Annotated in this window: 60 protein-coding genes and 2 pseudogenes (1 of these 62 only partly in view); 33 read left to right on the top strand and 29 right to left on the bottom strand. The window is 73.1% G+C overall.

The genetic code is table 11. From position 1 onward, the window contains the following. The first annotated feature begins 86 nt into the window (after positions 1-86). Positions 87-578 (top strand): DUF2243 domain-containing protein, encoded by a 492-nt coding sequence (locus MTR79_RS15500; protein WP_244790698.1) that lies wholly within the window; start codon positions 87-89, stop codon positions 576-578. After that, positions 575-1363, top strand: a complete 789-nt coding sequence (locus MTR79_RS15495) for a cytochrome c oxidase assembly protein (protein ID WP_244790696.1) — start codon at positions 575-577, stop codon at positions 1361-1363. Before MTR79_RS15500 ends, MTR79_RS15495 begins: the two co-directional genes overlap by 4 nt. A 9-nt stretch (positions 1364-1372) precedes the next feature. Here MTR79_RS15495 and MTR79_RS15490 read toward each other — a convergent pair whose 3' ends face one another. Further along, complete coding sequence (locus MTR79_RS15490; RefSeq protein WP_086700577.1) at positions 1373-2614, bottom strand: SpoIIE family protein phosphatase; 1242 nt, start codon at positions 2612-2614, stop codon at positions 1373-1375. 173 nt (positions 2615-2787) lie between these two features. On the opposite strand from MTR79_RS15490, the gene MTR79_RS15485 reads away from it, so the two are divergent. Beyond that, positions 2788-3414 (top strand): dihydrofolate reductase family protein, encoded by a 627-nt coding sequence (locus tag MTR79_RS15485; protein ID WP_244790694.1) that lies wholly within the window; start codon positions 2788-2790, stop codon positions 3412-3414. A gap of 19 nt (positions 3415-3433) precedes the next feature. Here MTR79_RS15485 and MTR79_RS15480 read toward each other — a convergent pair whose 3' ends face one another. Next, positions 3434-3676, bottom strand: coding sequence for a DUF6411 family protein (locus MTR79_RS15480; RefSeq protein ID WP_048459926.1), 243 nt, complete (start codon positions 3674-3676; stop codon positions 3434-3436). A 233-nt stretch (positions 3677-3909) separates the two neighbouring features. On the opposite strand from MTR79_RS15480, the gene MTR79_RS15475 reads away from it, so the two are divergent. Together MTR79_RS15475 and MTR79_RS15470 are read left to right on the top strand one after the other, a co-directional pair. Then, positions 3910-5043, top strand: a complete 1134-nt coding sequence (locus tag MTR79_RS15475) for a hypothetical protein (RefSeq protein ID WP_244790692.1) — start codon at positions 3910-3912, stop codon at positions 5041-5043. 41 nt (positions 5044-5084) lie between these two features. After that, positions 5085-5600 (top strand): molybdenum cofactor biosysynthesis protein, encoded by a 516-nt coding sequence (locus tag MTR79_RS15470; protein ID WP_244790690.1) that lies wholly within the window; start codon positions 5085-5087, stop codon positions 5598-5600. Between the two features lie 12 nt (positions 5601-5612). On the opposite strand, the gene MTR79_RS15465 is transcribed toward MTR79_RS15470, so the two are convergent. Together MTR79_RS15465 and MTR79_RS15460 are read right to left on the bottom strand one after the other, a co-directional pair. Beyond that, positions 5613-6143: a hypothetical protein gene (locus MTR79_RS15465; RefSeq protein ID WP_189364397.1), complete on the bottom strand. Its 531-nt coding sequence runs from the start codon at positions 6141-6143 to the stop codon at positions 5613-5615. 193 nt (positions 6144-6336) lie between these two features. Continuing rightward, complete coding sequence (locus MTR79_RS15460; RefSeq protein ID WP_244790688.1) at positions 6337-7740, bottom strand: amino acid permease; 1404 nt, start codon at positions 7738-7740, stop codon at positions 6337-6339. A 257-nt stretch (positions 7741-7997) separates the two neighbouring features. Between MTR79_RS15460 and MTR79_RS15455 the strand changes: the two genes are divergently transcribed. From MTR79_RS15455 to MTR79_RS15445, 3 genes are all read left to right on the top strand, one after another. Further along, on the top strand, positions 7998-9323 hold the full coding sequence (locus tag MTR79_RS15455; protein WP_244790686.1) for a DUF2254 domain-containing protein: 1326 nt from the start codon (positions 7998-8000) through the stop codon (positions 9321-9323). Between the two features lie 85 nt (positions 9324-9408). Continuing rightward, positions 9409-10326, top strand: a complete 918-nt coding sequence (locus MTR79_RS15450) for an NADP-dependent oxidoreductase (protein ID WP_189364400.1) — start codon at positions 9409-9411, stop codon at positions 10324-10326. A gap of 57 nt (positions 10327-10383) precedes the next feature. After that, the gene (locus MTR79_RS15445; protein WP_086704898.1) at positions 10384-10860 is read left to right on the top strand and encodes a VOC family protein; all 477 of its coding nucleotides are present in this window, start codon (positions 10384-10386) and stop codon (positions 10858-10860) included. 85 nt (positions 10861-10945) lie between these two features. Here MTR79_RS15445 and MTR79_RS15440 read toward each other — a convergent pair whose 3' ends face one another. The 4 genes and pseudogenes from MTR79_RS15440 to MTR79_RS15425 form a co-directional block, all read right to left on the bottom strand. Continuing rightward, a complete protein-coding gene (locus MTR79_RS15440) occupies positions 10946-11221 on the bottom strand; it encodes a DUF6510 family protein (RefSeq protein ID WP_244790685.1) in 276 nt (91 codons plus the stop codon). Between the two features lie 17 nt (positions 11222-11238). Then, on the bottom strand, positions 11239-11994 hold the full coding sequence (locus MTR79_RS15435; protein WP_048459935.1) for a ferredoxin reductase: 756 nt from the start codon (positions 11992-11994) through the stop codon (positions 11239-11241). Then, entirely contained in the window at positions 11964-12563 is a 600-nt protein-coding gene (locus MTR79_RS15430; protein WP_048459936.1) for a sulfite oxidase-like oxidoreductase, read from the bottom strand. Before MTR79_RS15430 ends, MTR79_RS15435 begins: the two co-directional genes overlap by 31 nt. 39 nt (positions 12564-12602) lie before the next feature. Further along, positions 12603-13080 (bottom strand): annotated as a pseudogene (locus tag MTR79_RS15425) (TetR/AcrR family transcriptional regulator C-terminal domain-containing protein); the annotation flags it as partial. A gap of 61 nt (positions 13081-13141) precedes the next feature. On the opposite strand from MTR79_RS15425, the pseudogene MTR79_RS15420 reads away from it, so the two are divergent. From MTR79_RS15420 to MTR79_RS15410, 3 genes and pseudogenes are all read left to right on the top strand, one after another. Next, a pseudogene (locus MTR79_RS15420) lies at positions 13142-13768 on the top strand (serine hydrolase domain-containing protein); the annotation flags it as partial. Between the two features lie 142 nt (positions 13769-13910). Then, positions 13911-14747 (top strand): endonuclease/exonuclease/phosphatase family protein, encoded by an 837-nt coding sequence (locus MTR79_RS15415; RefSeq protein WP_244790683.1) that lies wholly within the window; start codon positions 13911-13913, stop codon positions 14745-14747. A gap of 74 nt (positions 14748-14821) precedes the next feature. Then, entirely contained in the window at positions 14822-15106 is a 285-nt protein-coding gene (locus tag MTR79_RS15410) for a GlsB/YeaQ/YmgE family stress response membrane protein (protein ID WP_048459940.1), read from the top strand. A 99-nt stretch (positions 15107-15205) separates the two neighbouring features. On the opposite strand, the gene MTR79_RS15405 is transcribed toward MTR79_RS15410, so the two are convergent. Continuing rightward, a complete protein-coding gene (locus tag MTR79_RS15405; RefSeq protein ID WP_048459941.1) occupies positions 15206-15805 on the bottom strand; it encodes an XRE family transcriptional regulator in 600 nt (199 codons plus the stop codon). A 93-nt stretch (positions 15806-15898) separates the two neighbouring features. Here MTR79_RS15405 and MTR79_RS15400 point away from each other — a divergent pair, with 93 nt between their 5' ends. Further along, complete coding sequence (locus tag MTR79_RS15400; protein WP_244790681.1) at positions 15899-16525, top strand: class I SAM-dependent methyltransferase; 627 nt, start codon at positions 15899-15901, stop codon at positions 16523-16525. Positions 16526-16528: 3 nt separating this feature from the next. Here MTR79_RS15400 and MTR79_RS15395 read toward each other — a convergent pair whose 3' ends face one another. Then, positions 16529-17371 carry an alpha/beta hydrolase gene (locus tag MTR79_RS15395; RefSeq protein ID WP_189364403.1) on the bottom strand — a complete coding sequence of 281 codons (843 nt, stop codon included), beginning with the start codon at positions 17369-17371 and terminating at the stop codon, positions 16529-16531. Between the two features lie 96 nt (positions 17372-17467). Here MTR79_RS15395 and MTR79_RS15390 point away from each other — a divergent pair, with 96 nt between their 5' ends. Both MTR79_RS15390 and MTR79_RS15385 read left to right on the top strand, forming a co-directional pair. Further along, positions 17468-18079 (top strand): TetR/AcrR family transcriptional regulator, encoded by a 612-nt coding sequence (locus MTR79_RS15390; protein ID WP_244790679.1) that lies wholly within the window; start codon positions 17468-17470, stop codon positions 18077-18079. Between the two features lie 111 nt (positions 18080-18190). After that, entirely contained in the window at positions 18191-19090 is a 900-nt protein-coding gene (locus tag MTR79_RS15385; RefSeq protein ID WP_244790677.1) for an NAD-dependent protein deacetylase, read from the top strand. A 21-nt stretch (positions 19091-19111) separates the two neighbouring features. On the opposite strand, the gene MTR79_RS15380 is transcribed toward MTR79_RS15385, so the two are convergent. The 3 genes from MTR79_RS15380 to MTR79_RS15370 form a co-directional block, all read right to left on the bottom strand. Beyond that, positions 19112-19600, bottom strand: coding sequence for a VOC family protein (locus MTR79_RS15380; protein ID WP_244790675.1), 489 nt, complete (start codon positions 19598-19600; stop codon positions 19112-19114). 101 nt (positions 19601-19701) lie between these two features. Continuing rightward, on the bottom strand, positions 19702-20142 hold the full coding sequence (locus MTR79_RS15375) for a VOC family protein (RefSeq protein WP_086700382.1): 441 nt from the start codon (positions 20140-20142) through the stop codon (positions 19702-19704). A gap of 99 nt (positions 20143-20241) precedes the next feature. Next, on the bottom strand, positions 20242-20622 hold the full coding sequence (locus tag MTR79_RS15370; protein ID WP_086700380.1) for a helix-turn-helix domain-containing protein: 381 nt from the start codon (positions 20620-20622) through the stop codon (positions 20242-20244). 79 nt (positions 20623-20701) lie between these two features. On the opposite strand from MTR79_RS15370, the gene MTR79_RS15365 reads away from it, so the two are divergent. The 4 genes from MTR79_RS15365 (at position 20702) to MTR79_RS15350 (ending at position 22841) form a co-directional block, all read left to right on the top strand. Then, on the top strand, positions 20702-21112 hold the full coding sequence (locus MTR79_RS15365) for a Rid family hydrolase (RefSeq protein ID WP_086700379.1): 411 nt from the start codon (positions 20702-20704) through the stop codon (positions 21110-21112). A 133-nt stretch (positions 21113-21245) separates the two neighbouring features. Next, positions 21246-21620, top strand: coding sequence for a hypothetical protein (locus tag MTR79_RS15360; RefSeq protein ID WP_048459948.1), 375 nt, complete (start codon positions 21246-21248; stop codon positions 21618-21620). Next, positions 21617-22237 carry a class F sortase gene (locus MTR79_RS15355; protein WP_086700377.1) on the top strand — a complete coding sequence of 207 codons (621 nt, stop codon included), beginning with the start codon at positions 21617-21619 and terminating at the stop codon, positions 22235-22237. Before MTR79_RS15360 ends, MTR79_RS15355 begins: the two co-directional genes overlap by 4 nt. 112 nt (positions 22238-22349) lie before the next feature. Continuing rightward, positions 22350-22841: an RNA polymerase sigma factor gene (locus MTR79_RS15350; RefSeq protein WP_086700375.1), complete on the top strand. Its 492-nt coding sequence runs from the start codon at positions 22350-22352 to the stop codon at positions 22839-22841. 149 nt (positions 22842-22990) lie between these two features. Here MTR79_RS15350 and MTR79_RS33605 read toward each other — a convergent pair whose 3' ends face one another. Together MTR79_RS33605 and MTR79_RS33600 are read right to left on the bottom strand one after the other, a co-directional pair. Then, on the bottom strand, positions 22991-23419 hold the full coding sequence (locus tag MTR79_RS33605; protein ID WP_279953881.1) for a hypothetical protein: 429 nt from the start codon (positions 23417-23419) through the stop codon (positions 22991-22993). Beyond that, positions 23311-23571, bottom strand: a complete 261-nt coding sequence (locus MTR79_RS33600; protein WP_279953815.1) for an Atu4866 domain-containing protein — start codon at positions 23569-23571, stop codon at positions 23311-23313. The genes MTR79_RS33605 and MTR79_RS33600 overlap by 109 nt, the downstream gene beginning before the upstream one ends. On the opposite strand from MTR79_RS33600, the gene MTR79_RS15330 reads away from it, so the two are divergent. Continuing rightward, on the top strand, positions 23570-24103 hold the full coding sequence (locus MTR79_RS15330) for a GNAT family N-acetyltransferase (protein WP_244790671.1): 534 nt from the start codon (positions 23570-23572) through the stop codon (positions 24101-24103). The genes MTR79_RS33600 and MTR79_RS15330 overlap by 2 nt on opposite strands. An 18-nt stretch (positions 24104-24121) precedes the next feature. Here MTR79_RS15330 and MTR79_RS15325 read toward each other — a convergent pair whose 3' ends face one another. Beyond that, positions 24122-24403: a hypothetical protein gene (locus MTR79_RS15325; protein WP_244790669.1), complete on the bottom strand. Its 282-nt coding sequence runs from the start codon at positions 24401-24403 to the stop codon at positions 24122-24124. A gap of 474 nt (positions 24404-24877) precedes the next feature. Here MTR79_RS15325 and MTR79_RS15320 point away from each other — a divergent pair, with 474 nt between their 5' ends. Beyond that, positions 24878-25618: a class I SAM-dependent methyltransferase gene (locus tag MTR79_RS15320; protein ID WP_244790667.1), complete on the top strand. Its 741-nt coding sequence runs from the start codon at positions 24878-24880 to the stop codon at positions 25616-25618. Between the two features lie 847 nt (positions 25619-26465). Next, entirely contained in the window at positions 26466-27413 is a 948-nt protein-coding gene (locus MTR79_RS15315; protein WP_244790665.1) for an asparaginase, read from the top strand. Positions 27414-27434: 21 nt separating this feature from the next. Here the strand turns inward: MTR79_RS15315 and MTR79_RS15310 are convergent, their stop codons facing one another. Further along, positions 27435-28013, bottom strand: coding sequence for a hypothetical protein (locus MTR79_RS15310; RefSeq protein ID WP_244790663.1), 579 nt, complete (start codon positions 28011-28013; stop codon positions 27435-27437). Between the two features lie 106 nt (positions 28014-28119). Here MTR79_RS15310 and MTR79_RS15305 point away from each other — a divergent pair, with 106 nt between their 5' ends. Next, complete coding sequence (locus MTR79_RS15305; RefSeq protein WP_244790661.1) at positions 28120-28764, top strand: maleylpyruvate isomerase family mycothiol-dependent enzyme; 645 nt, start codon at positions 28120-28122, stop codon at positions 28762-28764. A gap of 61 nt (positions 28765-28825) precedes the next feature. Here MTR79_RS15305 and MTR79_RS15300 read toward each other — a convergent pair whose 3' ends face one another. From MTR79_RS15300 to MTR79_RS15285, 4 genes are all read right to left on the bottom strand, one after another. After that, positions 28826-30265 carry a GH1 family beta-glucosidase gene (locus MTR79_RS15300; RefSeq protein WP_122216536.1) on the bottom strand — a complete coding sequence of 480 codons (1440 nt, stop codon included), beginning with the start codon at positions 30263-30265 and terminating at the stop codon, positions 28826-28828. 85 nt (positions 30266-30350) lie between these two features. Continuing rightward, on the bottom strand, positions 30351-31271 hold the full coding sequence (locus MTR79_RS15295; protein ID WP_048459957.1) for a carbohydrate ABC transporter permease: 921 nt from the start codon (positions 31269-31271) through the stop codon (positions 30351-30353). Between the two features lie 12 nt (positions 31272-31283). Further along, positions 31284-32279, bottom strand: a complete 996-nt coding sequence (locus MTR79_RS15290; protein WP_048459958.1) for a sugar ABC transporter permease — start codon at positions 32277-32279, stop codon at positions 31284-31286. 91 nt (positions 32280-32370) lie between these two features. After that, positions 32371-33678, bottom strand: a complete 1308-nt coding sequence (locus MTR79_RS15285; RefSeq protein WP_114875727.1) for an extracellular solute-binding protein — start codon at positions 33676-33678, stop codon at positions 32371-32373. Positions 33679-33979: 301 nt separating this feature from the next. Between MTR79_RS15285 and MTR79_RS15280 the strand changes: the two genes are divergently transcribed. Continuing rightward, positions 33980-34993: a LacI family DNA-binding transcriptional regulator gene (locus MTR79_RS15280; protein ID WP_086704961.1), complete on the top strand. Its 1014-nt coding sequence runs from the start codon at positions 33980-33982 to the stop codon at positions 34991-34993. A 10-nt stretch (positions 34994-35003) separates the two neighbouring features. Further along, complete coding sequence (locus tag MTR79_RS15275) at positions 35004-35432, top strand: glutaredoxin domain-containing protein (protein ID WP_244793178.1); 429 nt, start codon at positions 35004-35006, stop codon at positions 35430-35432. 12 nt (positions 35433-35444) lie between these two features. On the opposite strand, the gene MTR79_RS15270 is transcribed toward MTR79_RS15275, so the two are convergent. The 4 genes from MTR79_RS15270 to MTR79_RS15255 all read right to left on the bottom strand — a co-directional run bounded on the left by MTR79_RS15270 (position 35445) and on the right by MTR79_RS15255 (position 38046). Beyond that, positions 35445-35900 carry a cytidine deaminase gene (locus MTR79_RS15270; RefSeq protein WP_244790659.1) on the bottom strand — a complete coding sequence of 152 codons (456 nt, stop codon included), beginning with the start codon at positions 35898-35900 and terminating at the stop codon, positions 35445-35447. A gap of 90 nt (positions 35901-35990) precedes the next feature. Beyond that, a complete protein-coding gene (locus tag MTR79_RS15265) occupies positions 35991-36827 on the bottom strand; it encodes a MerR family transcriptional regulator (protein WP_086704958.1) in 837 nt (278 codons plus the stop codon). Positions 36828-36886: 59 nt separating this feature from the next. Further along, a complete protein-coding gene (locus MTR79_RS15260; protein ID WP_244790657.1) occupies positions 36887-37243 on the bottom strand; it encodes a nuclear transport factor 2 family protein in 357 nt (118 codons plus the stop codon). 29 nt (positions 37244-37272) lie between these two features. Then, positions 37273-38046, bottom strand: coding sequence for an SDR family oxidoreductase (locus MTR79_RS15255; protein ID WP_244790655.1), 774 nt, complete (start codon positions 38044-38046; stop codon positions 37273-37275). 200 nt (positions 38047-38246) lie between these two features. On the opposite strand from MTR79_RS15255, the gene MTR79_RS15250 reads away from it, so the two are divergent. Further along, positions 38247-39020, top strand: coding sequence for a DUF4328 domain-containing protein (locus tag MTR79_RS15250; RefSeq protein ID WP_244790653.1), 774 nt, complete (start codon positions 38247-38249; stop codon positions 39018-39020). Between the two features lie 60 nt (positions 39021-39080). On the opposite strand, the gene MTR79_RS15245 is transcribed toward MTR79_RS15250, so the two are convergent. From MTR79_RS15245 to MTR79_RS15235, 3 genes are all read right to left on the bottom strand, one after another. Further along, positions 39081-39461: a transglycosylase family protein gene (locus MTR79_RS15245; protein ID WP_244790651.1), complete on the bottom strand. Its 381-nt coding sequence runs from the start codon at positions 39459-39461 to the stop codon at positions 39081-39083. Between the two features lie 421 nt (positions 39462-39882). Then, complete coding sequence (locus tag MTR79_RS15240) at positions 39883-40332, bottom strand: SRPBCC family protein (protein WP_199208523.1); 450 nt, start codon at positions 40330-40332, stop codon at positions 39883-39885. Positions 40333-40418: 86 nt separating this feature from the next. Continuing rightward, a complete protein-coding gene (locus MTR79_RS15235) occupies positions 40419-40772 on the bottom strand; it encodes a DUF1330 domain-containing protein (RefSeq protein ID WP_086704962.1) in 354 nt (117 codons plus the stop codon). A gap of 1170 nt (positions 40773-41942) precedes the next feature. Here MTR79_RS15235 and MTR79_RS33595 point away from each other — a divergent pair. From MTR79_RS33595 to MTR79_RS15210, 6 genes are all read left to right on the top strand, one after another. Then, positions 41943-42077, top strand: coding sequence for a hypothetical protein (locus tag MTR79_RS33595; protein WP_269847713.1), 135 nt, complete (start codon positions 41943-41945; stop codon positions 42075-42077). Between the two features lie 63 nt (positions 42078-42140). Next, complete coding sequence (locus MTR79_RS15230; protein ID WP_244790649.1) at positions 42141-44258, top strand: DUF4139 domain-containing protein; 2118 nt, start codon at positions 42141-42143, stop codon at positions 44256-44258. A gap of 7 nt (positions 44259-44265) precedes the next feature. After that, a complete protein-coding gene (locus MTR79_RS15225) occupies positions 44266-45840 on the top strand; it encodes a mucoidy inhibitor MuiA family protein (RefSeq protein WP_244790647.1) in 1575 nt (524 codons plus the stop codon). Positions 45841-46016: 176 nt separating this feature from the next. After that, the gene (locus MTR79_RS15220) at positions 46017-46937 is read left to right on the top strand and encodes a diiron oxygenase (RefSeq protein ID WP_048454755.1); all 921 of its coding nucleotides are present in this window, start codon (positions 46017-46019) and stop codon (positions 46935-46937) included. 47 nt (positions 46938-46984) lie between these two features. Then, complete coding sequence (locus MTR79_RS15215; RefSeq protein WP_189364421.1) at positions 46985-48505, top strand: FAD-dependent oxidoreductase; 1521 nt, start codon at positions 46985-46987, stop codon at positions 48503-48505. 145 nt (positions 48506-48650) lie between these two features. After that, a complete protein-coding gene (locus tag MTR79_RS15210; protein ID WP_244790645.1) occupies positions 48651-49730 on the top strand; it encodes a DUF475 domain-containing protein in 1080 nt (359 codons plus the stop codon). A 24-nt stretch (positions 49731-49754) separates the two neighbouring features. Here MTR79_RS15210 and MTR79_RS15205 read toward each other — a convergent pair whose 3' ends face one another. Beyond that, positions 49755-50684, bottom strand: a complete 930-nt coding sequence (locus MTR79_RS15205) for a 2-dehydropantoate 2-reductase (RefSeq protein ID WP_189364423.1) — start codon at positions 50682-50684, stop codon at positions 49755-49757. 47 nt (positions 50685-50731) lie between these two features. On the opposite strand from MTR79_RS15205, the gene MTR79_RS15200 reads away from it, so the two are divergent. Both MTR79_RS15200 and MTR79_RS15195 read left to right on the top strand, forming a co-directional pair. Further along, complete coding sequence (locus MTR79_RS15200) at positions 50732-51352, top strand: CGNR zinc finger domain-containing protein (protein WP_086705403.1); 621 nt, start codon at positions 50732-50734, stop codon at positions 51350-51352. Positions 51353-51497: 145 nt separating this feature from the next. Next, positions 51498-53052, top strand: the 5' portion of a protein-coding gene (locus MTR79_RS15195; protein WP_244790643.1) for an ABC-F family ATP-binding cassette domain-containing protein. Its footprint extends 107 nt past the window's final position; only the first 1555 of its 1662 coding nucleotides appear in the window; the start codon lies at positions 51498-51500; the stop codon falls past the right edge of the window.

Genomic DNA, 53052 nt, shown 5'->3' with positions numbered 1-53052 from the left:
CCCGTACACGCGCTGACCGGGCTGACCGGCGCCGCGCCGGGTAGACGGCGAGCGGCAGCCGATCGTTCGGAAGGACGGACCGCACCGTGAGCACCTCTGACCCGTTGGCCGGCACGCCCGCCGCACGACGGCCCGAGCCCCGACGATCGCTGCTGGTGTGCGCGGTCATCGGGGCCGCCGTCATGGCGGCCGTGGACGAGATCGTCTTCCATCAGCTCCTGCACTGGCACCACTTCTACGACCGCTCCACGTCGGGCGTGGCCCTGGTGTCGGACGGGCTGCTGCACACGGCCGAACTGCTGGCGCTCGTCGCCGGGTTCTTCCTGTACGCGGATCTGCGGCGGCGCCGGGCGCTGGCGCCGGGGCACGCGTGGAGCGGGGCCTTCCTGGGCGCGGGCGCCTTCCAGGTGTTCGACGGGATCGTCGACCACAAGGTGCTGCGCGTGCACCAGGTGCGGTACGGCGTCGACGTCACGCCGTACGACTGGGCCTGGAATCTGGCGGGGCTCGCGCTGCTGGTGATCGGGGGCGTGCTGCTGTCGCGCGCCCGGCGGGCCGGGGGGCGGCGGCCTTCGTGACCGCCGGTCCGGCGGCTGCTCCCCTCACGCTCGCGTGTGTGCTCGCCGCCGTGGTGTACGCCGCGGGCGCCGCCCGGCTGCGGAGACGGGGGGACGCCTGGCCGTGGCGGCGGGACTGCGTGTTCGCCGCGGGGTGCGCGGCCGTGGTGTGGGGGCTGACCGGTCCGGTGCCGGGCGGGCCGTTCACCGCGCACGCCGGCCGTCATCTGCTGACGGCGATGGCGGGACCCGCGCTGCTCGCGGTGGCCCGGCCGCTCACGCTCGTCCTGCGGCTGCTGCCGCCGGGCCGGCCGCGCCGGGGGCTGCTCCGGGTGGCCCACTCCCCCGTCGCCGGGTGGCTGTTGTTCCCGCCGGTCGCCGCGGCCGTCGATCTCGGCGGTCTGTGGCTGCTGTACCGCACCGAGCTGTGGGCCGCCGCCCATCGGCATCCGCTCCTGGGCGGTCTGCTGGAGCTGCACATGCTGCTGGCCGGACTGCTGTTCGCGATGGCCGTCTGCCGGCTCGACCCGGTGCGCGGCCGGTGCGGTCTGCCGCTGCGGGCGGTGACACTGCTGGCGGCGGGTGCGGCCCATGCCGTCCTGGCCAAGAGTCTGTACGTGGCGGGGCCGCCGGGGACCGCGTTCGCGGCTGCCGATCTGCGGGCCGGGGCGCAGCTCATGTACTACGGCGGGGACGCCGTGGAGGTGTTCCTCGCCCTGGTCCTCGCCGTGCAGTGGTACGCGGCGACCGGGCGGCGCCGGGCACGGCAGGCGGCCCGGGACGCCGTTCCCGCGGGTGCGCACTGACCCCGCGGTCTACAGACGGACGACGATCAGCGCGATGTCGTCGCGGCCTCCGTCGGCCACGCCCAGGCGGGTGAGCAGGGTGTCGGCGAGGGGCTCCGGGTCGAGTCCGGCGTGATGGGCCACCGCGTCGGTGAGGCGGAGCAGGCCCGCGTCGATGTCCTCGCCCCGGCGTTCGACCAGGCCGTCGGTGTAGAGCACCAGGGTGTCACCCGGGGCGTAGGAGACGGTGGCCTGCGGGCGCGGGGTCCGTTCGACGAGGACGCCCAGCGGCGGGTCGGTGGCCTGGTCGAGCAGCTCCGCCGGGCCGTCACGCCGGCCCAGCACCGGCGGGGGGTGGCCGGCGCAGGTGTAGGTGATGCGGCGGGCCCTGGTGTCCACGACGGCCTTGGCGGCGGTGGTCGCCAGCGCGCCCTCGAAGGTCTGGGCGTACCGGCTGAGGAGGTCCATCGCCGCGCCCGGTTCGTGCATGGCGCGTACGGCGGCGGACAGGGCGCTGCGCAGCATGCCCATGACGGCGGCGGCCTCCAGGCCGTGGCCGACGACGTCGCCGACCGCGACCGTGAAACTGTCGTCGCTCAGGTCGACCACGTCGTACCAGTCGCCGCACACGTTGAGGGAGCGGGTCGCCGGCATGTAGCGCACGGCGATGCCTCGGTGCGCGGCCAGGTCCGGGGCGTGCAGCATGACGTCCTGGAGGGCGAGCGCGGTGCGGCGTTCCCAGTCGTGGGCGGCGCGGAGCTTGTCGTTGGTCTCCTGGAGCTCCCGCGCCTTCGCGTACAGCTCGGCCTCCGTGACGGCCCTGGTGCGCACCCGGCCGGTCGGTGTGTCGTGGACGGGCCGGGACAGCAGGAACTCGGTCATGTCCTCGACGCGGTGCACGATCCACTCGATCTCACCGTCGGGGCCGAGGACGGGCGTGTTCACCGGCGACCACCAGCGTTCCTGGAAGGCGCCGGGGCGTCCGGGCACCGGGAGGTCGTACCGCTGCACGGCGAGCGTGTCCGGTTCCTTGGTCCGCAGGACGCGCTGGAGGGAGGCGAACAGGGTGCGGATGCCGTCGGCCGCCGGGTCCTCGGGGTTGTCCGGGTAGACGTCGAAGAGGTAGTGGCCGATCAGCTCCTCACGGGTGCGGCCGGTCACTCTGAGGTACATCTCGTTGACGTCGACGACGGTGAGGTCGGCGTCCAGCACCAGGTACGGGCTGGGCAGGACCGAGAAAAGGGCCTGGTGGTCGACCCGCGATGGGCTCATGTGCGGTCTCCCGTCCGGCGCCGGCACATCACCGTCAGTATGCGCCGCGAAGCCCGGATCCGTCGGGTCGCCCGACTCCGGAGGGACGCGCCGATGAGTTCGGCGGACCGGCGGAGTCCCACCCGGAGGAGGCGGCGCACCGGGCGCCGTTCCGGCCGACGGGAGCGGGCACCATGAAGCTGACCACCATCACCAACGTCTCCGTCGACGGCGTCATGCAGGGCCTCGGCCTGGCGGACGAGGACCGCCGGGGCGGTTTCGAGCGCGGCGGCTGGGCCCTGCCGCTGGTCGACGAGGAGACCATGACCCGTCTCGGCGAGGTGTACGGGCGGGCCGACGCGTTCCTGTTCGGGCGCAGGACCTACGAGATCTTCGCCGCCTCGTGGGGCGCGATGGCCGACCCGGAGGACAATCCGGTCGCCGCGCCGCTGCACGCGCGGCCCAAGTACGTCGTGTCGAAGACGCTCACCGACCCGGGCTGGGCGCACACCACCGTGCTGGCCGGCGACCCCGCCGCCGCCGTGCGGGAACTCAAGGAGCGTATGCCCGGTGAGCTCCAGGTGCACGGCAGCGGGCAGCTGGTGCGGCGGCTGGCCGCCGAGGGCCTGATCGACGAGATGCTGCTGCTGACCTATCCGGTGATCGTGGGTCAGGGCACGCGGCTGTTCCCGGCGGACGGCCCGGACGGCGCGCTCGAGCTGGTGGACTCACGGGCCACGCCGGGCGGGGTGACGTGGCAGGTCTACCGGCCCGCGGGCCGGCCGCGGTACGCCACGGAGGTGCCGCCCCGGACGTCGTGACCCCCTCCGGCGCGCGGGGTCAGAACGGCATCTTGCCGCGCGCGCGGCGGCCGGCGGAGCCGCTGCGGCCGACGGCGCGCGAGCTGGAGTGGAAAGGCTTGCTGAGGAGCCGGCCGAGCGGCCCCGGAGCCTTGGAACCGGCGCGCGAGCCGAGACCCAGGGTGCGTTGCGTCCCGTTCTGCGGGTGCCGCGACAGGCGTGGCACGAAGAAGGCGAGCAGCGCGATGACGATGCAGACGGCGATGATGCCGACGGCCATCATGAGGTCCTCCAGAGTGTCGCGATGGGGCGGTGAGCCGCGGACCGGCGGTCCGTGCGACCTCTCGTTCCCGCTCCCGACGCGAACACGCTTCCGCATCCGTACCTGCTGCCGGGTCTTCGTCTCAGGCTTCACAGCGGCACCGTGACCCCCATGTGATCAACGACGCGTAAGGTCCCTCCCCGCCACGGTCGGTCGTGGCGCGGGGAACGAGGACGGGGCACGGGGGGCGGGACATGGAGTACCGGCATGCGGCGATACCGGCCGTGGCGGGCGGGCTGATGCTGACGCTGCTGCTGTGGTGGGCGGGGGCGAGCGCCGACGCGCTGGACCTGGACGGCGCCACCGGCGCGCTGGGCATCGAGACGGTGAACGCGCTGCGGTCCTGGCTGAACCCGTGGGCGTACGATCCGCGGCCCGGCGCGTCCGTGGCGGCGACGGCCGACGGCGCCAGTTACCTCGCCCTGCGCGACACGGCGATGCAGATCCGCTTCGTCGCCGTGTTCCTGTTCTACGCGGCCGGGGCCCTGCTGCTGGTCCGGCGGCTGCCCGCGGAGCGCGGCCGGGTGTGGCAGGCGCTCCTCGCCCTCTGGGCGTGGGGCGTGGTCGCGGGGACCCTCGCGGTGACCGTGTCGGCCCCGTGGATGATCGCGTCCGGCGGGCGCGGGAGTTACCGGTTCCTGCCGCAGCTCGCCGCGCTCGCCTCGGCCGGGCGGACGGTGCTGGTGCCGTTGGCGCTCGCCGCGGCGGCGTGGACGGTGTTCGTGACCCGGGTGGCGTTGCGGAACACCGAGCCGCAGCCGCGCGAGGACGTGCCGGCGCGGACCGCCGTCGTCGCCGCGACCGTGGGGACCGCGGTGGTCGCGGTGTCCGTGGTGCTGCTGTCGTACCAGGCGAACGCGGCGCGGATCCAGACGATGTTCACGGGTGGCGGTCTTCTCGGCGAGCCGGGTGATCTGCTGCGGCAGTGGCTGCTGCTGAGCGCCTGGTCCGGTCCCTCGGGGGTCGGGCTGTGGGACTGGCTGCTGGTGCTGTTCGGTGACGTGCTGCTGCTCGCGGTGGTGTGGTGCGCGCTGCGGTGGCTGCCGGGGATGCTCACCCAGGTCTCGGTCCCGGCGATGGCCGTGTGCACGGTGTGCGCCGTCGTCCTGGGGCTGCTGGTGCGGCACCTGTGGCGTGTGGTGGCCGTCGACGGCGGGACCACGTCCTGGCATCTGCTCCGAGCCGCGTCCGGACTCGGTGAGGGGACGAGCGCGGCGGTGCTGTGGGGCACGCTGGCGGGCGTCACCGCCACGGTGGTGCTGCGGGTCACGGGGCGGGGAGCGGAGGCGCCCGTGCGGGCGGCGGCCGGGGACCGTTCCGGCGAGTAGGGTCGGTGCGGCCGTGTCCGCCGGAGCCGACGAGGAAGCGCATGATCGACGTCGAGTTGGTGCAGCTTCTGGTGTCGCCCGCGCACCGGCTGGCCGGGCGGCCCTCGGAGGGGCCCGCGCCCGGTCCGGACGACGAACGCGTCACGCGCGCCGAGGTGCGGGCGGGTCTGGGGCTGGTGGGCGACCGCTACTTCGCTCAGGCCGCGCACCGGGACGCCTCCGTGACGATGATGTCCGTGGAGAACCTCCCCACGGACATCGCTCCCGCCGTCGGTCTGCGGGAGACCCGGCGCAACGTGCTCCTGCGGGGCGTCGACGTCGACGCGCTGGTGGGGGCGACGGTGAGTCTGGACTGCGGGGAGGGCCCGGTGCGGTTCTCGCTGAACCGTCCGGCGCGGCCCTGCGCGTGGATGAACGTGACCGTCGGCCCGGGCGCCCAGAAGGCGCTCAGGGACAAGGGCGGGGTGCGGTGCACTCCGCTCGACGACGGCGTCCTCCTCGTCGGGCCGGCCCGGTTCGAGGTGCTGTCCGAGCCGGCCCCGCGTCGGAGGGCGTAGGACGCGGGGGCGCTACTTGATCACGGCGTTGGCGCCAATGATCACGAAGCCGATCAGCATGTCCCCCGCCCCGGCCCGCAGCGAGGCCGGCCAGGTCCGGCCGGCGCGGCGCGCGGTCCACATGCCCCATGCGGCGAGGATCAGGGTGTTGACCACGAGCGCCACCTCGACGGCGGCGGCCTCCGTCCACCAGTCGGGGACGGCGAAGAGCAGAAGGACGATCGTGGGGGCCGCCGCGGCGACGACCGGCCACTCCGCGAGCATGGCGCGCAGGCCGGCCGTCAGGCCGCCGGGTTCGGCGGACATGCGGTGGGAGAGCACGTGGGCGTAGCCGTGTGCGGCCGCGGCGGCGACGGCGGTGAGCAGCACCCAGAGGGCGTCGGAGCCGGGGCTGGTCTGCTCGTCCGGTGAGTCGAGGGCGGCCGCCAGGGCGCTGGCCAGGACCAGTCCGTAGACGCCGCTGAGCAGGCGGGGTTCCGGGAGGAGCCGCTCGGCGGCGCGTGGGGCGTCCGGCTGGGGCGACGGGTGGGCGGGTTCATGCATCGCGGGCGGCCTCCGGCGGGAGGGGCGGGACAGGGCGGCGCGACAGCATGTGAGGCGACCGGAAGGTCCGGCCGCCGCACATGCGCCGTGTTCTGGATCAACTTCCGGGCCACCCGGAGGCAACGCCCTGTGCCGCAAGCTGCCCCATTTGCCCGAGCCCGCTACGGGGACCCGCGGCGCCCGTCGGCCGCGGTCACCGGCCGGCGGTGCCGGTCGCCGTCCGCTGCCTGCGGGCCGCCATGACGGCGTGGACCAGCACGCCGGCGAAGAGGAACAGCACACCCTGGTGGACGGCCTGGTATCCGGCGCCGGCGACCAGCCACAGCGAGAACGCGGCGGCGACCGAGGCGACGACCAGGTCGCGGACCAGGCGGGCGCGGTCGACGCGGTCCCGCCGGCCGGAGACGAGGTGGTAGAGCTGCGCGGCCGTCGCGAGCAGGTACGGGACGGTCGCGGTGAAGGTGGTGACCAGGACCAGCGTCTCGAACACCCGGGCCGTGCCGGAGGCGTAGTTGTACACGGTGAGCAGGGAGGCGAGGAGGACGGTGACGCCGACGCCCACCGTCGGCACGCCCCGCCGCTTGCGGGCCAAGGGGGCGGGGAACAGTCCGTCCTTGGCGGCGGCGTAGGAGGTCTGGGCGCTGAGGAGGGTCCAGCCGTTGAGGCAGCCGGTCATGGAGACGAGCGCTGCGAGCGCCACGGCCCAGCCGCCCCACGCGCCGCCGAACATGCCGTTGACGGCGTCCGAGAAGGGTGCGCCGGACTCGACGAGCCGGTCGTGGGCGACCGTGCCGAAGACGGCGAGGGTGCCCAGCAGGTAGACGACCGCGGCCCCGGCGGTGCCGATGACGGTGGCGCGTCCGACGGTACGCCGGGGGTCGCGCACCTCGCCGGCGCTGACGGCGGCGGACTCCACGCCGAGGTAGGAGAAGAGCAGGATGGCGGCCGCTGCGGAGACGGCGCCCATGGCGCTCTCCCCGCCGGCCCGGAAGGGTCCGAGGTTGCCGGCGTCGAAGAAGAAGAGTCCGCCGACGGCGACGAGGAGCAACGGTACGAGCTTGAGCACCGTGGACACGACCTGCACGGCGCCGACGTAGCGGGTGCCGGCGTAGTTGGCGAGGGCGGGCAGCCATTGGACGACGAGGGCCGCGAGACAGGCGGTCCAGCGGTGTTCGCCGACGGGGATCAGCACGTCGAAGTAGCCGACGGCGGCCACGGCGAGGGCCGCGTTGGACACCCAGGTGGTGATCCAGTACGCCCAGGCGGCGAGGAACCCGGCGAAGTCGCCGAAGGCCTCACGGGCGTACACGTACGGGCCGCCGGTGCGGGGGTCGCGTTCGGCGAGGCGGCCGAAGACCAGGGCCAGGGCGATGGCGCCGACCGTCAGCACGCCGAAGGCGAGGAGGCTGATGGTGCCGTAGGGGGCGATGGAGGCCGGGAGCAGGAAGATGCCGCCGCCGATGATGTTGCCCATGACCAGTGCGGTGGCGACGGGCAGTCCGAAGCGGCGGGTGCGCCGCCCCGTGCCGTCCGGGGTCCCGTCGGGGGTGTCCTGCGGAGCCGGAGCCGGTGGGGGGACGGTCCCGGTGACGTGCATGGGGTGGTGCGCCTCTCGTCGAACGGATGCCCGGGATCGCCGGGCCGGAGACATGGTCGGGGACGATGACGGATCGCTCCAAATCAGGCGTAATCGTCCCGCCGGGGACGGTGTGGCACCGAAAAGGATGCACCGTGAAGGCATCTGGACGGGCAATTGTCCGGCGGCCGGCCACGCCTCCGTCTGGCTCTGCGACGGGCGTGCCGCGGCGGTAGCGTGAGGAGCGAGCCCGTTCCCGGGCACTGCGGAGGCGGCCCATGCCGACCTGGTCCTGGTCCTCCCGGTTCCAGCTGGGGCAGTACGTCAGAACCAGCCTGTGGATCCTGCCGGTGCTCGGCCTGGCCGCCGGGGCCCTGCTCGGCGAGGCGGCGCTCGCCCTGGACGACGTGGTGGGCATCCCGACCGGCTGGCGGTACACCGCCACCACGGCCTCGGGCGTGCTGACCGCCATCGTGGGCGCCATGGTCGCCCTGCTGGGGTTCGTCGTCACGATCGGGGTGCTGGTCGTCCAGCAGGCCACCGGCACGCTGTCCCCGCGCTACATGCGCCTGTGGTACCGCAACCCGCTGCAGAAGACGGTGCTGTCCCTGTTCGCCGGCACCTTCGCCTTCGCGTTCACGCTGCTGCGCCGGATCGGTCCGGACACGGTGCCCGACCTGGGTGTCACCCTGGCCGGCCTCGGGGTCGCGGTCAGCCTGGTGATGCTGCTGGTCTACCTGAACCGGTTCGTGCACGACGTGCGTCCGGTGGCGATCGCCGACCGGGTGTGCCGCACCGGCCTGCGTGTCCTCGGCGTGTCGGTGCAGGCGCAGGGCCGCTGCGTCCTCCTCGACGAGCGGGACGACGGTCCGCCCCTGGACACGCCCGCGCAGGTGGTGCGCGCGGTGGAGGGCGGGGCGGTGCAGGGGCTGGACGTGGCCGGGCTGGTGCGGGCCGCGGCGCGGTACGACTGCGTGCTCGTGGTGGCGCACCGCGTCGGGGACTTCGTGCCTCCCGGGTCGGTTCTGCTGGAGGTCCACGGCACGCACCGCGACCCGGCCGAGCCGCGCCGCCTCGCGGGGCTGGTGGCGCTGGGCGCCGAGCGTACCGTCGAGCAGGATCCCGCCTTCGCGCTGCGCGTGCTGGCCGACATCGCCACGCGGGCGCTGTCCTCGGCGGTGAACGACCCGACGACCGCCGTGCAGGTCCTCAACCACATCGAGACGTTCCTGCACGGGGTCGGCCGGTCGGAGCTGCGGGGCCGGCACGTGCTGGCCGACCTGGACGGCCGGCCGCGCGTCGTGGTGCCGGGGCGCGGCTGGGAGGAGTACCTGGAGCTGGGCGTCACCGAGGCGCGCGAGTACGGTGTCGGCTCGCTCCAGGTGTGCCGGCGGCTGCACGCCCTGCTGGACGGGCTGCTGGACGGGGTGCCGGACGCGCGGCGGCCCGCGGTGCGCCGCCAGCTCGTGCTGCTGGACGACGCCGTGGAGCGGGAGTATCCCGAGGGGATCCGCCGTACGCTCGCCCGCACCGGCGACCGGCAGGGCATCGGGGGCGGCGGCTCCTCCCCCGACGGTCCGGCGCGGCCCGACGGCGACGTGTGAGGCGGAGCGGCTCCGTTCGACCTGGGAGCGTCACGGGGTCATGCTGGAAGGAGGTCTTCCCCCCCACACGAGTCAGGGGGCCTCCATGAGAGCGGTACGAGCTCACGACCGCGACGCGCCTCTGGACGATCTCGTCGTGGAGGAGGCCCCGTACCCGTACGCGGGTGAGGGCGACGTCGTCGTGAAGGTACGGGCGGCGTGCTTCACGCCCGATGAACTCACCTGGCCCGCCTCGTGGGTCGACCGGGCCGGCAGGCCCCGCTCCCCCGTCGTACCGGGACATGAGGTGTCGGGAGAGGTCGCCGAGGTGGCGCTCGGCACCACCGGACTGTCCGTCGGACAGCGGGTGATCGGCCTCACCGACTGGAACCGTGACGGCACCCTCGCCGAGTACGTGGCGGTGGAGGCGCGCAATCTCACGCCGCTGCCCGCGGACGTCGACCCCGTGCGGGCGGCGGCCCTGCCGATGCCCGGACTCACCGCCTGGCAGGGGCTGTTCACGCACGGCCGGCTCGGGATCGGGCAGAGCGTCCTCGTGCACGGAGCGGGAGGGGGGGTGGGAATGGCGGCCACACAGCTCGCCCGTGACGCCGGAGCGCGTGTCCTCGGTTCGGGCCGCGCGAGGAGCAGGGACCGGGTGCTGGAACTGGGCGCGGAGGAGTTCGTCGACCTGGAACAGCCGGCGTGGGAAGAAGCCGTGGGCCTCGTCGACCTCGTATTCGACGCGGTCGGAGGGACGGTGCTCGACCGCTCGGCCGCCGTCCTCAGAGCGGGAGGCGCCCTCATCAGCATCTCCCGCCCGCCGACCGTGCGGCCCGAGAACGGCCGGGCGATGTACTTCATCGTCGAGCCCGACCGGGATGACCTCGCGCAGGTCGTCGACCGTCACCGACAGGGCCGGCTGCGGCCCCTGGTGGGGAGCGTCCGTCCGCTCGCCGAGGCGCCGGACGCGTTCCGCACGAAGTCCGGGACGGCCGGGAAGACCGTCGTCACCGTCGCGTGACGCCGGTGCGCCCGTCGGGAGCGGGGGGTTCCGCAACGACGGAAAGCAGTCATTCTCATGGATCTCAAGCTCGAACTCATCGTGCTGCCGGTGTCGGACGTCGACCGGGCCAAGGCCTTCTACGAGGCCATGGGCTTCCGGCTCGACCTCGACAAGGCGGCCAGCGAGGACTGGAGGGCCGTGCACTTCACCCCGCCCGGTTCGGAGTGCTCCATCATCTTCGGCAAGGGCATCACGTCCGTGCCGCCGGGCTCCGCGCAGGGCATGTACCTCGTCGTCCCCGACATCGAGAAGAGCCGCGCGGAACTCGTCGACCGCGGCATCGAGGTCAGCGAGGTCTTCCACGACGCAGGTGCCGTCTTCTACCACGGCCACGGCGGCGGGGACTTCACCCACGACCCCGCCCAGGGGCAGGGCCGGCTGCCTGGTCTCCACCCGGACCGGATGTCCTACGGCTCCTTCGCCACCTTCAGCGACCCGGACGGCAACGGCTGGGTGCTCCAGGAGGTGCAGCAGCGGCTGCCCGGCCGCTGACGGGGTGTGACCCGGGCGGTGCCGACTCCGGGCGGCCGCCGTCCCGTCGACCGGGACGGCGGCCGTCACCCCGAGCTTGTGCCGTTCACACGGCGGGCGCCGGAAGGCGCAGATAGTCCAGTCCGCTCGCGTCGAACCAGAGGTGGCTCGGGGAGCGGACCATGCGCAGCAGCACGTCGTCGCAGCCGGGGCAGCGCAGCACCGTTCCGGGGCCGCCGAGGTAGGCGTGCGCCTCGGCCAGCCGCATCCGCAGGCCGCAGCTCTGGCACCGGCCGGAGGCCATGGTCATGTCGGCGCCGAACAGCGACTCGAGGTCGCCGGCGGCGGCGTTGCCGTCGAGGAAGCCGGGTTCGGTGTTCATGAAGTGGGTCCCTTCGCTCACCCGCCGGGGCCGAAGCGTTCGGTCCGTATCCGGCGGGGGTCGTGGCCGAGTGCCACGAGCAGACCGGACGCCGTCTCCACGAATCCGGTGGACCCGCAGACGTAGCAGGCCGGTTCGAAGTCCGGCGGCCACCCGCCGGCGGACAGATCGTTCGCGGTGACGCGCCCGGGCGGCCGCGGCCAGCCCTCCGGTGCGGAGCGACTGTAGAGGAAGGTCTTGTCGAGTCCCGGGTCCTGCGTCCGCAGGTCCGGGACGAACAGCTGGGATCGCGGAGTGCGGAGGCTGTACACCAGCCGGAACGGGACACGGTTGGCGAGGGCGCGCCGGGTGCGGATCATCGCCATCAGCGGCACCAGTCCTGAGCCGCCTCCCACGAGCAGCACCGGTTCCTTCTGCTCGTCGGGCCGCCACACGAACCAACCGCCCACCGGCCCGCGCAGTTCGATCACGTCCCCCACCTCGAGGACGTCCACCAGGTACGGGGAGACCTCGCCGTCGTCGATCCGTTCGAGGGTCAGCTCGACACGTTGCCCGTCGGACGCGGAGGCGATCGAGTAGCTGCGCTGCGTGCTGTAGCCGTCCTCCGCTGTGAGCCGTACGTCGACGTGCTGTCCGGGCAGGTGGCCCGGCCAGCCGGGGACGTCGAACACGAGGGTGCGGGCGGTGTCCGACTCGTCGCGCCGACCGGTGAGGCGGGCCTCCAGCCAGCGCAGCCGTGCGCCTAGTCGCCCCGGTACCGCTGCTCGCGCCATGGGTCACCGTACTCGTGGTAGCCGACGGTCTCCCAGAAGCCCAGTTCCTCCTCGTCGAGCAACTGGATGCCGCGCACCCACTTCGCGGACTTCCAGAAGTACAGGTGTGGGACGAGGAGGCGGGCGGGGCCGCCGTGTTCCGCGGGGAGTTCCTCGTCGTCGAAGCGGTGGACGATCCACGCCTTGCCGTCGAGGAGGTCCTCGACGGGAAGGTTGGTGGTGTAGTCGCCGTAGGAGCGGACCAGGGCGTACTCGGCGCCGGACTCCACGTTCGCGAGGAGGACGTCGAGGGAGACGCCCTGCCATCGGGTGCCGAACTTCGACCACTTGGTCACGCAGTGGATGTCGACGGTGGGCGTCTCGGAGGGCAGGGCCATCAGCTCCTGCCAGTTCCACTGGTACCGGACGCCGGTCTCGGTGCGGACGGTGAACTCCCAGTCGTCGAGGCTCACCGTGGGTGTGGGGCCCGCGGACAGTACGGGGAAGCCGGTGGTCTCGTACTGACCCGGCGGCAGCTCGTGCCCCTTGTCCCGTGCCCGGCCGTGGAATCCGCGTGAAATGACGGCCATGTCGCATCCCCACTCTCGGAAGAGGGCAGTCCCCATTGTTCAGGAGTGGCCGCGGCCCGGCATCTCGGCGCAGCGGCTTCGCCCGCCGTCCAGCCGGCCCTGTGCGGCCGCCGCCTCGATGCGGTCGAGGTGCGAGGCGAGGATGGCCTCGAAGGCGGCGCGGCGGTCCGCGCTCAGGGGGTGGACCTCGCGGGCGAAGAGCACCAGGGCCGGGAAGCGCTCGGGGTCGGTGCCGAGGACCGCGACGCGGAACGGTTCGAGGCCCTGTTCCCGCTCCTCGCGCGTGAGGGTGGCGATGCCGGCGTCGGAGGAGACCGGCGCGACGAGGAGCACCGCGAGACGGTGGTGGTGCGCGGGGATCTCCTCGTCGGGCAGTCCCGCCGCGCGCAGGGCCTGGAGCACCTGCTCCATGATCAGGCGGGATCCGGCGCCGCTGGACGCGTAGCGGCCCCACACCGCGGCGAGCTGCGGCTGCCGGGCGAAGGCGTCCCTGACGCAGGGCGAGGGCGGTGAGGCGGGGGCACGGCCGGCCTCGACGCGCCGGTGTCGCGGTACCTGCCCGGTCGGCGTGCCGGGCGGCACCCCGGGGGGTGTACTCCAACATCAACTACCTGCTGCTGGGGCAGCTGTTGGAGAAGGTGACGGGGCTGCAGGCCGAGCGGTGCATCGCCAGCGACGTCATCGGGCCCGTGAGTCTGGGGGAGACCGGACTCGCCGTCGGGGCACACATCGAGGGGCCGCACTCGCGGCTCTACGAGGCGTGGTTCCGCATGATCGACCCGCCGCGCGACCACAGCGTCCACGACATGTCGTGGGTGGGCCCCTCGGCGTCGCTGATCTCGACGGTCGCGGACCTCAACCGCTTCTACGCGCTGCTGCTCGCCGGGGAGATCGTCACGCCGTCCTCACTGGCCGAGATGCAGCGCACCGTGCCGGTGGTCTCCCCAGAGGGGAGGACGATCGACTACGGCCTCGGTCTGCACCCGCTGCAGCCGCTGAGCCCGGGGCAGGACCCCTACTGGGGGCACGGCGGCACGGTGCAGGGCGGCGGGACGCCGGCGATGGCCCGCGCCGACGACGGCCGCCAGTGGTGTGCAGCCGTCAATCTCCAGCGCTGGAACGAACTCGACACCTCCGGCCGTCCGCAGCCGCACGCCATCGACGCGGCGCTGGCGGCCTTCCATCGCCTGGCGGCGAACGGCTGACCGCTCCACGTCCCCGTTCAGGGTCCGTCAACTCCCGTCCGGCGGACGGACGCCAGGTCCTCACACGCTGCTGACACCCGCGTCGCCTACCCTCGGTAGGAGGCACCGACACGCGGTGCGGCTGCACGTCGAGGAGGCGGGGGTGCTCGGTAGAGGTGCGTGGCTGATCGCGGGGGCGGTCGTCGTGGCCTGCATGATGCTTGTCGGCCCCAGCACGCCCGCCGGGGCCCCGTTCGCCCGGACGGTGCCGGTCGACGCGGCGAAGGACGTGGTGCCCAACCGGGTCATGACGTGGAACATGTGCAACCCGTGCGACGAGAGCAACGTCGAACGGGCGGCGGAGATCGCCGCGTACGCGCCGCAGGTCGTCGGCCTCCAGGAGGCGTGCGTACGGGACGTGGAACGGATCCGGGACCACCTCGCCAATCTCCACGGGCTGGACTACCACGTCGAGTACGGCCCGGTGCTGCGCAACTGGAGCCGCTGCGGCGGCGTTCCGTGGAGGCCGGGAGGCTACGGGCAGGCGGTGCTGTCGGCGGCGCCGATGACCGACGTCGTCACGGCGGAGTACCCGGACGGCGGCTCGGAGGACCGCGGGTACATCGCCGTCACGACCGAGGTCGCCGGGCAGACCGTACGGGTCTTCAACACGCACCTGGCGCAACGGCGTCAGGAGGAGGTGCGCGAGCGGCAGACCGCGGTGCTGGCGCCGCAGGTCGCCCCGTACGAGCGGGCCGTCGTGCTGGGCGACTTCAACGCCGTGCCCGACTCCCCCGAAATGTCCCCGATGTGGGCGCTCGCCGAGGACATGGACGCCGGGTGCCGGCCGCCGGCCGCCGGCGCCTGCGAGCCGACGACGGACTGGCAGAGCAAGTACGACTACGTGTTCCTGCGCGGGCTTTCGGCGCTGGGGCACGAGGTGCGGCCCAGCCGGTTCTCGGATCACCATCTGCTGCACGCCGACGTCGCCGCGCGCTGATTCCCGTAAGAGTTCTGTTAGGACGTGTGATTCGCGGATACACGTTCCGCGAACCGACGTCGAAGGAGTCAGTGATGGGCATTATCGCTTGGATTTTCATCGGTCTGATCGCCGGCGCGATCGCCAAGGCAATCATGCCGGGCAAGGACCCGGGCGGCATCATCATCACCATGCTCATCGGCATCGCGGGCGGCCTGCTCGGCGGCTTCCTGGGCAAGGTGATATTCGGGGTGGACTCGATCGACGGTTTCTTCGAGCTGTCGACGTGGATCGCGGCCATCATCGGCTCCGTCATTCTCCTCGCGCTGTACCGGGTTTTCACCGGCCGCAGCCACCGGGGCGGTCACGCCCACGCCTAACGGCACATTCACCGGTGTGAGGTGACACCCGCAGGTCTCTGCCTGCACGCGGAAGGCCCCCGTCCTCCTCTCGGAGACGGGGGCCTTCCGCGTGCCCGTTCACTCCGGCTCGCGTCCGGTGCGAGGGTCGGTGCGGAGGTGGGCGCGGACGCCCTGGAGGCCGAAGAGGACGAGGAGTTCGACGGCCTTGCCGTCGGCCGTGCCCAGCCAGTGCGGCAGGGAGGTGTCGAACTCGGCCGCCTCGCCGGCTGACAGCGTCAGGTCCCGCTCACCGACCAGGAGCCGCAGACGGCCGGTGAGGACGTACAGCCACTCGAACCCCTCGTGGGTCTGCGGCGTGGGCGCCGCGGGCTCGGGCCGGGCGGGGATCATGAGCTTGAAGGCGTGCACGCCGCCGGGCCGGCGGGACAGCGGTACGAAGGTCATCCCGAACCGGGTGACGGGCTTCAGGTGGATCCGCGGGTCGCCGGTGCGCGGCGCCCCCACCAGGTCGTCCAGCGGCACGTCGTACACGCGGGACAGCGGCAGCAGCAGTTCGAGCGTCGCCCGGCGCCGGCCGCTCTCCAGCCGGGACAGGGTGCTCTCGGAGACGCCGGTGACGGCCGCCACGTCGGCCAGTGTGAGCCCGCGGTCACGGCGCAGCGCCCGCAGCCTCGGGCCCACGGCGTCCAGTACCTCGTCGTCCGTCCTGCCGTCCATCGCGCCAGCTTGCCACAACGGCAAGTTTCCGTGCCGGGACGGTGGCCGGCTGCCGAGACTGGGCGCGACGACCACGACCTGAAGGAGTTCCCGATGAACAGCACCAGCGCGGTCACGTTCTGGGACGGCGTCCACGCCGCCCGCCCCGCGACGGACAGCCCGTCCCCCAACGTCCGGCTGACGGAGACGGTGACGGGTCTGCCGCCCGGCGAGGCCCTGGACCTCGGGTGCGGCAACGGCGGCGACGCGCTGTGGCTGGCCCGTGCGGGGTGGTGGGTCACCGCGGCCGACATCTCGGCCGTCGCGGTCGACCGGCTCACCGCGCTCGCCCGCGCGCACGGTCTGCACGACCGGGTCACCGCCGTACGGACCGACCTGCGGACGTCGTTCCCGCCCGGCGCGTTCGACCTGGTGAGCGCCCACTATCTGCACACCCCGTACGACCTGGACCGGCCGGGCGTGCTGCGCGCGGCTGCACACGCGCTGCGGCCGGGCGGGCGCCTGCTGGTCGTCGACCACGGCTCGACCGCGCCCTGGTCGTGGAACCAGGATCCGGGTGTTCGCTTTCCGGCCCCCGAGGAGGTCGCCGCGGGGATCGGGCTCGACCCGGCGGTCTGGACGGTGGAGCGGGCCGACGCGCCCCGCCGGATCGCGACGGGCCCGGACGGCGGCACGGCCGAGGTGACCGACCATGTCCTGCTCGTCCGCCGGGCGGGGTGAGGGTCAGGACACGGGTGTCGCGCTGAGGAAGTCACGGATCTCGCGGACGACGCGGTCGGGCGCGTCCTCCATGAGGAAGTGGCCGGCGTCGGGCACGACGACGAGTTCGGCGCCGGGGATGTCGTCGCGCAGGCGCTCCGCGTAGTGGACGGGCTGCCACTGGTCCTCCGCGCCCCACAGGATGCGCACGGGCATCGTGAGCTCTCCGAGCCGGGCGGCGATCTCCTGGGTGTAGCGCGCGTCGTAGTGGCGCACCTGGTGCTCGAAGAAGGAGGTACGGCCGAGCCGTGACGTGTGGGGCGCGAGGTACGCACGCAGGACGTCGCCGCTCATCCGCGACGTGTCGGCGACCGTCATGGAGAGCTGACGGGTCAGCAGGGCGTCGAACTCCTCCTGCGGCAGGGCCGCGTGCGCGTCCAGTTCCTCGTCGATGATCCGGCGCCAGGTGGGCGAGGGCCAGGAGTCGTAGCTCACCGAATCCATGATCATCAGTCGGCGTACCCGTCCGGGGTGGGCGAGGGCGAAGCGCAGGGCGACGGCTCCGCCGATGTCGTGCGCCACCAGGCTCACCTCCTCGACGCCGAGGGCGTCGAGGAGGTGCCCGAGCAGGTCGGTCTGGCCGGCGACGGAGGTGTCCCGGTGGGCGGGGCGTTCGGAGAGGCCGTACCCCAGCAGGTCGTACGCGACGACGCGGTGGCCGGCCGCCTCGACGTGGGGGACGACGTCGCGCCACTCGTAGGAGTGGGAGGGCGTGCCGTGGAGGAAGACGACCGGCTCTCCGCTTCCGCTGTCGCGGTAGGCCAGGCGTACTCCGTCGACGACGAGGTGGTCGGTCAGGAACGACATGGTGCCCTCCTCGGGGGCCGGGGCGACGGACCGTCGGCGGGGGCGCCGACCGTCGAGTAAACTGGGTAGACCAGTCTACATAGAGAGGGGTGCGTCATGTCGAGGGAGCAGGAGTCGGCGGAAGCGGTCCGGCCGGAGAGGAGACGCCCGGCGCGGGAGCGGATCCTGCGGGCGGCGGCGCGGCGCTTCTACCAGGAGGGCGTGACGGCCACGGGCATCGACACCATCACCGCCGAGGCCGGCGTGGCGAAGATGAGCCTCTACAACAACTTCTCCTCCAAGGCGGACCTCGTCAGGGCCTACCTGGACGACCGGCACGAGGACTGGCTGGTGCGGTACCGGAGGCGGGTGGACCCGGAACCGGACCCCCGCGACGGCGTGCTGGGCGTCTTCGACACCTACATCGACGGCGCGGACGCCCCTCCCACAGGTGACTTCCGGGGGTGCGGACTGCTCAACGCGGCCTCGGAGATGCCCGCCGGGCACGAGGGGCGGGCGCAGGTGCGCCGGCAGAAGGAGGCGGTGGAGCGGATGATCGCGGAACATCTCACGGCGCTGCTGCCCGGCCGTCCCGACGCCGCCCGGGCCACGGCACGGCAGATCGCCTTCCTGTTGGAGGGGGCGATGGTGCGGGCGGGCCTGGAGGGCGACAGCCGCTGCCTCCGGGACGCGCGCGCGATGGCGGAGCGGCTGCTGGACCAGGCGTGACCGTGCCGGGAGGAAGGTGCGGCGGAGGTCCGAGGTCGGGGCGGATGACGGCACAGGTCACAGGACCGCGGGATCACCGGGCGTTTGCAGGGGTTCCGTACCCTGGTGGGCATGCGCGTGCGCCCCACTTTGAGATGGACCCCGACGGGAGACCTGCCGCCGGCCACCACGGATCTGGAACCCGTCGTCGACGCGCTGCGTGCCGGTGGTGTGCTGGTGCTCAGCGGGGCCGGGATCTCGACGGAGTCCGGGATCCCCGACTACCGCGGCGAGGGCGGAAGCCTGAGCCGGCACACCCCGATGACGTTCCAGGAGTTCGTGGGCGGGGCCGCCGCACGGCGCCGGTACTGGGCCCGGAGCCATCTGGGCTGGCGGACCTTCGGCCGTGCCCTGCCCAACGCAGGGCACCGGGCGGTGGCCGCGTTCGGCCGCGACGGTCTGGTGTCGGGTGTGATCACCCAGAACGTGGACGGGCTGCACCAGGCCGCCGGCAGCGAGGGTGTGGTGGAGCTGCACGGGAGTCTTGACCGGGTGGTCTGCCTCTCGTGCGGCCGCATGAGCCCGCGCAGCGAGCTCGCGGAGCGGCTGGAGGCGGCGAACCCCGGCTTCTCCCCGGTGGCCGCCGGGATCAACCCCGACGGCGACGCCGACCTCACCGACGACCAGGTCGTCGGCTTCCGAGTGGTGCCGTGCGCGGTGTGCGGCGGCGTCCTCAAACCGGACGTCGTCTTCTTCGGGGAGACCGTACCGCCGCAGCGGGTCGAGCTGTGCCGGCGGATGGTGCGGGAGTCGGACTCCCTGCTGGTCCTGGGGTCCTCGCTGACGGTGATGTCGGGGCTGCGGTTCGTGCGGCTGGCGGCGGAGAGCGGCAAGCCCGTGCTGATCGTCAACCGGGACCCGACCCGCGGCGACCGGCACGCCCGTGCCCGGGTGGGGCTGCCGCTGGGCGCGGCGCTCACCACCGTCGCCGGCCGGCTGGGCGTCACGGTCGAGGCGGAGGCGGCCGCCTGAGCGGCGGGGCCGCCCCCGTGGTCACAGGGCGGTGGCCGCCAGGCGTCGCCTGAGTTCGTCCTCGCTCACGTCCTCGAGATGGGTCAGGAACACCCACAGATGCCCCGACGGGTCCCGCAGGATCACCGTGCGGTCGCCGTGGAACATGTCCGTGGGCGGCTGGAGGATCTCCGCGCCCTCCGCCTCCGCCCGCGCGGCCAGCGCGTCGACGTCCGGCACGAAGACGTGCAGCGTGACGGAGGTGCCGCCGCCGAGGAAGGCGGGCGCGGTGAAGGACGCGTCCTCCGCCTCCTTCACGCTCGCGTCGCCCAGCATCAGCGCCGACCGCCCGATGGTGATCTCGGCGTGCAGCACTCCCCCGCCCGGCGCCTCCAGCCGGAAGTCCTCCCGCGCGCCGAACGCCCGCCGGTAGAAGTCGATCGCGGCCGCGGCGTCGTCGACCATGATGTGCGGGACCACCGCGTAGTGGTAGCGCGCGGGAATCTCCGCCTCGGCCGTGCGCTCGTCCATGACAGACCTCCTCGTGGGGCGCCGCGGCCCGCTGCCGCGGCTCTCGAGGACGAACGTAGGAACTCAAGTCGGGTTGAGGTCAATCTCCCCGGACGGAACAGCTAGCCGACCGGTTCCGCCAGGGCGACGAGGATGCCCGAGGGGCCGCGCAGCTCGCAGAGGCGGTAGGTGTTCTCGTACCGGACCACCTCGCCGATGAGTTCCGCGCCGTGGCGGCGCAGTCGGGCGACCGTGTCGTCCAGGTCGTCGACGGCGAACATGACACGGTGCAGGCCCAGGGTGTGCGGCGGCGGGTCGGGGGGTCCCACGGCGACCGCGGCGGGAGAGTGGAACCGGGTCAGCTCGAGCTTCCCGTGGCCGTCAGGGGTGCGCAGCATCGCGATGGCCGTGCGGACGCCGTCGAGGCCGAGCATCCCGTCCGGCACGCTCCCCTCGATCTCGCCGCGGCCCTCCACCTCCATTCCGAGGTCGGTGAAGAAGGCGACGGCCGCCTCCAGGTCGTCGACGACGACGGCCACGTTGTCCATCCGCTGGATCGCCACGTATCGCTCCCTCTCGCGTCGGGCGGTGCGTTCCGGCCCCTTGGTACACCCGGGGCGCGGCCCGTGCCCCCCTTCGCGTGAACGGCGCGTGTCGCGGCCTCAGTCGAGGCCGGCGTCGAAGGCGTCGCGGGCCCGCTCGATCTCGGGCATGTGGGCCGTGGCCCAGTCCAGCAGCACGTCGACCGGGCGTCGCATGGTCTTGCCGAGCGGCGTGATGCGGTACTCCACGGCGACGGGACGCGAGCTGACGACCTCCCGCTCGACGATGCCGTTGCGTTCGAGTCTGCGCAAGGTCGCGGTGAGGGACTTCTGGGTGACCGCGGGGATGGCGCGGCGCAGGTCGTTGAAGCGGCAGGGCCGCTCGCAGAGTTCGTTGAGGACGCTGAGCGACCACTTGTCCAGCACCTGGTCGAGCAGCTCGCGGTGCGCGTTCTCGATCCGCAGCTCGCCGCTCGCGCGGCCGTCTTCGGTCTCCGGCACGATACCTGGTCTCCTTGAAGTGTCCTTCGCCCACCAAGTATCAAAGGTATACCTACTGCTTCGACACGAGGAGACCCCCGTGACCGTCCGCCGTCTCACGCCCGAAGGCATGCTGCAGCCCACCCCGTACGAGCACGTCGCCGTGGGGACGGGCACCCGTCACGTTCACGTCAGCGGGCAGATCGCCCGTGCCGCCGACGGCACTCCGCTCGCCCCGGGGGACCTCGCCGGGCAGGTCGCCCACGCGCTCCGGGGCACCGCACGGGGCCTGCGCGGCGCCGGCGCCTCCTTCGACGACGTCCTGCGTCTCACCTTCTACGTCACCGACTGGGCGCCCGAGAAGATCGGCCCGTTCATGGCCGGGGTCGAGGAGGTCGCGGAGGAGATCGGACTTCCCCTGCCGCTCCCGCCGTCGTCCCTCATCGGCGTCGACCACCTCTTCGAGCCGGACGTGCTGGTCGAGGTGGAGGCGACGGCGATCCTCGACTGAGCGCCACGGCCCCACCGTTCACGGCTTTACCTTCTCTTTGCAACCTGGGTCCCCGCTCCCCCGTCTCTCCGCACGATTCATCCCCCAGCCCGCCGGGTGACCGTGCGGGCGGACCCAGGAAAGAGAGCGTTCCATGCGCCGAAACGTCCTGAGCGCGGCGGCACTCGCGTGCACCGCCGTGCTGGCCACCGCGATGCCGGCGTTCGCCGACGACCCCTCCCCCGTCCCCGACACGACGGCGGCGGCCACCGACTCCGCCGAGCAGGCGGACGGGACCGGCCCGAGCCCGGTCCCGTCCGACCGCGGTGCCTCCGAGGCGACTCCGGCTCCGGCGGAGGACACCGACGGGGTCACCGTGGTGCCGCGCGGTGCGCCGGACACAGGTGACGCGCCGGTGGCCGAGCAGTCCGGCGGCGACGGTCTGCTGATCGGCGGGGGCGCCGCCGCGGTGCTCGCCGCGGGCGGCGCGGCGGTCTTCGTCGTGCGCCGCCGGGCGTCCGGGGCATGACCCCGTTCTCCAGGCGCGCCGTCGTCGCCGCGGCCGTGGCCTGCCTGGTCACGGGATGCGGCGGCGGTGCGGACTCCGACGGGCCTGCCGCGACGGAGACGCCGGGCAACCGGTCGCCCGCCGCGGCGGGGTCATCCGTCTCCGGGCCGCGTCCCCTGGCGCGTTCGGTCCCGGTCGGTCTGGAGATCCCCGCCATCGGGGTCGACACCCCGGTCGTACGGCTGGGTCTGGCCCCGGACCGCACGGTGGAGGTCCCGCCGATCACGGCGGACGACCCGGCCGGCTGGTACCGGTACTCCCCCACCCCCGGCCGGCCGGGTCCCTCGGTGATCCTCGGCCACGTCACGGTCGGCACCCACGGCGACGGGGTCTTCCGTCATCTGGCGCGGCTGCGGCGGGACGACGGGATCACGGTGCGTCTGGAGAACGGCACGGCGGCGCGGTTCGCCGTCACCTCGGTCCGCACGGTCGCCAAGGCCGACTTCCCCACGGAGGACGTCTACGGCGACACCGCACGGCCGGAGCTGCGGCTCATCACGTGCGGCGGACCACTGGAGGACGGCGAGTACCGCGACAACGTGATCGTCTTCGCGGCGCTCCGCGCCACCGCCCCCTGATCCGGCGTCCGTGTGCCGGGCCGTCGTACCGGCGGCCCGGCACACACGGCGTCCCCGCGTCCCGTCCACGAGCGGTACCCCGCCTCCGGGGCCGCCCCGACCATGGAGAGCATTGAAACGGTCCCGCGAGCAGGCAGCGTCCGAGCTCTTCGCCGCCCTCTACCCGCGCCTCGCCGGCTGGTGCCGTCGTCTGGTCGACGACGACGAGACGGCCCACGAGATCGCCTCCGAGGCGTTCACCCGGCTGTGGTCGCGCTGGACGTCCGTGTCGGAACCACGGGCGTTCCTGTACGTCACCGCGGCCAACCTGGTGCGCGACCACTGGCGACGGCTCGACCGCGAGCGCAGGACCGTGCGCCGGGTCGGCACCGAGGCGGCCGTGCGCCCGCACACGGAACCCTCCGACCCGTCGGTGCGGATGCTGGTGCAGGCGCTGCCGGAGCGGCTGCGGGTGCCGATCCTGCTGCACTACTACGCTGACCTGCCGGTCCGGGAGGTGTCCGCGGTGACCGGACGCAAGGAAGGAACCATCAAGGCCGATCTTCACGCGGCCAGGGAGCTGCTCCGTGCCCACCTGAGGAGAAACCTTGATCACTCACACTGACGAGGGCCCCGAGTTCGATCCGGACGACCCGCTCGCCGAACTCCTGCGGCCCACGTCCGAGCATCTCGGCCCGCCACCAGGCGGATTCGAGACGATCCGACGCCGCGCGGCGCGGCGCCGTCTGGTCCGCACGACGGTCGGCGCAGGTCTCACGTGCGCCGTGGCCCTGCTCGTCGCGCTGCCGCTGCAGAACGCGACGACCTCCGACCGGCCGGTGACGCCCACGGTCCCGCTGGCCCCTCCGCCCCTGACCGGCCTCCCCGCGCCCACGACCGGTCCCACGGCGTCACCGGAGCCCGCGGAATCGGCCGTGGACTCGCGCCCCAGCCCCGCGACTTCGGACATCGGCGAGTCGACGGCGCCTCGCGACCGCGTCGTCCCGACGCCCCGTCGGGTGGCGTCGGACGCGCCGGACGAGGTACGGGGACGCTGACGCGGGAGGACGCGGTACAGAAACCCTGACGCGGGATCAGCCGCGCCTCATCACGTGCCCGGCGTGGTGCAGTTCGTCGCCCTCGAAACCGCCCGTACGCCCGGAAACCGAGGTCGCCCAGGTAGTCGACGCGGTCGCCGTCGATCCAGAAGCGTCCCTGTAGGCGTGCGTGCGGCCGCCGCGCGTCTCGTCGCAGCGGCCGTCGGCGGTGAGCTCCTGACGCAGGAAGCCGGTCCTTGTCACGCACCCTGCCTGACTCTTGAACGCGGCTGGGCACGCTGCTTGGCTGACCGGCATGACCGATCTTGGACCCGTCCCGTGGCCGCCCGCACCGATCCGGACCGAGCGGCTGGTGCTGCGTGCGGCGGAGGCACGGGACCGTGCGGTATTCGTCGAGCTGTACGCGTCGCAGGAGGTGCACACGTATCTCGGCGGCGCCAGGCCCCGGGAGGAGCTGGCGCGCGAGATGCCGGCCGTGCCTGGGCAGTGGCCGGGGAGCTTCGTCGTCGCACTCGACGGGGTGATGACCGGCCAGGTGCTGCTGAGAAGAGCGACGGAGCACTCGCGTCCGGCAGCCGTGGGCAAGGTCGATCTCGGCTATCTGTTCCTGCCGCGGGTGTGGGGACACGGGTACGCGGCGAAGGCGTGCGGGGCGGCGCTCGACTGGCTGGACGGCGTCCTCCCCGACGAGCCGGTGGTCCTGGCGACGCAGACCGCCAACACTCGCTCCCTCCGCCTGGCGGCCAAGCTGGGCTTCACGGAGGTGGAGCGGTTCCGGGCGTGGGAGGCGGAGCAGTGGCTCGGCCTCCGGCCCGCAGCTTCCCCATGACGGCGGGTGCGCGTCGGGTCATTTCCGCTCGGGACGCAGCAGGACCTCACTGCCGATCGGTGTGAACCCGCAGGCGAGGAAGGCGCGGAGGGAGCGGGCGTTGCCCGGGGAAACGGCCGCGAACACGGGCTCGCCCTCCGGGACGAGGGACAGGGCGTCGGCGATGAGCGACCGCCCGTGCCCTCGGCCGCCGTCCTGGACATCGTGGAGTTCGACGCTCAGCTCCCGCCGTCCGGCAAGGCCGTCGGCGAGGGTGATGAGACCGCGCTCGTCGCCGTGGACCTCGACGTGCGTCCGCACGTCTCTGGCGTGGCGTACGCGCGGGTGATCGTCCGCGCCGGCCACGGACGCCAGGCGCGGCGGGCCGCCCGTGCCGCGGGCCGTGAGGGTGACGTCGACGACGTCGATCCAGCCTTCGGGCCGGCCAGGTGGCGCAGGAAGTCAGGCGCGAGCGAACCACCGAATCCGTCGGGCTCCCGGGCGTGTACGGCCCGCTCGCTCAGGGCGGTGGCGACGACGGCGTGGCCGGTGAAGGCGACCGAGCATTCGAGCCCTCCGGCCAGGGGCGGCAACACCGTCACCTTGCCGTCGACGGGCGGGAAGCGACCGTCGGCGGCTGCCAGGAAGTACGCGAGGAGCGGGTGCGGTGCGCCCACGGTTGCCCACCTGTCTGTCGAGGGAATCCGGCAGGGGTCATTGTCGGGCAGTCCGGCGCCCGCACCGGGCGCTAAATGGGTCGACAGCGTCACCCTCCGCCCGGCACAGTGGCCGACCGTGACGAGCAGTGAACTGTGGGGCCCCGAGTCCGCCGAGCGCTACGACTCCGAGGAGACCGAGATGACCTCGGCCGCCGTCCTCGGAGCGACCGTCGACTTCCTCGCCGGCCTCGCCGGGGACGGCCGCGCGCTGGAGTTCGCCATCGGAACCGGGCGCGTGGGGGTACCGCTCCGCGAGCGTGGTGTGCCGGTGGCGGGCATCGAGCTGTCCGAGCACATGGCTGCCGTGCTGCGCCGCAAGGTCGACGAGGACACGCTGCCGGTGGCCCTCGGGGACATGGCGACGACCGTCGTGCCGGGTGAGTTCTCCCTGGTGTACCTCGTCTACAACACGATCTCGAACCTGCTCACGCAGGACGAGCAGGTCGAGTGCTTCCGCAACGCCGCGCGTCATCTGCGGCCCGGGGGCCGATTCGTGATCGAGCTGGGCGTGCCGCCCCTGCGGTTCCTGCCGCCCGGGCAGGTCGCGGTGCCGTTCGACGTGTCGGAGCGGCACCTGGGCTTCGACACCCTCGACACCGTCGAACAGCTCCTCGTCTCCCACCACTTCACCCGCGACGGCGAGGACGGCCGCTACCGCCGCGGAGCCTCCCGGCACCGCTACGCCTGGCCGGCGGAACTCGATCTCATGGCCCGTATCGCCGGGCTCCGGCTGGAGCGCCGTGTCGCGGACTGGGACGGTGCGCCGTTCACCCAGGACTCCCCGAAGCACATCTCGGTGTGGCGGAAGCCGGGTTGAGGCCGTCGCGGGGTCAGGCCGGGGCCGGCAGCGGCTCCTCGGCCGCGCGGCACGGGCCTCCCGGACGATGCCGAATCCGGTGTACCCGCAGATCACCGCGGTCATCACGCCGAACTGGTTGCAGATCACCGCGGTGATCACGCCGAACTGGTTGCAGATCACTGCGGTGATCACGCCGACCTGGTTCGGGAACGCGTACGCGGCGTACGCCGTGGTCGCGGCGCCCAGGGTCGCGGACGTGCAGGCGGCGGCCTCCGTCCACGGCACCAGCGGCACGAAGACCGTCCCGAAAGTCCACCAGCGTGCGCGAGAGGCTCTTCGGGGCGAGCCCGCGTTCGGGGCAGACGTCCTGGAAAGCCCGGCCCGGCACGGTGATCGTCCGGTACGGGACACCCATCGTGAGGGCCGTGTCCAGGGAACCCATCGCGGTGGCGAGGATGATCCGCCCGCCCTGCGGACCTCGGCGAGCAGGCGGTGCATCAGGACGTCCAGACAGCGGGTCACGGTGAGGATGCCCGCGAAGGCGAACCCGGCGAGTCCGATGAGGACGGTCGTCGTCATGGACGCCGTTCCGCCCCGGTTGAGCAGCGTCCGGGCCGTCTCGGGCGGGTGCCGGGGTCGATGCCTCCGTGGCCGTCCCGCATCGCGGAGGTGAAGCCCGTCGACGCGGCGGAACAGATCCGTGCGAGGGTGAGTCCCTGGACGATGCCGCCCAGCGCTCCCGCGACCGGCGACGAGGCGATCACGGCCGGCAGCGCCCGGCTTCCGCATGACCGCGCCCACCGGCATCACGGCGGGCGGCAACAACTGTCGACAGTCGGCACGAAGGGAAGAGGTGGACGTAGCGATGCACAGCGTGGTGGCCGAGGTCCGGCGCGGCGGTTTCCTGGAGTCCGTGCACCACGGGACGGTCCTGGCGACCGGCCCCGACGGGTCCGAGAAGGTGAGGATCGGAGACGTCGACGCCCCGATGTACCCGCGCTCCTCCAACAAGCCCCTGCAGGCGCTCGGCATGCTGCGCGCCGGACTCGACCTGGACGGCCCGCTCCTGGCGCTGGCCTGCGCCAGCCACTCCGGCGAGGACTTCCACCTGGAGGGCGTGCGGGCAATCCTGGCCTCGGCCGGCCTCTCCACGGACGCGCTGCGGTGCACGGCCGACCTGCCGATCGGCGAGGGCGCGCTCCGCGACCACCTGCGGAAGGGCGGAGAACCCTCCCCGCTGACGATGAACTGCTCGGGCAAGCACGCCGCGATGTTGGCGACCTGCGTCGCCAACAGCTGGGACACCGCGACCTACCTCGACCCGCTCCACCCGCTCCAGGTGCGGCTGCGCGAGACGGTGGAGGAACTCGCGGGAGAGAAGGTCGCGGCGACGGGCGTCGACGGCTGCGGCGCGCCGCTGTTCGCGATCGGTCTGCGCGGCCTCGCCCGCTCCTTCGGGCGCCTGGCCTCCGCGCCGGAGGGCACCCTCGAACACCGTGTCGTGCGGGCGATGAACACGCACCCGGAGTACGTGGGCGGCACCGGGCGTGACGTGACACGGCTCATGCGGGCGCTGCCGGGCGCCGTCGCGAAGGACGGCGCCGAGGGCGTCTACGCGCTCGGCCTGCCGGACGGTTCGGCGGTCTCGTTGAAGATCGCCGACGGTTCGCAGCGGTCGCGCCCCGTGGTGATGATCGCCGCCCTGCGCCGCCTCGGCGTCGACGTGGACGGGGACGCCACGCTCGCCGAACTCGCCACCGTCCCTGTCCTGGGCCACGGCGAGAGGGTCGGTTCGATCCGCGCCACGTTCTGAGAGTGGCGCGCCCCGCGCACGTCACTCCGGCAGCATCACCTCCAGCAGGACCGCCGTTCCGCCCACCGGGCGGGTCTCGTGCAGCGTGATCACTTGACCGGGGCGGAGATGACCCCACAGCTCGGGGGTGAGCGGCGCCAGACGCACCGGGGCACGGCCACCGGGTTCCAGGGCGGGGACGCCCTCCACCCAGAGATGGGCGACGGCGTACGCCGGTTCGCCGGTGGGAGTGCGGTGGCCGATGTCCCACATCGGGCGCAGGACGCCGGCGCCGGGGACAGGCGACCGGCGGCCGCCGTCGGACGGGGCGCGCAAGGTGAGGTCGGCGCGGATGACGCCGTTGCGGACCTCACCCTCCCGCCAGTGGCACCATGCCGCGCTCCGGTCCAGACGCAGTTCCTCGGCGGCGGCTGCCATGGACGCCCAGAAGACGGCCGGGAGCGGCCGCACCTCTCCCAGTTCCTCCAGCAGTCCGAGCGCCACCTCCCACTCGTCATGGGCCAGGTACTGCCAGACGTCGTCCACCGTGACGTCGTTCCCGGTCGCGCTCTCCTCGGGGACCAGGAGGGAGGCCGACTTCAGCAGGTCCAGGACGTCCATGTCCCGTATTCTGCCGCGCTCCCGGCGATGAGTTCCGTGCGAGGCGGGAGTCCGCCCCCGCAGACACACGCGTCCCAGCCCTTCCGCCGACAGGAGCCCCTCCCCCATGACGCCTCTTGCCGCCACCACCGTGTGGCCCATGATCCGTGCCGAGCGGGCCGCGCTCGCCGACGATCTCGGGGCGCTGACCGCCGAGCAGTGGGCCACCCCCTCGCTCTGTGACGGGCTCACCGTGCGTGAGGTGCTCGCGCATCTCACCGCGGGGGCGAGTCTCGACACCGTCAGGTGGCTCGCGGGCGTCGTCCGCTGTCGGTTCGACTTCGACCGGCAGGTCGCCATGCGCTTGGCCGAGCAGCTGGGTTCGGGGCCCGCGGACACCCTGGACCGCTTCCGGCGCGTGGTGCCGAGCACGACCAAGCCTCCCCTGCCCGCCGTCGCCATGCTCGGCGAGACCGTCGTGCACGGGGAGGACATCCGGCGGCCGCTCGGCATACGGCGGAGGTACCCGGTGGAGACCGTGACCGCCGTGGCCGAGTACTACCGGGGCACCGACCTCGTGGTCGTCGCGAAGGGACGGATCGGCGGGCTGCGACTCGCCGCGGACGACGGGCCTTTCACGACCGGGGACGGACCCCTCGTCACCGGACCGACCCTGGCCCTCGTCATGGCGATGACCGGGCGCGCCGCCTGCTGCGACGAACTCGACGGCGACGGAGTCGGCATGCTCCGCCACCGCGCCGGTATGCGGTGACGCCCGCGAGCCCGACTCCCTGTCCCCCCACGGGCGGGGAGTCGGGCCCGCGGAGTTCGGGTCAGGCCGCGGGGAGGACACCCGTGCGGGCGATCTCCGCGTACCAGCGCGCGCTGGCCTTCGGGATGCGCCTGCCGGTCGGGTAGTCGACGTACACCGCGCCGAACCGCTTGCTGTAGCCGTGTGCCCACTCGAAGTTGTCGAGCAGGGACCACAGGAAGTAGCCGCGGACGTCCGAGCCGTCGAGGACGGCGCGGTGGACGGCGGCCAGGTGGTCGCGGACGTACGCGATGCGGGCGGGGTCGTTGACGTTGCCCTCGGGGTCGGCGTAGTCGTCGAAGGCGGCGCCGTTCTCGGTGATGACCAGAGGCAGCTTCGGGAAGTCGGACGACAGCCGGCGCAGCAGGTCGTACAGGCCGGTGGCGTCGACGGCCCAGCCCATGGCGGTGCGCTCGCCGGGCGGCTGGTGGAAGGCGACCTTGTCGGCGGCCGGCCAGGGGCTGTGCGGGCTGTTGCCGTGGCCGTCGGAGGTGTGGGTGCCGCTGCCGTCGGTCTCGGAGACGACCGTGGGCGTGTAGTAGTTGACGCCGAGGAAGTCGAGCGGCTGGTTGATCTGCTCCAGGTCGCCGTCCTTCACGAAGGACCAGTCGGTCAGGCCGGCGGTGTCCTTGAGGAGGTCCTCCGGGTAGGCGCCCTCCAGCATCGGGCCGGTGAAGACGCGGTTGGCGAGCGCGTCGATGCGGCGGACCGCGTCCGCGTCGCCCTCGGTGCCGGTGAGCGGGCGGACGTGGTGGATGTTGAGGGTGACCGAGCACTGGGCGGCGGCCGGGAGGCGGTCGCGCAGGGCCTGGACGGCGAGGCCGTGGCCGAGGTTGAGGTGGTGGGCGGCGCGCAGGGCGGCGACCGGGTCGGTGCGGCCGGGGGCGTGCACGCCGGAGCCGTAGCCGAGGAAGGCGCTGCACCAGGGCTCGTTGAGCGTGGTCCACGTCTTCACGCGGTCGCCGAGGGCGTCCGCTGCGAGGGCGGCGTACTCGGCGAAGCGTTCGGCGGTGGCGCGCTCGGGCCAGCCGCCGGCGTCCTCCAGCTCCTGGGGCAGGTCCCAGTGGTAGAGGGTGGCGACGGGCTGGATGCCCTTCTCCAGCAGCTCGTCGGTCAGCCGGCGGTAGAAGTCGAGGCCCTTCTGGACGGCGGGACCGCGTCCGGTGGGCTGGATGCGGGGCCAGGCGAGGGAGAACCGGTAGGCGCCGAGGCCGAGTTCGGCCATGAGGGCGACGTCCTCACGCCAGCGGTGGTAGTGGTCGGTGGCGACGTCGCCGGTGTCGCCGTTGCGGACGCGGCCCGGGGTGCGGGCGTAGGTGTCCCAGATGGACGGGGTGCGTCCGTCCTCGGCGGCGGCGCCCTCGATCTGGTAGGAGGCGGTGGCCGAACCCCAGAGGAAGCCCTTGGGGAAGGTGCGGGCGGCGTCCGGGGTGGACGCGGTCTGCTGTGCTGCGGTGACCACGTAAGTCCTTTCGGGGTGGTGGGGCCGGTTCGCGGGGTGTGCGAAGGGCCCGGTGGGGGTGGGGATCGGGGCCTGCGGGGAGCGGTCAGCCCTTGACGGCGCCGGCCATGATGCCGCTGACGATCTGGCGGCCGAAGACGATGAACATCGCCAGCAGCGGCAGGGTGCCGAGCAGCGCGCCGGCCATGATGAGCGACTGGTCGCGGACGTAGCCGGCGCTGAGCTGGGTGAGCGCGACGGGGACGGTCGGGTTGGTCATGTCGAGCACCACGAACGGCCAGAAGAAGTCGTTCCAGGCGTGCACGAACGTGATCATGAAGATCACGGCCATGGCGGGCCGGGCCACGGGCAGCACGATGCTCCAGAAGATGCGGAGCGAGTGCGCGCCGTCGACCCGTCCGGCCTCGACGAGTTCGTCGGGCAGCGCCTCGGAGAGGTACTGCCGCATGAAGAACACGCCGACGGCGCTGACCAGCGTCGGGAAGATGACGGCGGGCAGCTGCTGCGACCAGCCGAGCTCCGACATCATCATGAACAGCGGGACGACGCCGAGCTGCGGCGGCACCATCATCGTGCCGATCACCAGCATCAGCAGGACGTTGCGGCCCTTGAACCGCAGTTTGGCGAAGGCGAATCCGGCGAGCGTCGCGAAGAACACCGTGGACAGGGCGATCACGCCGGCCACGATGGTGCTGTTGATCATCGCCTTGCCCATGGCCGCCTCGTCCCAGGCGCGGGCGAGGTTGCTGAACAGGTTCGGTCCTGGCAGGAACGGCGGCGGGGTCTGGCTGACCCGGGTGTTGTCCGTGGAGGCGGCCACCATCGTCCAGTACAGCGGGAAGATGGACAGGACCGCCATGATGACGAGCAGGATGTAGGCGAGCGGTCCCGCGTGGTGGGTGCGCCCGGCGCGTTCGCGCAACAGGCGGCGGCCGCCGCGGGCCGGCTTCTCGGGTTCGGTCCGGGCCGGGGCGTCCGTCCGGGCCGGGAGGCTTTGAGTGGTCATGGCGTCTCCAGGTCAGGACGTACGGGAGCGCAGTCGCTTGATCAGTCGCTGTGCCACGAAGGCGAGGACCAGCAGCATGAACATCGCCCAGGCGACGGTCGCCGAGCGGCCCATCTGGTAGTTCTTCCAGCCCTCCTCGTAGAGCAGCAGGCCGAGCGTCTGGTACTGGTTGTTCGCGCCTCCGGTGACGCCGTTGGGGCCCTGGCCGAAGATCAGCGGCTCACCGAACAGCTGGGTGGCGCCGATCGTGGAGAGCACGATGGTGAAGACGATCGTGGAGCGGATACCGGGCACGGTGACGTGCCGGAACTGCTGCCAGCGGGAGGCGCCGTCCAGGGAGGCGGCCTCGTAGCGGTCGGCGGGGATGGCCTGCATCGCGGCCAGGTAGAGCAGGGCGTTGTAGCCGGTCCAGCGCCAGATGACGATGGTGGAGATGGCCGCCTGGGCGGGCCACTTGTCGGCCTCCCAGTTCACCGGGTCGACCCCGACCAGGCCGAGCCCCCAGTTGATCATGCCGAAGTCACGCTCGAAGATCATGGTGAAGACGAGCGCGGCCGCGCCGACGGACGTGGCGTACGGCACCAGCGACGCGACGCGGAAGAACAGCGAGGCGCGCATGCGGTAGTTGAGCAGGTGCGCGATGCCCAGGGCCATCAGCAGCTGCGGCACCGTGGAGATGATGCCGATGGTGATGGTGTTCTGCAGAGCGTTCCAGAACCGCGAGTCGCCCCACAGTTCGACGTAGTTGTCGAACGCCACCCACTCCATGATGTCGAGCGTGGCCAGTTCCACGTCGTGCAGGGAGATCCACGAGGTGTAGACGAGCGGGTAGAAGCTGAACGCGGCGAAGACCACGAAGAAGGGGGCGACGAACGCGTACGGCGCGCCCTTGACGTCGAGGCGGTGCAGCCAGGCGCCGCGCCGCCGTGAGGTCTCCTTGCCGTCCCCGGCACGGGACGGGCCCGGCGGCTCCTCGCCGGCCAGGGCCTTGGTGGTGGAGGTGGCCACCGGACTTCCTTCCTGAGAGCGTATGGGGAGCCGGCCGTCCCGGGCCCGCGCCCGAAGGCGGGCGGGCCCGGGACGGCCGCTGGAACTACGGTCAGCCGACCGCCTTCTGGATGCGCTCCGAGGTGGTCTTCCAGGCCTCGTCACGCGGCGTCCCCTGCTCGACCAGGGCCAGGCCCTGGGAGAAGGTGTCCTTGATGGTGCCGTCCTTGCGGCCGAGGACCTGCTTGTCCGGGATCTCCTGGGCCGCGGCGCCGAAGATCTCACCCAGCGGCGCGCCGCTGAAGTAGTCGTTCTTCACGGCCTTCACCGACGGGTCCTCGAGGGCCTTCTGCGAGGACGGGATGTTGCCGAGGTCCTTGAAGATGCGGGCCTGCTGCTCGGGCGCGGTCAGCCACGCGACGAGCTTCTGCGCCTCCTCCTTCACCGGGCTGTCCTCGATCACACCGAGGAAGGAACCGCCCCAGTTGGCGCCCTTCGGGGCACGGGCGACGTCCCACTTGCCCTTGTTGACCTCGCCGGCCTTCTCGCTGATGTGGCTCAGCATCCAGGCCGGGCAGACCGCGGTCGCGAACGTGCCGTTGGACAGACCGGGGTCCCAGCCGGGCTGGAACTGGCGCAGCTTGGCGGTCAGGTCCTCCTCGGCGGCGTCCGACGCGAGCTGCCAGGCCTCCTTGACGGCCGGGTTCGTGTCGTAGATCAGGTCGCCCTGCTCGTTGTAGTACTGCTCGGGGTAGCCGTAGACCATGGCGTTGAACAGGCCGCTGGCCGAGTCGGTGTAGGAGACGTCGCCGCCCTTGAAGTCCTTCTTGAAGGTGCGGCCGACCTCGACGTACTTCTTCCAGTCGCCGGCCCACAGCTTGCCGACCTCTTCGCGGTCGGTGGGCAGTCCGGCCTTCTCGAAGTAGTCCTTGCGGTAACAGACCGCCATGGGGCCGATGTCGGTGCCGAGCCCCAGCACCTTGCCGTCCTTGGTGGTGATCTGGGACTGCTTCCAGGGCAGGAAGTGGTCGGTGCCCTCGACCTTCGAGAAGTCGGCGAACATGTCCGCCCGGGTCTCGGTGATCTCCTTGGCACGGCCGATCTCGATGCCCTGGATGTCCTTCAGGCCCTTGCCGGCGGCGAGCTTGGTCTGCAGCGCGGTGTAGTAGGTCTGCTCGTCACCGGCTATCTCGGCCTTGATGGTGACGCCGGGGTTGTTCTTCTCGTACTCCTCCAGCAGGCCGGTCTCCTTGATGCCCATGACGCCGAACAGGCCCATGGTGATGGTGACCTTGTCGCCGTCCTTGCTGCCGCCCGTGACCGAGTCGCCGTCACCGCCGCAGCCGACGACGAGCGACAGCGCGCCGACGGCCGCGGCTGTCGCCACAGCCTTTCTGCGCATCGAACCGAGAGTGCCCATGGATCTCCTCCTAGCGACGGCGCTGACACATCGGAGTGACGAGTTCTGCGATGACTACAGCGGCTCTTGATCGAGGTGGGAACGTGCCCAACTCCGGGTGGGCACGTTCCCACCGCTGCACGAAGACTTGTAGCAGCGACGCAATCTGTCAATAACTTGAAAGCAACTTCTGCGTGGGAACCGCGCCTTCCGTTCGCCTTCCGGACCCTGGGGGTGCTTCGCCGTCCCCGGCGTCTGCAAGAATTGCCGCAGGTCACCTCCGCGGCAGAGAACGCCGCCGCGGCCGCTGAGGGGGGAGTGCATGACGGGCAACCGCCGTCCCACGATCAAGACCGTCGCCGCCCGCGCCGGCGTGGGTCGCACCACGGTCTCCCGCGTCGTCAACGGCTCCGACCTGGTCAGCGCCGACGCCCGGGCGCGGGTCCTGGCGGCGATCAAAGAACTGAACTACGTGCCCAACTCCGTCGCCCGCGGTCTGGTCACCAACCGCACCAACGCCGTGGCCCTGGTGATCCCGGAATCGGAGAGCCGGCTCGGCTCGGAGCCGTTCTTCGCCGCGCTGATCCGCGGTGTGAGCGGCGCGCTCGCCGAGAGCGGCACACAGCTGCAGCTGATGCTGGTGCGTGACCAGGCCGAACGCGACCAGCTCACCGAGTCGGTGGCCACCCGCCGGGTGGACGGTGTGCTGCTGGTCTCCGTGCACGCCGAGGACCGGCTGCCCGGCATCCTCGAGGAGATGGGCCTGCCCACGGTGCTCGCCGGCCGCCGCGACGCGGGCGAGCAGCTGAGCTACGTCAACTCCGACAACGCGGGCGGCGCCGCCGAGGCCGTCCGGCATCTGCTGGGCCGCGGGCGGAGCCGGATCGCGACGATCACCGGCCCCCAGGACATGGACGTCGGCCGCGCCCGCCTCGCGGGGTGGCACGCCGCGCACGAGGAAGCGGGCGTTCGCGCGGACGAGTCGCTGATCGAGCCGGGCGACTTCTCCGAGGACAGCGGCGGCCGCGCCATGCGTTTGCTTCTTGAACGCACGCCGGATCTGGACGCCGTGTTCGCCGCGTCGGACCTCATGGCGGTGGGCGCGCTGGCCGAATTGCGCCGACAGAAGCGCCGGGTGCCGGTCGACGTGGCCGTGGTCGGCTTCGAGGACTCGGTGCTCGCCCGGCACACCAACCCGCCGCTGACGACGGTGCGTCAGCCGGTGGAGGAGCTGGGCCGCACGATGGCCCGCATCCTCACCGACATCACCCTGAACGACGGGCCCCGGCAGCAGATCACCCTGCCCACGGAGCTGGTCGTCCGTGATTCGTCCTGACGGGGGCGCGATGGTCAAGGGCTGGTTGCTCGCCCTGCTGCTCGCGGCGGCCGGGACACTGAGCGCGGCGGGCCTGCTCGCCGACGGGGACACGGTTGCTGCGGCCGTGGTCCTTGTCGCGTGCCTCGCGTTCGCGGCGGTGAACTCTCCGCTGGTCTTCCCGGCGTCTCTCGGCGCGGAGGAGGCGCGGCGCCGCAGCGCGGCGGACGGGCGCCCGGTGATCTACTGGCGGCCGGGATGCCACTACTGCAGGCGGCTGCGCTTCAGGCTGGGCCGGGACGCGCGCCGCGCCCACTGGGTCGACATCTGGCGCGACCCGGCCGCCGCGGCGGCGGTGCGGGCGGTCGCGGACGGGAACGAGACGGTGCCGACGGTGGTCCTGCCGGACGGGCGGGCGCGGGTCAATCCTGACGCGGAGTGGGTGCGCGAACTCCTGTGACGGGCACGGCCGTTACGCCGTCCCGGGTCCCCTCGCCCCGGACACGCCCCCGGCCTGCGACGGCATGTCCGGCTGGTGGTCGGCCCAGACGTACGTGCGCGGGAGGAGGTCGATGACCGGGACCGCGCGGAGGCCTCCGCCGGGGGCGGGGACGACGACCTCGAGGGCGGGGAAGTAGTCGAGGAGGGCCTGGCGGCAGCGGCCGCACGGGGGGACGACTCCGCGGTCGCGGTCGCCCACCGCGACGATCGTCCTCAGGTCGTAGGCGCCCTGGGCGGCGGCCGTGCCGACGACGACCAGTTCGGCGCACGGGCCGCCGGTGAAGTGGTAGGCGTTCACACCCGTGACGATCCGGCCGTCCGTGGCGCGGGCCGCGGCGGCCATGGTGTGGTTGTCGCCCCGGCAGCGGGTGCGGGCGACCTCGGCCGCGGCCGCCACGAGTTCCTCGTCGACGTCGTGCGTGTGCATGGTCCGGCGTGCCTTCCCTTACGGTTCTTGGCCTGTGCCAGAAGGACCGTGATGCGTGACGGCCGTCGTGCGCAAGCCGGTTTCCACGGGTCAGGTGTGTTCGGGGGCCGTCAGCCAGGCCACCAGCGTGCGCCAGCGTTCCGGTTGGCCGGTGTCCCGCGGGCCGACCAGGTACACCTCCTCCACGATGTTCTGCGCGCGCAGGCCGTGGCGCGCGGCGAAGGAGCCCACGGCGCCGTAGGTCAGGTCGAGGTCGTCGTGCGGGCCGGTGTGGGTGGCGACGGCGGCCGTCCGGGCCGGCAGGTCCAGCTCGCGCACGGTGGCCGGGGCTCCCGGGGGCAGCGGGGTCTCGGCGGGCAGGTAGACGGTGGCGTGACCGTGGTCCTCGGTGAACAGTTCGTGCGTGTAGCGGCCGCCCGGCGGGAGCACCGGGCGGTGTCCGGCGGCGGCGTCGAGGTCGCGCATCGCCGCGTCGTACCAGTCCAGGCCGGCGCCCGCGGGCACGTCGAGGGAGACCGCGTACACCCGCTGGGGCGGGAGGACCTCCAGCGTCACCGTCCGTTCGGCGCCGGGATCGAGGAGTTCGCGGAGTGCTTCGACGGCGCGCTGGGTGCGGCCGAGGCGGTCCTCGAGCCGGCGGAGGTGGGCGGCCACGACCTGCCGGGCCGTGTCCCGGTCGGCCGCCCCGCCGTGTGCGCCGGTTTCCGCCTCCAGGAAGCGGCGCAGGTCCGCCAGGGGGAGGTCGAGGTCGCGGAACCGCCGGATGGTCTGGGCGGGCCGTACCTGGTCGGGCGAGTAGTAGCGGTAGCCCGTCACCGGGTCGACCTCGGCGGGGACCAGCAGATCCTGCTCGTGGTAGCGGCGGAGCGTGCGGATGCTGAGGTGGGTGATGCGGGAGAACTCTCCGATGGTGAGTCGCTCCGTCATGGTGTGCTCCTGGCGGGCCGGTCCGGGGCCGGCCGGTGCTCGGCCGGTCCCGGGGTGCTTCAGGCAGGGTCGGGGGTGATCTCCAGCCGGATGATCGCGCCCCGCGCGTCGCGGTCGAACGTGAAGCGGAGCGTCACCGGGCTGCCGGGGAAGTCCCCCGACACCTCGGCGACGGCGCGGCAGACGTCCCTCGTGCCGGTGACCTCCCGTACGTCGTACTCCACGGGCGGGACGTGGTCCAGCCAGCGGCGCACCTCCGTGAGTCCCCGGTGGGTTCGGCCCTCGTCGCGTACGACGACATCGTCGTCGAAGAGCGCGAGGTACCGCGCGCGGTCGGCGGCCGTGGCCGCGGCCACGTACTCCTCGACGAAGGCGCGGGGATCCGCGGTCGTCCTGGTTCGGTGGGCTTCGGACATGGGGGTTCCTCCGGTGCGTCGGGAGCGGCTCATACGGCGCGGACCGTGCCGCCGTCGACGGCGTACTCGGCGCCGGCGACCGCGGCGGCGCGGGGTGAGGCGAGGAAGGCGATCACCTCGGCCACCTCCTCCGGTTCGGCGGGCCGGCCCAGGGGGATGCCACCGAGCATCCCCATCAGGTCGTCGAGGGCGGCCTCCCGGGTGACGCCTCCCTCCCGCATCCGGCGGGCCAGCAGCTGCTCGGCTCCGTCGGTGCGGATGAAGCCCGGGGCGACCGAGTTGACCCGTACGCCGGCCGGGGCCACCTCGTTGGCGAGCCCTTTGCTGTACGTGGTCAGGGCGGCCTTGGCGGCGGCGTAGGCCAGGGTCGAGTCGTGCAGGGGCATGCGGCGCTGGATGGACGTGACGTGCACGACGGCGCCCGAGCCGCGCGCCACCATCGCGGGAAGCAGGGCCCGGTCGAGACGGACGGCGGACAGGAGGTTGAGCGCCAGTTCGCGCGACCACAGCGGGTCGTCGAGGGCGGCGAAGCCCCCGGCCGGGGAGTCGGATCCGCCCACGATGTGCACGAGGACGTCGGGGGCGCCGACACGTGCGGGGATCTCCGCGGCGGCGGCGGCCACCCCTTCTGCGGTGCCCAGGTCGCCCTGGACGAAGAGGGTGTCGCCTTCCTCCGGCGCCGTACGGGCGATGGTGACGACCTGGGCACCCATCTGCCGGAGCCGCCGTACCGTCGCCAGTCCGGTGCCCTTGCTGCCGCCGGCGACCACGGCGACGCGTCCCTCGAGTTCGGTGTCGTTCATGTCAGCCACCCTGGGACCTCTCCCGGGGGGAGACTCAAGCGCGCACCTGCGACGGCCGCACTCGCCCGCACGCAATAGTCATGGACACGCCGTAGCCGTGATGGGATAAGGTCCGGAAGTCGATCACTCGTTTGTGATCATCTCGCGGCGTTTCTGGGGAGAGCGCGCCGCATCCCACCGCACTTCTCAGGGGGGTCCTCATGACTCATCCGTCCTTGCCCAAGCGCCCGATGCTCGGGCGGCTTCCCGTGCTGCGTTCACCGATCGGTCTCGCGCACGCCGTGACCGCGCTGCTCGCCTTCATGATCGTCGCCGACGTGCTGGGCTTCGGCGCGGCGGCGTACATGATGTCCGTGATGGGGGACGTGGCGTCCGGCGGCGGCGCGGGCGATGTCGGCCTGGGTGCGGTCGACCGGGCGGTCTGGGCGGTCGGCATGACCACCTCGATGTACATGCTCGGCCTGCTCGGCACGGCGACGCTGTTCATCATCTGGTTCCACCGGGTGCGTCACAACGCGGAGGTGTTCGCGCCGGACGTACAGCGCCGCACGCCGGGCTGGGCGATCGGCGGCTGGTTCATCCCGTTCGCCAACCTGTTCATCCCGCGCGGTATCGCCGCGGACGTCCTGCGCGCCAGCCAGCCGGACCCCTACGCGTCCGAGGTGCGGCATCAGGGCCTGCTGAACGCCTGGTGGGGCATGTGGATCGCGTCGAACATCTTCGACCGGTTCGCCACGAACCGGTACGACGAAGCAAGCGACCCGCAGGCGATCCACGACGCCGCGGGATGGCTGATGACGGGGTCGGTCCTCGACCTCGTGTCCGCGGTGCTGGCCCTGCTGTTCGTCCGCAGGTTGACGGCGGCTCAGAACGACAAGGCGATGGCGGGGCGGCAGCCGCTCCAGCAGCCCGCGCCGCAGTATCCGGCGGCAGGCGGCCCCGTTACGCGCGGCGGCCCGGTTCCGGGCGCTTGACGCCGGTGCGGGACGTCCCGTGACGGTGTGCTCCGGACCGCCGGCGCGCGCCGCGCAGGTCTAACGCCCCGCGTGGGCGCACGCCCAGGCGGACATGCCCTGGATGCGGGCGAGGCGTTCGGCCACCGCGATCTGCTCCTTGCGCGTCGCGAGGTCGGCCCGTGGCGCGTACTTCAGCCCTCCGGCCGCGACCCAGCTCGACTGCGAGAACTGCAGTCCGCCGTAGTGGCCGTTGCCTGTGTTGGCCTTCCAGTTGCCGCCCGACTCGCACCGGGCGATGGCGTCCCAGTCGGTTCCGGGGCGGGCCGAGGCCGACGCTGCCGCCTCGGTCGCGGTCGTGCCGAGGGCGGTCGCTGCGGCCAGGACCACCAGCGCGGCCCGGACACGCAGTCCGGAGGCACGGCGCTCGGTGACCTGAGGGGCGGTGTGTCTCGATGTCATAGGCCCACTGTTATGCCACCCGGAGCCGTCACGGCATGTCGGCCGCCAAGTCACTACGCCGGCCGGGGGACGCGGTATCGGCCACCCGTGAGCGCGTCATGGTCCGGCCTGCCTGTCATTCCCTTGACCGGAAGGTGAGTTCGTGAGCGCGACACAGGGCGCCATGGCAGGGACGGGCGACGCGAACGCACCACGCGGACGGACGCGTTGGGGCGTGGTGACGGCGATCCTGTCGCTTCCGGCGCCGGCCGTGGGCGCCTTCCTGCTGATGATGGCGGTACGGGTGCTCGTTTCCTGCACCCGCGCGAGGTCCGCGCGGGTCCAGGCAGTCCGGTGCTTGGATGGCGGTGCCGTTCCGGCAGGCCGGTGCCGGGCGCGTCGGCCGGGAACGGCCGCCGGCCCGGCGGGCCACGCAGCTGAGTCAGGCCGAGGTCTCGACGGCCTCCTTGATTCGCCGGCCGAAGGCGGGGGCGTCCTTGCGTGACGCGCCCGCGGCGAGAGGGAGCAGCATCTTGCCCACGCCGTGCCCTTCGAGCACGTTGAACAGGCGCACCCTGGTGCCGCCGTCAGGTGTGGGTTCGAGGTCGTACCCGCCGTCCTGGGCGGTGATCGAGTTGTGCGACACCTCGTGCCAGCGCATACGGGTGGGTGCGGTCAACTCGTAGATCTCGAAGTCCCGTTCGGAGCGCATCCCGGCGTCCTTCACCGTGCTGTGGAACACCGTGCCCACATGGGTGTCGCCGTCGGGGCTCTTCTCCATCTTCAGGACGCGGGGACTGAACTCGGGGTCGTTCCGGCCGTCCGCGAGGTAGGCGAAGACGTCCTCGATGGGCCGGTCGACATCCACGACGACCTCGAACTGAGCACTCATGGTCTCTCTCCCGGATATTCCGGGGCGGCACCCCGGATGAAGGGGACATCTCCACCGTAACCGGACGTGTCCGGGCTGCCCAGCGCTCAGTCGGCCGCGGCGTCGAGTTCCTTGCGCAGGGCCGCCGCCGTGACGGCGGGGTCGTAACCGTCGGGGACGCCGTCGATCAGGATGATGTCGCCCTCGATGTGCCGGGAACGCAGCGGTGCGATCTCCCGGTAGGCGGGCGAGTCCCACCAGTCACGTGCCTCGGTGATCCCGGGGAAGGCGATCATCACCACGTGCCCGGGCCAGGCGCCCTCCTTCACCTCGTGGCGCGTGGCGTGCACCAGGAAGCGGCCGCCGAACGGCTCCAGCGTGGCGGGGATGCGCTCCATGTACTCCGCGATGTCGGGGTGCGGTGCGGCCGGCCGCAGATGGGCGATGGCGTACGCGGTCATGGTGTCCTCCACGGTGTGTCGGTCTCGTACGTGGTGATCCTGGCATCGGGCCGGGGACGGGGTCGATGACCTCGGAGGTAAGGGAACGGCGTGCTCCGCACGGCTCGGACGGCACGGCCGGTCGGCGGTGTCCGTCACCCGTACGAGCGCACTGCTCGGACCGGCGGCACGGCAGCCGGACCATGCGACAGGCGGCCTGCCGGGGTCCGTAGGACAGTGGTGACCATGAATCGTCACCGTCGCCCGCCCCGGCGCGCCCCATGGATCGCCGGCGGCGCCGCCGCGCTGGTCCTGGGGGGCGTCGGCGTATGGGTGTGGGTGGCACAGGACGACGGCACGCCGAGCCCGAGGCCGTCCGCGTCGAACGACCTGACCCTGCCGACACTGGGCCCGCTGCCGACGCCGACCTCCGGGACGTCGTCGCCGGGGCCGACCGGCACGGGCGGGACCGGGGGGCCGGCGCCCACGGCGTCCCGTCCCGGCGGGGCGGCCGAGCCGAGCGGCGGTCCGGCGACGCGACCGTCACCGCCCGGGCAGGGGCGGACCCAGCCGCCGGGTGTGCCGGATCAGGGTGCCGGGACCGGGCCGGCCGTTCCGGACGGCGGGACCGGGCCAGTCGTTCCGGAGGGCGGGACCGCCACCGGGCCTCCGCTGGTGGCGGGCACGTCCGGGGTTGCGCCGTCCACCCGGACGCCGGGGCTCGTGCCTCCGCCGCCCACCTCCACGGGCGGGGCGGGAACGGGTACCGACACGGGCACGGGCGCACCGGGGAGGCCCACTTCCCCGGCGCGGTCGGCGGCGCCCGAGGCCCCGCTCCGGTCAGCCGGCCCTGAGCCGGCGGCGCCGTCCTCGCAGCCGACCCGGACCACGGCGCCGACGCCTCCCGGACCGCGCATCCCTCCGCCGCCCGGGACCGCGACACGGGTCCCCACGACCCACCCGCCGGTCTCCCCCGCACCGCGGCAGCCGGCCGGGACGGCCACGCCCGAGCCCGCGTCGACCGCGGCGACCGGGGCCGCTGCGGCGACCGCGAAGCCCACCGAAGAGCCGACCGGGAAGGCACATACGAAGCCCGCCACCAAGCCGAAGCCTTCGGCCACTCCCCCACCGACGGACGCCCCCACCACCTCGTGGTACACCTCCCCCGCCGCCACGGACGCCGCCCGCCGTATGTCCGCCGCCGGCACCGTCGGCGACCCCGCCTGCACCCTGTCGGCCGTGGGGCGGCCCGACCCCGCCCTGGTGCCGCGCGAGAGCCGGATCGGGATCGGGCACCACGGCACGTACTGGTGCCTCGTCTGGTGATCCGGGGCGGGCCGTCTCCGCGTAGGCTGCCCTCGGGACGAACACGGCTGCGCGGGGGAGCACATGACGGCTGGGACGGCACCGAGGTGGGACTCGGCACTCGAATCGGTGACGGTGTACGCGCAGGGCGCGCTGTGCCGTCGCGTCGCCCGGGGCACGGTCCCTGCGGAGGGACAGGTACGGGTGCCCGGACTGCCGCGCTCGCTCGACCCCCACTCGCTGCGCGCCCGCGTCCTCGGTGCGCCGGGGACGCGGGTCACCGAGGCGCGGGCGGAGATCCACGCGGAGCCGGTGGACGAGGACGCCGTCGCCGGGGCGCGGCGTGAGGTCGACCGGCTGACCGAGGCGTACCAGGCCGCCGACGCCCGGCGGGAGCGGCAGTTGAAGCGCATCGAGGAGGTCGGCGCGCTGCGTCCGGTGCCGCCCGGCCGCAAGCGCGAGGACCCGCATCGCCGTACCCCGGTGGACGCCTGGCTGGAGCTGGCCGACTTCGTCGACGAGCGCCTGACCGTGCTGCACGACGGGCTCCGCGAACTGGAGGACGAACTCGGGCGTCTGGAACACGAGATGGAGGTGGCGCAGGACCGGCTGGCCCGCGTGAGCACCGACGCGCCGGCCTCCGGGGTCGCCTCCGCGTACACGGCGGTGCTGACGCTGCGCGGCGCGGCCGGGGCGGAGGCGGAGGTCGAGATCGAGTACGGGGTGCCCGGCGCCGTCTGGGTGCCGGCGTACCGCCTCACGCACCGTCAGGGTGAGGACAGCGGACGGCTGCTGCTGCGGGCCTCGGTCGCGCAGCGGTCCGGTGAGGACTGGACGGGCGTGCGGATCGCCTTCGCCACGGCCGATCTGCGGCGACGTACCGATCTGCCCCGGCTGCGGTCGGTCCGTATCGGGCGCAGCCAGCCCGCGCCGGCCCCGTCCGGGTGGCGGGAGCCTCCGGCAGGGCTGACCGACCTGTTCGCCGGGTATGAGGCGGCGGGTCCGCGGCCGGAGTCCGATGTGATCGCGGGGGCGAGAGCGGGCGGGTGGGCCGTCGGCGGTGCCGTCGCGGACACCGCGGTCACGGTGGGCGCCGCCCACGGCGCTCCGCCCCCTCCCCCGCCGCCGTCTCCGGCGCCCTCCGCACCGCCCGCCCCCGGCGCCGCGTTCGGCGCACCGGCACAGGGCTTCGGTGGTCCGGCGGCGCCGGGCTCGGCTCCCGCCCCGGACCGGGGGCGGCCCCGGTCCCGCCCCGGTTCCGGCCCCCGCCCGGCCGCCTCACCCCGTGCGGGCGGCCGTGCCCACGCCGCCGCCCCGGAGTCCGCGGGCGCCGCCCCGTACGCACCGCCCCCGCCCGTCCCGGGCCCGCCCCGGCCGGACGACGCCGAACTCGACTACACGGCCCTCGTGCTGAGCGGTCCGGACGAGCCGCGGGACCGCCGGGGGCGGCTCTTCCCCGACACGGGCTTCGACCCGGTGACCGCCGAGTACCGCCGGCGCGCCGAGAAGCCCACCGCGCTGCCGCTGCCCGGGCACGCCGTGCGGCCCCACGAGTCAGCCGGCTCGTTCGACCACCGTTACGACGCGGCGGCGCCCGCCGACATCCCGTCGGACGGCACCTGGCACACCGTCACCGTCGGCGAGATCGCGGTGGGTCTGCGCACCGAGTACGTGTGCGTTCCGGCGGTGGAGCAGACCGTGTACGCGACGCTGGTGCTGTCCAACGCGACCGATCAGGCGCTGCTGGCGGGCCCGGTCGAGGTGAGCGTCGACGGGGAGTACCAGCTGACCGCCGCCCTGCCCACCCTGGCGCCGGGCGGTGTGCGCCGCCTCGGGCTGGGGCCGGCGGAGGCCGTCGCCGTCACCCGGCGGACGCACCTCACCGAGTCGACCGCGGGTCTGCGCAACAACGTCACCGTGCTCGACCACCGCGTTCACGTGGAGCTGGCCAACCGGCTCCCGGCGGCGGTCCGCGTCGAAGTGCGCGAGCGTGTGCCGGTCACCTCGGAGGCGGACGTACGGATCGAGGAACGGGCCGGCTGGACCGAGCCCGAGGACACCGCGGACCGCGAGCGGCACGCCACGGGCACCCGGATCTGGCGGGTCGACCTGCCGCCCGGCGGCACGGTCGCCCTCGACGGCGGCTACGAGATCAGGATTCCGGCCGGCAAGGCCCTGACCGGCGGCAACCGCAGGAGCTGACACAGGCATGTCTACGTCACCGTCATCGGAGCCGACCGCCCCGGTCCCCCTCCCCGTCACGGCCGTCACCTGCACCGAGGACCGCGCGCACGTCGAGCGCGGCGCGACGCTCGAACTGCGGCCCGGCACACAGCTGCTGCGGCTCGGCCCGGTCAGCGCCCTGGCCGTCGACCGGACGCTGCACGCCGAGCTGACCGCCGCTTTCCCGGCGACCGTGCTCGATGTGCGCATCGTGCGCGCGTGGACGCCGCGCGGGCCCGAGCCTTCCGACGACGACTCGCCGCTGCGCCGACGCGTGACCTCCCTGGAGGAGGAGCGGCCGGTGCTGGAGCAGCGCCGGGACCGGCTGGCGGCGCGTGGGGACGCGCTGGGCCGGCTCGCGGCGGACCTGCTGCGGGAGATCGGCGAGGGCGCCGGGTCCGGTGAGGCCGAACGGGACCGCTGGGCCCGGGAGTTGGACCGCGTCGACGAGGAGCGGGAACGGCAGGCCGAGCGGCTGCGCGAGGTGGAGACGCGGCTGCGGGCGCTCTCCGACGAGCTGCGCGAGGTCGAGCAGGCCCTCGCCGACGCGGAGACGGAGCCCGCCGAGCTGGTCGGGCATGTCGAGCTGACCGTGGAGGCTTCGGGTGAGGGAACGGCGGAGCTGCGGCTGAGCCATCTCACGCCGTGCGCCCTGTGGCGGCCGGCGTACCGGGCCACGCTGGACGGGGACGCGCTCACCCTGGAGACGGAGGCGATGGTCTGGCAGCGCACCGGCGAGGACTGGTCGGGCGTACGGCTGACGCTGTCCACCGCGCGTTCCTCGGCGGCGACGGAGCCGCCGGTGCTCGGCGAGGACCGGCTGACGCTCCAGGACCGCTCCCCCGAGGAGCGCCGCACCGTCCGTGTGGACCTGCGGGAGGAGGAGATCGCGGACCTGGGTCCCGCTCCGGTGCTCGGACTGCCGGGGGTGGACGACGGCGGCGAGGTCCGCGTGCTGCACGCCCCCGACCCGGTGTCCGTGCCCGCCGACGGGCGCGCGCACCGGGTGCCGGTGTCGTCGTTCACCACGGCCGCGCGTAGTGAGTACGCCTGCGCGCCGGAGCTGTCGCCGCTGGTGACGCAGGTGGTGCGGGCCGACAACCGGTCCGGGCACGCGCTGCTGGCCGGACCGGTGGACCTGATCCGCGGCAGCGGGTTCGTCGGGCGCGGCACACTGGAGTTCACCGCTCCGGGGGCCGCCGTCGAGCTGGCATTCGGCAGCCGGGACGACCACCGGGTGGTACGGGAGACGGAGGAGACGCGCGACACGGCGGGGCTGACCCAGCGGACCGTGCTCACGCGGACCGTGCGGCTGCATCTGTCACGGTTCTCCGCGCCGGACGAGCGGGACGAACGGGTGGTCGTCGTCCGGGAGCGCATCCCGGTGTCCGAGGTGTCGGCGGTGGAGGTGCGGCTGCGGGAGGAGGCGTGCTCGCCCGCGCCGGACTCCGTGGACGCGGACGGCATCGCCCGCTGGGACGTGACCCTCCCTCCGGGCGGGCGCCGCACGCTCACGCTGGTCCACGAGGTGTCGGCGAGCAGCAAGGTCACCGGCCTCTGAGCCGAAGCGCATCGCGCCCCGCCCCGGCCCGCACGGTGAACACGCCGTGCGGGCCTTCACATGAGCTTGACGGGCCCAGGGGTGGGAACACGCGAGGTCTTGCTATACAGTTCGTCAGCAAGCGGGACGGTTACCCGTGGTAATGGCGTACGGACTCGACTCGAGGAGGCCCCGGCATGGCTCTGACCACCTCCCGGGCACAGCACCCGGATCAGCCGTCGGACGACGGCGTCGACGTGGCCCGTCGGCTGCTCGACTCGTCCGCGCAGCTCTCGTACGACCCGCTCGTCGAGGTCGACTGGGACACCCCGCTGGACAAGGACTTCCACGGCGCCAGCCCGGAGTGGAGCACGCTCTACTCCACCGCGTACTGGGAGGAGATGAGCGACGCCCAGCGCAAGGAGCTGACGCGGCAGGAGGCGGCGTCGGTCGCCTGCACCGGCATCTGGTTCGAGATGATCCTCCAGCAGATGATCCTGCGGGACATCTACTCCAAGGACCCCACGGACGAGACGTTCCAGTGGGCGCTGACCGAGATCGCCGACGAGTGCCGGCACTCGATCATGTTCGCCCGGGGCGCGAAGAAGCTCGGCGCGCCGGCCTACCGCCCGCGCCGGGTGGCGGTCGAACTGGGCCGGCTGTTCAAGACCACCGCCTTCGGCGAGGCCGCCTACGCGGCGATCCTGGTCGCCGAGGAGGTCCTCGACGTCATGCAGCGCGACTGGATGCGCGACGAGCGGGTCGTGCCGTTCGTCCGCACCATCAACAACATCCATGTCGTGGAGGAGTCGCGGCACATGATGTTCGCGCGCGAGGAGACGCGGAAGCACCTCGCCCGCGCCGGTCGCGTGCGCCGCCGCATCCACGCGGTGATGATCGCGATCTCCGCGTACGTCATCGTCACCAGCATGGTGAACCGCGAGGTGTACGCGAACGCCGGCCTGGACGAGGAGCGCGCGCTGCGTGAGGCCCGTGCCAACGAGCACCACAAGTCCATGGTGCGGGCGAGCTGTTCGGGCCTGATGGAGTTCCTCTCCTCCTGCGGACTGCTCACTCGTCCCGCCCTCTTCTGGTACAAGCGCGCCCACCTCATCTGACCACGTACAGCCTGCCCACCCCGGGCCCTCGGCGGAGCGGACGACCCATGGCCTTCGCGATCACCCAGACCTGTTGCAGCGACGCCACCTGTGTGTCCGTCTGCCCGGTCAACTGCATTCATCCGACGCCGGAGGAACGCGCCTTCGGCAGCACGGAGATGCTGCACATCGACCCGAAGAGCTGCATCGACTGCGGCGCCTGCGCGGACGCCTGCCCGGTGGACGCGATCTTCCCGGTCGAGCGGCTGACCGGAGGGCAGCGGGAGTACGCCCGCATCAACGCGGCCTACTACGAGGGCGAGGATCACCGGCCCGAACAGCCGGTTCGTGGGCCGGTGTTCCACGACTGGGGCGCGCCGTCGTTCGACCGGGTGCTGCCGGCGGATTTCGGACCGCTCAGGGTCGCGGTCGTCGGCACCGGCCCGGCCGGGATGTACGCGGCGCGGGACCTGCTGCTGCACACGCCCGCCGAGGTGACGCTGATCGACCGGCTGCCGGTCGCCGGCGGTCTCGTCCGGTACGGGGTCGCGCCCGACCATCCGTCCACGAAGAAGGCCGGCGAGAGCTTCGCCCGCTTCCTCACGCACCCGCGGGTGCGGCTCTGTCTGGGCCTGGAGGTGGGCGACGGCGGTGTGACGGCGGACGAACTGGCCGCCCATCACGACGCGGTGATCTACGCCGTCGGCGCGCCGGAGGCCCGGCGGCTCGGCGTCCCGGGCGAGGACCGGCCGGGCAGCGTCGCCGCTTCCGAGTTCGTCGCCTGGTGCAACGGGCACCCCGACGTCGCCCCGGACGCCTTCGAGCTGTCGGCGGACCGGGTCGTCGTGGTGGGCAACGGCAACGTCGCGCTGGACGCCGCGCGCCTGCTGGTGTCCGACCCTGCGACGCTCCAGGGGACCCCGATCGCCGCGCACGCGCTGGCCGGGCTGCGGCGCGGCAAGGTGCGCGAGGTGGTGGTGCTGGGCCGGCGCGGCCCGCAGCACGCGGCGTACACGCGCCCGGAGTTGCTCGCCCTGAAGCATCTGTCCGGCGTGGACCTGCTGGTCGACGACCACGACCCGGCCGTGGGCGCGGCGATCGACGGGGCTGCGGACCAGGACAAGGCCGCGGTGCTGAAGGACGTACGGCGGGAGGCCGTCGACTGGTCCCTGCCGCCGGCGGCGGACGGCCGGCGCCGCATCGTGTTCCGCTTCCTGTCCGCGCCCGCCGAGGTCCGCGGTGAGGAGTCGGTCCGCGCGGTACGGGTCACCGGCGCGGCCGGCGAGGCGGAGATCCCGGCCGGGACGGTCCTCCGCGCGGTGGGCCACCGCGGGACACCGCTCGACGGGCTTCCGTTCGACGAGTCCACGGGCACGGTGCCCAACGACCGGGGCAGGGTGACCGGCCGCCCGGGCGCCTACGTCGTCGGCTGGATCAAGCGCGGCGCCTCCGGCGGTATCGGCGCCAACCGGGTCTGCGCGACGGAGACGGTCGGCTCGCTGCTCGACGACGCGGCGTCGGGCCGGCTGCCCGCACCGACGGGCAGCGCCCGCTCGTTCCGCCGGCTGGCCCGGCGCAGGGGACGCTGACGGGCGGTCAGGTGGCGGTGGGCGTGTGACGCCGTACCGGTGATCGGTGGACGTGCGGGGTCCGCGCGTTACGGAGGCCGCGGGAAGGGGCACTGGAGCCGAATCCGTCGTCCGAGCGGGGGCGAGGGAGAAGGGAGAGTGCCGGGTGCTGTGGAAGACCTTCCGGTGGGCGTTCGCCGTGACGGCCGTCGGGCTGGCGGGCGGGGTGCTGTACGACGGCTGGACGGCGCTCGGGATCGTCGCCATCCTCGCCGTGCTGGAGATCTCGCTCTCCTTCGACAACGCGGTCATCAACGCCGGCATCCTCAAGAAGCTCAACGCCTTCTGGCAGCGGATCTTCCTCACCATCGGCATCCTCATCGCCGTGTTCGGCATGCGGCTGCTGTTCCCGGTGGTCATCGTGTCCGTCAGCGCGCGGCTGGCTCCGCAGGAGGCCGTGCACCTGGCGCTCACGGACAAGGAGCGCTATCAGGAGCTGGTCACCGACGCGCATCCGTCGATCGCGGCGTTCGGCGGCATGTTCCTTCTGATGATCTTCCTGGACTTCATCCTGGAGGACCGTGACACCAAGTGGCTGGGCCGGGTGGAACGGCCCCTGGCGCGGCTCGGCCGCATCGACATGCTGTCGGTGTGCGTGGCCCTCGTCGTGCTCCTGGTGACCTCCATGACCTTCGCCACCCAGGCCCACCAGCACGGAGGCCACCACGCCGACAAGGCGCAGACCGTGCTGGTCTCGGGGGTCGCGGGGCTCGTCACCTATCTGGTGGTGCACGGGCTGTCCGGCTTCTTCGAGGCCAGGCTCGCCGGGGAGCAGAGCGACGAGGAGGGCGGGGAGGCGGCAGGGGGCCGTTCCGGGGTCGCGCTGGCCGGCCGGGCCGCCTTCTTCACCTTCCTGTACCTCGAGGTGCTGGACGCGTCCTTCTCCTTCGACGGGGTGATCGGCGCCTTCGCCGTCACCAACGACATCGTCCTGATGGCGCTCGGCCTCGGCATCGGCGCCATGTACGTCCGGTCGCTCACCGTCCACCTGGTGCGCCAGGGCACGCTGGACGACTACGTGTACCTGGAGCACGGCGCCCATTACGCGATCGGCGCCCTCGCCGCCGTGCTGCTCGTCAGCATCCGCTACGAGGTGAACGACATCGTGACCGGCCTGATCGGGGTCACCCTCATCGGCGCGGCCTTCTGGTCGTCCGTCCGTTACAACCGGGCCACGGCGGGCTGACCGGCGGCTTCGGGCGCCCGTCGGTCAGGCGCCGGACGGGGCGCCGTCGACGTAGGGGGCCAGGATGTCGGCGACCGTGCGGTTGCGGGGCGCGGGGACGCCGAGTTCGTCGGCGAGGTCGGCCACTCCCCCGCTGAGCCAGGGCAGTTCGAGACGGTGACCGTGCTCGAGGTCGTTGTGCATGGACGACGTCATGTCCGCGGGGAGGGTGTCGCAGAAGGCGAGCTGCCGCTCGGCGAAGTCCTCGGCCAGCGCGACGCCGGACGCGCGGGCGACGGCCACGGCCTCCGCCATGACGTCCCGCAGCAGCACCCGCGTGCGCTCGTGGGAGCGGACGACGCCGATGGGCCGGCGGACGGCCGTGGTGGTGGCCGAGTGGCCGACGAGGAAGACGTACTTCTCCCAGATCACCCGGTCGACGTCCGCGCTGACCTCGGCGTCGACGCCCGCCTCGGTGCACGCGTGGAGGAACTGTCGCGCCACCGGCTCCTGCTCGGGGTGACGGGCGCCGAAGACCATACGCTGCAGGGTGCCGTTGTGCCGGACGACGCCCGGTTCCTCGATGAAGGCGGAGATGAAGCACGCGCCGCCGAGCAGGGACTCGGGGGGCAGACGGCGGGCGAGGACGGCGTCCTTGTGCACCCCGTTCTGCAGCGACAGCACGGGCGTGCCGGCCAGTTCGGAGGCGCCCAGCTGACGCGCGACGTCATCGGTGTCCCACAGCTTCACGGCGACGATCACCAGGTCCGCGCCGTCCACGTCGGCCACGCTCTCCACCACCGAGCCGGGCGAGGTGCGCACGTCCCCCAGCGGGCTGCGCACGAGGAGCCCCGAGCGCCGTACGGCCTCCAGGTGGCGTCCCCGGGCCACGAAGGTGACCTCGTGGCCCGCCGCGGCGAGCCGCGCCCCGAAGTAGCCCCCGACCCCGCCCGCTCCGACAATCGCGATCCGCATGGCCACCCGTCTCCCTTGATAACCGTGTCGGGGGTTACTATCGCCCCATGGGAGCCGCGCCGCAAGCACCGCGTACGAGGGTCACCGCCCGGGCACGTGATCTCCGGTTCGACGCCGGCTCGCTGTCGCTGAACCTCGTGGCGACCGTGGGGCGCCGGCCCGTCGGCCCGGTGGAGCGGATGGGGGACGCGGAACGGCTGGCCGCGTGGTGCAGTGGCGTGGGGCTGACACCGGCGCCCGGGTACGAGGCGGAGGCGCTGCTGCGGTCGCTGCACGCGTTGCGCGACGCGGCGTACGACATCGCCTCGTCGCTGCTGGACGGGCACCGCCCCTCCCCCGCGTCCGTGGACCTGGTCAACGGCCTGGCCGCCCGCGAAACGCCCGCCGTCCGGCTGGAGTTGACGCCGGCCGGCGTGCGACCGGCGCCCGGCGGCGACCTGCTCGCCGAGGACGCCCTGCTGTCGGTGGTCGCGCGGGACCTGATCGGGCTCGTCTCCGACGCGTCGCGCAGGGAGCGGCTGACGATGTGCGCGTCCGCGGTGTGCCGGATGCTCTACCTCAACCCGGCCTCGGGCCGCGCCCGCCAGTGGTGCTCCATGCGGCGCTGCGGCAACAACGCCAAGGCGGCGGCACACCGGCGGCGCAGGGCGGCGACGGCCGAGGGCTGACCGCCCCGGCCGGATACGGCCTGGAACGAGACGGACCGTCTTGCTAGGGTGGGCGTATGCGCCATTACTTCTTTCTCTGAGTCCGGGCACGGCCGACGCCGCCGTCATCGCCCCCTGTCACCTCTCTCACCTCAGGGAAAGACCCATGCGCGCACGCGCCCGCACCCTCGCGCCCGCCCTCGCGGCGCAGCTGTCCGTCAAGGACGTCACCAAGTCCTACGGCCCCCGCGCCGTCCTCGACCAGATCACCTTCACCGTCCGCCCCGGTGAGCGGGCTGCCGTCATCGGGGAGAACGGGGCCGGGAAGTCCACCCTGCTGCGACTCCTCGCCGGGGCGGAGACGCCCGACGACGGCGAGATCACCGCCGTCTTCCCCGGCGGCACCGGCCACCTCACCCAGACCCCCGTACCGGCGCCCGACCGCACCGTGCAGGACGCGGTCGACCTCGCCCTCGCCCCGCTGCGCGCCCTGGAACGCCGGCTGCGTGCGGCGGAGGAGCGCCTCGGTGAGGCGTCCGAGACCGAACTCGCAGCCTACGGCGACCTGTTGACCACGTACGAGCAGCGCGACGGCTACCGTGCCGACGCGCGGGTGGACGCGGCCATGCACGGCCTGGGGCTGGCCGGTGTGACCCGCGGCCGGCTGCTCGGCTCGCTCTCCGGCGGTGAGCAGTCGCGGCTGGCGCTCGCCTGCGTCCTGGCCGCGGACCCCGAACTGCTGCTGCTCGACGAACCGACCAACCATCTCGACGCGTCCGCGGTGCACTGGCTGGAGGAACGGCTGCGCGCGCACCGCGGCACCGTCGTGGCCGTCACCCACGACCGGCCGTTCATCGAGCGGGTCGCCACCACCATCCTGGAGGTCGACCGCGACACCCGCTCGGTACGCCGGTACGGCGACGGCTGGGCCGGGTACCGGGCGGCTAAAGCGGCCGCGCGGCGCCGCGCCGAGCAGGAACACGCGGAGTGGCTCGACGAGGTCGCCCGTGCCGAGGAGTTGCTGGGGGCGGCGGGCCGGCGGCTGTCCACCACCGGCGGCGATCCCCGGCAGGGCTTCGGCAAGCACCGCCGGTCCCACGAGGCGAAGCTGGGCGGCCAGGTGCGGGCGGTGCGCGAACGGCTGGCCCGGCTGCGGCGCGCACCGGTGCCGGCTCCGCCCGAGCCGCTGCGGTTCACGCCGGCTCCGGCGGTGCCGGATGGCGAACAGCCCGCCGCAGACACCGGTTGCGCGCTTCCGCTCGTCGAGCTGGAGGACGTCGGTGTCGGCGAACGACTGCGGCTGGACGGGCGGTTGGCCGTCCGGCCCGGGCAACGGCTTCTGGTCACCGGGGAGAACGGGGCCGGCAAGTCGACCCTGTTGCGGGTGCTGGCCGGGGACCTGGAGCCGGACAAGGGGGCGGTGCGCCGCCCGGCCACCGTTGCTTACCTGCCGCAGGAGCTGCCCGTCCGCGTGGGGCGGCTCCCGCTGCTCGCCGCGTTCGCCGCTCGGCGGCCGGGGCCGGTCGAGGAGCACCGTGACACGCTGCTGTCGCTCGGGCTGTTCCGCGAGGAGGACCTGACGGTGCCGGTCGCGGCGCTGTCGGCGGGGCAGCAACGGCGCCTGCAGATCGCCCGGTTGGTGACCCGGCCGGCGGAACTGCTGGTGCTCGACGAGCCGACCAACCATGTGGCGCTCGACCTCGTCGAGGACCTGGAGGCGG

This window comes from Streptomyces sp. BJ20, from assembly GCF_022869105.1.
Classification (GTDB): Bacteria; Actinomycetota; Actinomycetes; order Streptomycetales; family Streptomycetaceae; genus Streptomyces; species Streptomyces griseoincarnatus.
The sequence above is the reverse complement of the archived record's forward strand: the minus strand, read 5'-3'. Positions and strand labels throughout refer to the sequence as shown.

What these genes read in the sequence shown, in the direction of transcription:
- MTR79_RS15430 (WP_048459936.1), bottom strand. Translation starts at nt 12,563, where the DNA reads ATGGCCGTCATTTCACGCGGATTCCACGGCCGGGCACGGGACAAGGGG.
- MTR79_RS15285 (WP_114875727.1), bottom strand. Translation starts at nt 33,678, where the DNA reads ATGGGCACTCTCGGTTCGATGCGCAGAAAGGCTGTGGCGACAGCCGCG.
- MTR79_RS15315 (WP_244790665.1), top strand. Translation starts at nt 26,466, where the DNA reads ATGCACAGCGTGGTGGCCGAGGTCCGGCGCGGCGGTTTCCTGGAGTCC.
- MTR79_RS15445 (WP_086704898.1), top strand. Translation starts at nt 10,384, where the DNA reads ATGGATCTCAAGCTCGAACTCATCGTGCTGCCGGTGTCGGACGTCGAC.
- MTR79_RS15205 (WP_189364423.1), bottom strand. Translation starts at nt 50,684, where the DNA reads ATGCGGATCGCGATTGTCGGAGCGGGCGGGGTCGGGGGCTACTTCGGG.
- MTR79_RS15280 (WP_086704961.1), top strand. Translation starts at nt 33,980, where the DNA reads ATGACGGGCAACCGCCGTCCCACGATCAAGACCGTCGCCGCCCGCGCC.
- MTR79_RS15260 (WP_244790657.1), bottom strand. Translation starts at nt 37,243, where the DNA reads ATGTCCGAAGCCCACCGAACCAGGACGACCGCGGATCCCCGCGCCTTC.
- MTR79_RS15485 (WP_244790694.1), top strand. Translation starts at nt 2,788, where the DNA reads ATGAAGCTGACCACCATCACCAACGTCTCCGTCGACGGCGTCATGCAG.
- MTR79_RS33600 (WP_279953815.1), bottom strand. Translation starts at nt 23,571, where the DNA reads ATGCCGGTCAGCCAAGCAGCGTGCCCAGCCGCGTTCAAGAGTCAGGCA.
- MTR79_RS15295 (WP_048459957.1), bottom strand. Translation starts at nt 31,271, where the DNA reads ATGACCACTCAAAGCCTCCCGGCCCGGACGGACGCCCCGGCCCGGACC.
- MTR79_RS15440 (WP_244790685.1), bottom strand. Translation starts at nt 11,221, where the DNA reads ATGAACACCGAACCCGGCTTCCTCGACGGCAACGCCGCCGCCGGCGAC.
- MTR79_RS15455 (WP_244790686.1), top strand. Translation starts at nt 7,998, where the DNA reads ATGCCGACCTGGTCCTGGTCCTCCCGGTTCCAGCTGGGGCAGTACGTC.
- MTR79_RS15465 (WP_189364397.1), bottom strand. Translation starts at nt 6,143, where the DNA reads ATGCATGAACCCGCCCACCCGTCGCCCCAGCCGGACGCCCCACGCGCC.
- MTR79_RS15480 (WP_048459926.1), bottom strand. Translation starts at nt 3,676, where the DNA reads ATGATGGCCGTCGGCATCATCGCCGTCTGCATCGTCATCGCGCTGCTC.
- MTR79_RS15225 (WP_244790647.1), top strand. Translation starts at nt 44,266, where the DNA reads ATGTCTACGTCACCGTCATCGGAGCCGACCGCCCCGGTCCCCCTCCCC.
- MTR79_RS15385 (WP_244790677.1), top strand. Translation starts at nt 18,191, where the DNA reads ATGCGCGTGCGCCCCACTTTGAGATGGACCCCGACGGGAGACCTGCCG.
- MTR79_RS15360 (WP_048459948.1), top strand. Translation starts at nt 21,246, where the DNA reads ATGCGCCGAAACGTCCTGAGCGCGGCGGCACTCGCGTGCACCGCCGTG.
- MTR79_RS15400 (WP_244790681.1), top strand. Translation starts at nt 15,899, where the DNA reads ATGAACAGCACCAGCGCGGTCACGTTCTGGGACGGCGTCCACGCCGCC.
- MTR79_RS15470 (WP_244790690.1), top strand. Translation starts at nt 5,085, where the DNA reads ATGATCGACGTCGAGTTGGTGCAGCTTCTGGTGTCGCCCGCGCACCGG.
- MTR79_RS15270 (WP_244790659.1), bottom strand. Translation starts at nt 35,900, where the DNA reads ATGCACACGCACGACGTCGACGAGGAACTCGTGGCGGCCGCGGCCGAG.
- MTR79_RS15435 (WP_048459935.1), bottom strand. Translation starts at nt 11,994, where the DNA reads ATGGCGCGAGCAGCGGTACCGGGGCGACTAGGCGCACGGCTGCGCTGG.
- MTR79_RS15390 (WP_244790679.1), top strand. Translation starts at nt 17,468, where the DNA reads ATGTCGAGGGAGCAGGAGTCGGCGGAAGCGGTCCGGCCGGAGAGGAGA.
- MTR79_RS15395 (WP_189364403.1), bottom strand. Translation starts at nt 17,371, where the DNA reads ATGTCGTTCCTGACCGACCACCTCGTCGTCGACGGAGTACGCCTGGCC.
- MTR79_RS15490 (WP_086700577.1), bottom strand. Translation starts at nt 2,614, where the DNA reads ATGAGCCCATCGCGGGTCGACCACCAGGCCCTTTTCTCGGTCCTGCCC.
- MTR79_RS33595 (WP_269847713.1), top strand. Translation starts at nt 41,943, where the DNA reads ATGTCCGCCGCCGGCACCGTCGGCGACCCCGCCTGCACCCTGTCGGCC.
- MTR79_RS15220 (WP_048454755.1), top strand. Translation starts at nt 46,017, where the DNA reads ATGGCTCTGACCACCTCCCGGGCACAGCACCCGGATCAGCCGTCGGAC.
- MTR79_RS15450 (WP_189364400.1), top strand. Translation starts at nt 9,409, where the DNA reads ATGAGAGCGGTACGAGCTCACGACCGCGACGCGCCTCTGGACGATCTC.
- MTR79_RS15475 (WP_244790692.1), top strand. Translation starts at nt 3,910, where the DNA reads ATGGAGTACCGGCATGCGGCGATACCGGCCGTGGCGGGCGGGCTGATG.
- MTR79_RS15245 (WP_244790651.1), bottom strand. Translation starts at nt 39,461, where the DNA reads ATGACATCGAGACACACCGCCCCTCAGGTCACCGAGCGCCGTGCCTCC.
- MTR79_RS15305 (WP_244790661.1), top strand. Translation starts at nt 28,120, where the DNA reads ATGACGCCTCTTGCCGCCACCACCGTGTGGCCCATGATCCGTGCCGAG.
- MTR79_RS15215 (WP_189364421.1), top strand. Translation starts at nt 46,985, where the DNA reads ATGGCCTTCGCGATCACCCAGACCTGTTGCAGCGACGCCACCTGTGTG.
- MTR79_RS15460 (WP_244790688.1), bottom strand. Translation starts at nt 7,740, where the DNA reads ATGCACGTCACCGGGACCGTCCCCCCACCGGCTCCGGCTCCGCAGGAC.
- MTR79_RS15275 (WP_244793178.1), top strand. Translation starts at nt 35,004, where the DNA reads ATGGTCAAGGGCTGGTTGCTCGCCCTGCTGCTCGCGGCGGCCGGGACA.
- MTR79_RS15410 (WP_048459940.1), top strand. Translation starts at nt 14,822, where the DNA reads ATGGGCATTATCGCTTGGATTTTCATCGGTCTGATCGCCGGCGCGATC.
- MTR79_RS15310 (WP_244790663.1), bottom strand. Translation starts at nt 28,013, where the DNA reads ATGGACGTCCTGGACCTGCTGAAGTCGGCCTCCCTCCTGGTCCCCGAG.
- MTR79_RS15240 (WP_199208523.1), bottom strand. Translation starts at nt 40,332, where the DNA reads ATGAGTGCTCAGTTCGAGGTCGTCGTGGATGTCGACCGGCCCATCGAG.
- MTR79_RS15255 (WP_244790655.1), bottom strand. Translation starts at nt 38,046, where the DNA reads ATGAACGACACCGAACTCGAGGGACGCGTCGCCGTGGTCGCCGGCGGC.
- MTR79_RS15235 (WP_086704962.1), bottom strand. Translation starts at nt 40,772, where the DNA reads ATGACCGCGTACGCCATCGCCCATCTGCGGCCGGCCGCACCGCACCCC.
- MTR79_RS15405 (WP_048459941.1), bottom strand. Translation starts at nt 15,805, where the DNA reads ATGGACGGCAGGACGGACGACGAGGTACTGGACGCCGTGGGCCCGAGG.
- MTR79_RS15265 (WP_086704958.1), bottom strand. Translation starts at nt 36,827, where the DNA reads ATGACGGAGCGACTCACCATCGGAGAGTTCTCCCGCATCACCCACCTC.
- MTR79_RS15380 (WP_244790675.1), bottom strand. Translation starts at nt 19,600, where the DNA reads ATGGACGAGCGCACGGCCGAGGCGGAGATTCCCGCGCGCTACCACTAC.
- MTR79_RS15355 (WP_086700377.1), top strand. Translation starts at nt 21,617, where the DNA reads ATGACCCCGTTCTCCAGGCGCGCCGTCGTCGCCGCGGCCGTGGCCTGC.
- MTR79_RS15230 (WP_244790649.1), top strand. Translation starts at nt 42,141, where the DNA reads ATGACGGCTGGGACGGCACCGAGGTGGGACTCGGCACTCGAATCGGTG.
- MTR79_RS15330 (WP_244790671.1), top strand. Translation starts at nt 23,570, where the DNA reads ATGACCGATCTTGGACCCGTCCCGTGGCCGCCCGCACCGATCCGGACC.
- MTR79_RS15250 (WP_244790653.1), top strand. Translation starts at nt 38,247, where the DNA reads ATGACTCATCCGTCCTTGCCCAAGCGCCCGATGCTCGGGCGGCTTCCC.
- MTR79_RS15200 (WP_086705403.1), top strand. Translation starts at nt 50,732, where the DNA reads ATGGGAGCCGCGCCGCAAGCACCGCGTACGAGGGTCACCGCCCGGGCA.